55 protein-coding genes, 1 tRNA gene and 1 pseudogene (2 of these 57 cut by a window edge) are annotated in these 57,315 nt (G+C 62.3%); 6 read left to right on the top strand and 51 right to left on the bottom strand.

Annotated features, from left to right (window positions below):
- The 36 genes and pseudogenes from TX78_RS03960 to TX78_RS03785 all read right to left on the bottom strand — a co-directional run.
- Nucleotides 1-513 carry the 5' end (the start) of a type I restriction-modification system subunit M gene (locus tag TX78_RS03960; protein ID WP_044493909.1) on the bottom strand. The gene continues 1,461 nt to the left of window position 1, outside the view, so the window shows 513 of its 1,974 coding nt (coding positions 1-513); it begins with the start codon at nucleotides 511-513; its stop codon lies beyond the left edge, outside the window.
- A 61-nt stretch (nucleotides 514-574) separates the two neighbouring features.
- The gene (gene map, locus TX78_RS03955) at nucleotides 575-1,417 is read right to left on the bottom strand and encodes a type I methionyl aminopeptidase (RefSeq protein WP_081652549.1); all 843 of its coding nucleotides are present in this window, start codon (nucleotides 1,415-1,417) and stop codon (nucleotides 575-577) included.
- The gene (locus tag TX78_RS03950) at nucleotides 1,418-1,987 is read right to left on the bottom strand and encodes an adenylate kinase (RefSeq protein ID WP_044493907.1); all 570 of its coding nucleotides are present in this window, start codon (nucleotides 1,985-1,987) and stop codon (nucleotides 1,418-1,420) included.
- On the bottom strand, nucleotides 1,984-3,291 hold the full coding sequence (secY, locus tag TX78_RS03945) for a preprotein translocase subunit SecY (RefSeq protein WP_044493904.1): 1,308 nt from the start codon (nucleotides 3,289-3,291) through the stop codon (nucleotides 1,984-1,986). The genes TX78_RS03950 and secY overlap by 4 nt, the downstream gene beginning before the upstream one ends.
- A gap of 176 nt (nucleotides 3,292-3,467) precedes the next feature.
- Nucleotides 3,468-3,962 (bottom strand): 50S ribosomal protein L15, encoded by a 495-nt coding sequence (gene rplO / locus TX78_RS03940; RefSeq protein ID WP_044493902.1) that lies wholly within the window; start codon nucleotides 3,960-3,962, stop codon nucleotides 3,468-3,470.
- Complete coding sequence (gene rpmD, locus TX78_RS03935; protein WP_044493900.1) at nucleotides 3,962-4,198, bottom strand: 50S ribosomal protein L30; 237 nt, start codon at nucleotides 4,196-4,198, stop codon at nucleotides 3,962-3,964. Before rpmD ends, rplO begins: the two co-directional genes overlap by 1 nt.
- Nucleotides 4,195-4,944, bottom strand: coding sequence for a 30S ribosomal protein S5 (rpsE, locus tag TX78_RS03930; protein ID WP_081652548.1), 750 nt, complete (start codon nucleotides 4,942-4,944; stop codon nucleotides 4,195-4,197). Before rpsE ends, rpmD begins: the two co-directional genes overlap by 4 nt.
- On the bottom strand, nucleotides 4,941-5,312 hold the full coding sequence (gene rplR / locus TX78_RS03925; protein ID WP_044493897.1) for a 50S ribosomal protein L18: 372 nt from the start codon (nucleotides 5,310-5,312) through the stop codon (nucleotides 4,941-4,943). The genes rpsE and rplR overlap by 4 nt, the downstream gene beginning before the upstream one ends.
- Before the next feature lie 3 nt (nucleotides 5,313-5,315).
- Nucleotides 5,316-5,852 carry a 50S ribosomal protein L6 gene (gene rplF, locus TX78_RS03920; RefSeq protein WP_044493895.1) on the bottom strand — a complete coding sequence of 179 codons (537 nt, stop codon included), beginning with the start codon at nucleotides 5,850-5,852 and terminating at the stop codon, nucleotides 5,316-5,318.
- Nucleotides 5,853-5,872: 20 nt separating this feature from the next.
- A complete protein-coding gene (rpsH, locus tag TX78_RS03915) occupies nucleotides 5,873-6,271 on the bottom strand; it encodes a 30S ribosomal protein S8 (RefSeq protein WP_044493893.1) in 399 nt (132 codons plus the stop codon).
- Between the two features lie 98 nt (nucleotides 6,272-6,369).
- Complete coding sequence (gene rplE, locus TX78_RS03910) at nucleotides 6,370-6,939, bottom strand: 50S ribosomal protein L5 (protein ID WP_044493892.1); 570 nt, start codon at nucleotides 6,937-6,939, stop codon at nucleotides 6,370-6,372.
- Nucleotides 6,936-7,274 carry a 50S ribosomal protein L24 gene (gene rplX / locus TX78_RS03905; protein WP_044493890.1) on the bottom strand — a complete coding sequence of 113 codons (339 nt, stop codon included), beginning with the start codon at nucleotides 7,272-7,274 and terminating at the stop codon, nucleotides 6,936-6,938. The genes rplE and rplX overlap by 4 nt, the downstream gene beginning before the upstream one ends.
- 3 nt (nucleotides 7,275-7,277) lie before the next feature.
- Complete coding sequence (gene rplN / locus TX78_RS03900; RefSeq protein WP_044493888.1) at nucleotides 7,278-7,649, bottom strand: 50S ribosomal protein L14; 372 nt, start codon at nucleotides 7,647-7,649, stop codon at nucleotides 7,278-7,280.
- 291 nt (nucleotides 7,650-7,940) lie between these two features.
- Nucleotides 7,941-8,225 (bottom strand): 30S ribosomal protein S17, encoded by a 285-nt coding sequence (rpsQ, locus tag TX78_RS03895; protein WP_044493886.1) that lies wholly within the window; start codon nucleotides 8,223-8,225, stop codon nucleotides 7,941-7,943.
- Between the two features lie 2 nt (nucleotides 8,226-8,227).
- Nucleotides 8,228-8,485 carry a 50S ribosomal protein L29 gene (gene rpmC, locus TX78_RS03890; protein ID WP_044494369.1) on the bottom strand — a complete coding sequence of 86 codons (258 nt, stop codon included), beginning with the start codon at nucleotides 8,483-8,485 and terminating at the stop codon, nucleotides 8,228-8,230.
- Nucleotides 8,486-8,487: 2 nt separating this feature from the next.
- Nucleotides 8,488-8,904, bottom strand: a complete 417-nt coding sequence (gene rplP / locus TX78_RS03885; RefSeq protein WP_044493883.1) for a 50S ribosomal protein L16 — start codon at nucleotides 8,902-8,904, stop codon at nucleotides 8,488-8,490.
- Nucleotides 8,904-9,707: a 30S ribosomal protein S3 gene (gene rpsC, locus TX78_RS03880; protein WP_044493881.1), complete on the bottom strand. Its 804-nt coding sequence runs from the start codon at nucleotides 9,705-9,707 to the stop codon at nucleotides 8,904-8,906. Before rpsC ends, rplP begins: the two co-directional genes overlap by 1 nt.
- A complete protein-coding gene (rplV, locus tag TX78_RS03875) occupies nucleotides 9,707-10,072 on the bottom strand; it encodes a 50S ribosomal protein L22 (protein WP_044493879.1) in 366 nt (121 codons plus the stop codon). Before rplV ends, rpsC begins: the two co-directional genes overlap by 1 nt.
- Nucleotides 10,073-10,128: 56 nt before the next feature.
- On the bottom strand, nucleotides 10,129-10,410 hold the full coding sequence (rpsS, locus tag TX78_RS03870; protein ID WP_044493876.1) for a 30S ribosomal protein S19: 282 nt from the start codon (nucleotides 10,408-10,410) through the stop codon (nucleotides 10,129-10,131).
- Between the two features lie 12 nt (nucleotides 10,411-10,422).
- On the bottom strand, nucleotides 10,423-11,259 hold the full coding sequence (rplB, locus tag TX78_RS03865) for a 50S ribosomal protein L2 (protein ID WP_044493873.1): 837 nt from the start codon (nucleotides 11,257-11,259) through the stop codon (nucleotides 10,423-10,425).
- A 34-nt stretch (nucleotides 11,260-11,293) separates the two neighbouring features.
- Nucleotides 11,294-11,602 carry a 50S ribosomal protein L23 gene (rplW, locus tag TX78_RS03860; RefSeq protein WP_044493871.1) on the bottom strand — a complete coding sequence of 103 codons (309 nt, stop codon included), beginning with the start codon at nucleotides 11,600-11,602 and terminating at the stop codon, nucleotides 11,294-11,296.
- On the bottom strand, nucleotides 11,599-12,219 hold the full coding sequence (gene rplD / locus TX78_RS03855; protein ID WP_044494367.1) for a 50S ribosomal protein L4: 621 nt from the start codon (nucleotides 12,217-12,219) through the stop codon (nucleotides 11,599-11,601). Before rplD ends, rplW begins: the two co-directional genes overlap by 4 nt.
- Nucleotides 12,220-12,224: 5 nt before the next feature.
- A complete protein-coding gene (gene rplC, locus TX78_RS03850) occupies nucleotides 12,225-12,887 on the bottom strand; it encodes a 50S ribosomal protein L3 (protein WP_044493868.1) in 663 nt (220 codons plus the stop codon).
- A 22-nt stretch (nucleotides 12,888-12,909) separates the two neighbouring features.
- Nucleotides 12,910-13,218 carry a 30S ribosomal protein S10 gene (rpsJ, locus tag TX78_RS03845; RefSeq protein ID WP_022871716.1) on the bottom strand — a complete coding sequence of 103 codons (309 nt, stop codon included), beginning with the start codon at nucleotides 13,216-13,218 and terminating at the stop codon, nucleotides 12,910-12,912.
- 495 nt (nucleotides 13,219-13,713) lie between these two features.
- Complete coding sequence (locus TX78_RS03840; protein WP_044493864.1) at nucleotides 13,714-16,053, bottom strand: hypothetical protein; 2,340 nt, start codon at nucleotides 16,051-16,053, stop codon at nucleotides 13,714-13,716.
- Nucleotides 16,054-16,674: 621 nt separating this feature from the next.
- Nucleotides 16,675-17,865, bottom strand: a complete 1,191-nt coding sequence (tuf, locus tag TX78_RS03835) for an elongation factor Tu (protein ID WP_044493862.1) — start codon at nucleotides 17,863-17,865, stop codon at nucleotides 16,675-16,677.
- Nucleotides 17,866-17,995: 130 nt separating this feature from the next.
- Nucleotides 17,996-20,110 (bottom strand): elongation factor G, encoded by a 2,115-nt coding sequence (gene fusA, locus TX78_RS03830; RefSeq protein WP_044493860.1) that lies wholly within the window; start codon nucleotides 20,108-20,110, stop codon nucleotides 17,996-17,998.
- Between the two features lie 33 nt (nucleotides 20,111-20,143).
- A complete protein-coding gene (gene rpsG / locus TX78_RS03825; RefSeq protein WP_044493859.1) occupies nucleotides 20,144-20,614 on the bottom strand; it encodes a 30S ribosomal protein S7 in 471 nt (156 codons plus the stop codon).
- Entirely contained in the window at nucleotides 20,614-20,988 is a 375-nt protein-coding gene (gene rpsL / locus TX78_RS03820; protein ID WP_044493858.1) for a 30S ribosomal protein S12, read from the bottom strand. Before rpsL ends, rpsG begins: the two co-directional genes overlap by 1 nt.
- A gap of 282 nt (nucleotides 20,989-21,270) precedes the next feature.
- A complete protein-coding gene (rpoC, locus tag TX78_RS03815) occupies nucleotides 21,271-25,254 on the bottom strand; it encodes a DNA-directed RNA polymerase subunit beta' (RefSeq protein WP_044493856.1) in 3,984 nt (1,327 codons plus the stop codon).
- Between the two features lie 127 nt (nucleotides 25,255-25,381).
- Nucleotides 25,382-28,905: pseudogene (gene rpoB, locus TX78_RS03810) on the bottom strand (DNA-directed RNA polymerase subunit beta).
- Nucleotides 28,906-29,105: 200 nt separating this feature from the next.
- Nucleotides 29,106-31,124, bottom strand: coding sequence for an ABC transporter ATP-binding protein (locus tag TX78_RS03805; protein ID WP_069956237.1), 2,019 nt, complete (start codon nucleotides 31,122-31,124; stop codon nucleotides 29,106-29,108).
- Nucleotides 31,121-32,287 (bottom strand): ABC transporter permease, encoded by a 1,167-nt coding sequence (locus TX78_RS03800; RefSeq protein WP_044493854.1) that lies wholly within the window; start codon nucleotides 32,285-32,287, stop codon nucleotides 31,121-31,123. Before TX78_RS03800 ends, TX78_RS03805 begins: the two co-directional genes overlap by 4 nt.
- The gene (locus tag TX78_RS03795; protein WP_044493853.1) at nucleotides 32,284-33,288 is read right to left on the bottom strand and encodes an ABC transporter permease; all 1,005 of its coding nucleotides are present in this window, start codon (nucleotides 33,286-33,288) and stop codon (nucleotides 32,284-32,286) included. Before TX78_RS03795 ends, TX78_RS03800 begins: the two co-directional genes overlap by 4 nt.
- Nucleotides 33,289-33,354: 66 nt before the next feature.
- On the bottom strand, nucleotides 33,355-35,463 hold the full coding sequence (locus TX78_RS03790; RefSeq protein ID WP_049897427.1) for an ABC transporter substrate-binding protein: 2,109 nt from the start codon (nucleotides 35,461-35,463) through the stop codon (nucleotides 33,355-33,357).
- Between the two features lie 172 nt (nucleotides 35,464-35,635).
- Complete coding sequence (locus TX78_RS03785) at nucleotides 35,636-37,258, bottom strand: HAD family hydrolase (protein ID WP_044493848.1); 1,623 nt, start codon at nucleotides 37,256-37,258, stop codon at nucleotides 35,636-35,638.
- A 244-nt stretch (nucleotides 37,259-37,502) separates the two neighbouring features.
- On the opposite strand from TX78_RS03785, the gene TX78_RS03780 reads away from it, so the two are divergent.
- Nucleotides 37,503-38,558 carry a LacI family DNA-binding transcriptional regulator gene (locus tag TX78_RS03780; RefSeq protein ID WP_044493845.1) on the top strand — a complete coding sequence of 352 codons (1,056 nt, stop codon included), beginning with the start codon at nucleotides 37,503-37,505 and terminating at the stop codon, nucleotides 38,556-38,558.
- Between the two features lie 88 nt (nucleotides 38,559-38,646).
- Here TX78_RS03780 and TX78_RS03775 read toward each other — a convergent pair whose 3' ends face one another.
- The 8 genes from TX78_RS03775 to TX78_RS03740 form a co-directional block, all read right to left on the bottom strand.
- Nucleotides 38,647-39,621 carry a phosphodiesterase gene (locus TX78_RS03775; protein ID WP_324603307.1) on the bottom strand — a complete coding sequence of 325 codons (975 nt, stop codon included), beginning with the start codon at nucleotides 39,619-39,621 and terminating at the stop codon, nucleotides 38,647-38,649.
- 1 nt (nucleotide 39,622) lies between these two features.
- Complete coding sequence (locus TX78_RS03770; RefSeq protein WP_081652546.1) at nucleotides 39,623-40,744, bottom strand: LacI family DNA-binding transcriptional regulator; 1,122 nt, start codon at nucleotides 40,742-40,744, stop codon at nucleotides 39,623-39,625.
- The gene (locus TX78_RS03765) at nucleotides 40,741-41,574 is read right to left on the bottom strand and encodes a glycerophosphodiester phosphodiesterase family protein (protein WP_044493843.1); all 834 of its coding nucleotides are present in this window, start codon (nucleotides 41,572-41,574) and stop codon (nucleotides 40,741-40,743) included. The genes TX78_RS03770 and TX78_RS03765 overlap by 4 nt, the downstream gene beginning before the upstream one ends.
- Nucleotides 41,574-43,409, bottom strand: coding sequence for an ABC transporter permease (locus TX78_RS03760; RefSeq protein WP_233722180.1), 1,836 nt, complete (start codon nucleotides 43,407-43,409; stop codon nucleotides 41,574-41,576). The genes TX78_RS03765 and TX78_RS03760 overlap by 1 nt, the downstream gene beginning before the upstream one ends.
- Before the next feature lie 23 nt (nucleotides 43,410-43,432).
- On the bottom strand, nucleotides 43,433-44,500 hold the full coding sequence (locus TX78_RS03755; protein WP_069956236.1) for an ABC transporter ATP-binding protein: 1,068 nt from the start codon (nucleotides 44,498-44,500) through the stop codon (nucleotides 43,433-43,435).
- Entirely contained in the window at nucleotides 44,497-45,621 is a 1,125-nt protein-coding gene (locus TX78_RS03750; protein ID WP_233722153.1) for an extracellular solute-binding protein, read from the bottom strand. The genes TX78_RS03755 and TX78_RS03750 overlap by 4 nt, the downstream gene beginning before the upstream one ends.
- Before the next feature lie 197 nt (nucleotides 45,622-45,818).
- The gene (locus tag TX78_RS03745; RefSeq protein WP_044493839.1) at nucleotides 45,819-46,484 is read right to left on the bottom strand and encodes a LuxR C-terminal-related transcriptional regulator; all 666 of its coding nucleotides are present in this window, start codon (nucleotides 46,482-46,484) and stop codon (nucleotides 45,819-45,821) included.
- Nucleotides 46,481-47,821: an ATP-binding protein gene (locus TX78_RS03740; protein ID WP_044493836.1), complete on the bottom strand. Its 1,341-nt coding sequence runs from the start codon at nucleotides 47,819-47,821 to the stop codon at nucleotides 46,481-46,483. Before TX78_RS03740 ends, TX78_RS03745 begins: the two co-directional genes overlap by 4 nt.
- A 136-nt stretch (nucleotides 47,822-47,957) precedes the next feature.
- On the opposite strand from TX78_RS03740, the gene TX78_RS03735 reads away from it, so the two are divergent.
- Both TX78_RS03735 and TX78_RS03730 read left to right on the top strand, forming a co-directional pair.
- Nucleotides 47,958-49,640 (top strand): PspC domain-containing protein, encoded by a 1,683-nt coding sequence (locus TX78_RS03735; RefSeq protein WP_044493834.1) that lies wholly within the window; start codon nucleotides 47,958-47,960, stop codon nucleotides 49,638-49,640.
- On the top strand, nucleotides 49,633-50,100 hold the full coding sequence (locus TX78_RS03730; RefSeq protein ID WP_158644293.1) for a hypothetical protein: 468 nt from the start codon (nucleotides 49,633-49,635) through the stop codon (nucleotides 50,098-50,100). The genes TX78_RS03735 and TX78_RS03730 overlap by 8 nt, the downstream gene beginning before the upstream one ends.
- A gap of 67 nt (nucleotides 50,101-50,167) precedes the next feature.
- On the opposite strand, the gene rplL is transcribed toward TX78_RS03730, so the two are convergent.
- The 7 genes from rplL to TX78_RS03695 form a co-directional block, all read right to left on the bottom strand.
- A complete protein-coding gene (gene rplL / locus TX78_RS03725; protein ID WP_044493829.1) occupies nucleotides 50,168-50,554 on the bottom strand; it encodes a 50S ribosomal protein L7/L12 in 387 nt (128 codons plus the stop codon).
- A 152-nt stretch (nucleotides 50,555-50,706) separates the two neighbouring features.
- Nucleotides 50,707-51,228, bottom strand: coding sequence for a 50S ribosomal protein L10 (rplJ, locus tag TX78_RS03720; RefSeq protein ID WP_044493828.1), 522 nt, complete (start codon nucleotides 51,226-51,228; stop codon nucleotides 50,707-50,709).
- Nucleotides 51,229-51,650: 422 nt separating this feature from the next.
- Nucleotides 51,651-52,358, bottom strand: coding sequence for a 50S ribosomal protein L1 (gene rplA, locus TX78_RS03715; protein WP_044493826.1), 708 nt, complete (start codon nucleotides 52,356-52,358; stop codon nucleotides 51,651-51,653).
- Nucleotides 52,359-52,539: 181 nt separating this feature from the next.
- A complete protein-coding gene (rplK, locus tag TX78_RS03710) occupies nucleotides 52,540-52,971 on the bottom strand; it encodes a 50S ribosomal protein L11 (protein ID WP_044493825.1) in 432 nt (143 codons plus the stop codon).
- Between the two features lie 147 nt (nucleotides 52,972-53,118).
- Nucleotides 53,119-53,823, bottom strand: a complete 705-nt coding sequence (gene nusG / locus TX78_RS03705) for a transcription termination/antitermination protein NusG (RefSeq protein ID WP_233722152.1) — start codon at nucleotides 53,821-53,823, stop codon at nucleotides 53,119-53,121.
- 51 nt (nucleotides 53,824-53,874) lie between these two features.
- Nucleotides 53,875-54,132: a preprotein translocase subunit SecE gene (gene secE / locus TX78_RS03700; protein ID WP_044493821.1), complete on the bottom strand. Its 258-nt coding sequence runs from the start codon at nucleotides 54,130-54,132 to the stop codon at nucleotides 53,875-53,877.
- A 69-nt stretch (nucleotides 54,133-54,201) separates the two neighbouring features.
- Nucleotides 54,202-54,274: transfer RNA gene (locus TX78_RS03695), tRNA-Trp, on the bottom strand.
- 178 nt (nucleotides 54,275-54,452) lie between these two features.
- Between TX78_RS03695 and TX78_RS03690 the strand changes: the two genes are divergently transcribed.
- The 3 genes from TX78_RS03690 to TX78_RS03680 form a co-directional block, all read left to right on the top strand.
- Entirely contained in the window at nucleotides 54,453-54,938 is a 486-nt protein-coding gene (locus TX78_RS03690; RefSeq protein WP_233722151.1) for an aquaporin, read from the top strand.
- A 152-nt stretch (nucleotides 54,939-55,090) separates the two neighbouring features.
- Nucleotides 55,091-56,296 (top strand): pyridoxal phosphate-dependent aminotransferase, encoded by a 1,206-nt coding sequence (locus tag TX78_RS03685; RefSeq protein WP_044493817.1) that lies wholly within the window; start codon nucleotides 55,091-55,093, stop codon nucleotides 56,294-56,296.
- Nucleotides 56,297-56,433: 137 nt separating this feature from the next.
- Nucleotides 56,434-57,315 carry the 5' portion of a 6-phosphofructokinase gene (locus tag TX78_RS03680; RefSeq protein WP_044493816.1) on the top strand. It continues 150 nt past the right edge of the window, so 882 of the gene's 1,032 nt are visible here — the first part of the coding sequence; it begins with the start codon at nucleotides 56,434-56,436; its stop codon lies off the right edge, out of view.

Below are 57,315 nucleotides of genomic sequence, written 5' to 3'. Positions count from 1 at the left end.
ATTGGAGGCTTCCGCGAACCGACGAATCAGCTCCTCAAAGATATGCCCCATCTGCTCGTTGCTGACACGGTCCGGGTGCAGATCCAGATCAGCCTGGGTGAAGTGCTTGAGCACATCAAAGAGCAGATCATGACGGGCCAAATCAATCACCGTGTCTTCAAACTTGTACTGCTCGAAGATGTCCCGCACATTGCCGGAAAAACCGTTCACATACGACCGGAGATTCTCCTCCAAGTTGTAGGTGTCCCCACGCAGGGTAAGCAAAGTATGGCCAGCCCGGTTATAGAAGGAGTAGTGGTGACCTGCGCGGTGACGGAGCATGCCCAGCGGAAGCTCAGCGTCGACGTCGAACCCCTTGGCCGCCTCCAGCACCGCAGCTTTAGTAGGGGCCAGCACGGCATCAAGCCGAGCCAGAACAGTAAAGGGCAGAATGATGTCCCCGTACTGGTGCTGCTTATAGGTGCCCCGCAGAATATCGGCGGCGTTCCAGATGAACTGGGCATGGTTAAGCACAGGAAGTCCCCTCAAAAGTGAACGCGGGCGTGAAGCTAAGGCACTAAAGCCTAACGAATACTCAGGAAGGAATCGGCACTGGAGTCACACCGAGCGGCTCCAGCTCAGAAGCCCCGCCATCGGGGGCAGTCAGCACCCAGATGCCAGCTTCGTGGCGGCACACCGAGTGCTCCCACTGGCTGGCGCGGGTGCCGTCAGTGGTGATGATGGTCCAGTCATCCTCAAGGACCTTGGTCTCAATACCGCCGCGGGTGAGCATCGGCTCAATCGCCACCGCCATGCCGGGCTTGATCTTCGCGCCCTTCATCCCGGTGGAGTAGTTGAAGACATCGGGAGCCATATGCATCGCCGAACCGATGCCGTGACCCACATAATCCTCCAGGATCCCCAGCGGCTTACCGGGCTGGGACCTTACGAAGTCCTCGACGGCGTCGCCGATCTCCCCGATGTGCTTGGCGGTGGCGAAGGCAGCAATGCCCTGCCACAGCGCAGCGCGGGTGATCTCGCTGAGCCGCTCATCCTCGGGATCAGCAGTACCTTCAGCAGAAGATCCCAGGATGACAGTCCGTGCAGAGTCGGAGTGCCAGCCCTCAATGATGCAGCCGCCGTCGATCTTGAGCACATCACCGGTCTGCAGCACCCGCTCCCCCGGGATGCCGTGAACGACTTCCTCATTGACCGAGGCGCAGATATAGCCGGGGAAGCCGTGGTAGTTCAAGAAGTTCGGCTTGGCCCCCCGGGAGGTGATGTACTCGGCGAACACATCATTAAGCTCGCCAGTAGTCACTCCCGGGCGGGCAGCAGCCACTGCACGGTCCAGTCCCTCACTGAGGATAGAGCCGGCTGCGTCCATATGACGCAGCTGCTCATTGGACTTCAGTTCGATCCGCGCACGTGTTAGCACTTAGGACTTCAGCGTTTCCATGATGCGGGCGTTGACCTCATCGATCGGGCCCAGTCCGTCGACGCGGCGCAGCAGACCGCGCTCTTCGTACTCAGCGATCATCGGTGCGGTCTCGGTATCAAAAAGCTCCAGGCGACGACGGATCGCTGACTCGTCAGCGTCATCCTTGCGTCCCTCGATCTCAGCACGCTTCTTCAGGCGCTGGATGAGCTCTTCGCGGTCAGCGGTGAGCTCCAGGACGACGTCGAGCTCCACGCCCAGACGCGAGAGCATCTCATCGAGGGCGGCAACCTGGGTGCGGTTGCGCGGGTAGCCATCCAGCAGGAAGCCGTCTTTGGCATCCTCCCAGCCCAGCCGGTCCTCCACCATGCGGTTGGTCACCGAATCCGGGACGAGGTTGCCGGCGTCGACATAGGTCTTGGCCTCTTTGCCAAGCTCAGTCTCACCCTTGATATTGGCACGGAAGATATCTCCGGTGGAGATGGCCACAATGCCAAGCTCCTCGGAAATCCGCTTGGACTGGGTTCCCTTGCCGGATCCAGCCGGTCCCACGATCAGCATTCGAGTCATCGCAGCAGCCCTTCGTAGTTGTGTTGTTCCATCTGAGCGTTGATCTGTTTGACTGTGGTCAAGCCCACACCAACCATGATCAGAATAGACGTTCCACCGAATGGGAAGTTCTGATCAGCCCCGATGAGGACGAAGGCGATGAGTGGGATGAGCGCGATCAGACCCAGGTACAGCGAGCCCGGGAAGGTGATGCGGGAGATCACGTAGGAGAGGTAGCTCTCGGTGGGTTTGCCGGCCCGAATACCGGGGATGAAGCCGCCGAACTTCCGCATATTCTCGGCCACTTCGTTCGGGTTGAACGTGATGGTGACGTAGAAGTAGGTGAAGCCGATGGTCATCAGGAAGAACACAGCCATATAGACCGGGTGGGCGCCGTCGAAATACGTGTTGATCCAGATCAACCACTGCGGCGCCTCTTCACCGGGTGCCGGCTGATTGAACTGGCCCAGAACCGAGGGCAACATCAGGATCGAGGAAGCGAAGATCACGGGGATCACGCCAGCCATGTTGACCTTGATGGGGATATAGGTGGAGGTTCCGCCAACGGTGCGGCGACCTACCTGCTTCTTTGCGTACTGGACGGGAACACGGCGCTGGGACTGCTCCACGAAGACCACCGCAGCCACAACGATCAGGCCCACGATGCACACGATGGTGAAGACGCGCCAGCCCTGAACGGTCCAGATATCGCGCATGGAGCCAGGGAAGCCGGCGGCGATAGCAACAAAGATCAGGATGGACATGCCATTGCCGACGCCGCGCTCGGTGATCTGTTCGCCGAGCCACATGATCATGGCCACGCCGGTGACCAGCGTGAGGATCATGAGCATGACCAGGAAGATGCTGTCATCAGGGATGATGTCGCCGGGGTTGCAGCCCAGCAGGGCACCCGAACGCGCCATCGTGACCAGCACAGTGGCGTTCAGCGTCGCCAGCGCCAGCGTGAGATACCGGGTGTACTGGGTCAGTTTGGCCTGACCCTGTGCACCTTCACGCTGAAGAGTCTCAAAACGTGGAATGACCACACGCAGCAGTTGCACGATGATCGCTGCGGTGATGTACGGCATGACACCCAGGGCGAAGACCGAGACCTGAAGCATGGCGCCGCCGGAGAACATATTGACGAAGTTGTACAGACCACCCTCTGCCTGCCCGAGGGCAAGACACTGCTGCACACCGTTGTAGTCCACCCCGGGTGCAGGGATAAATGCGCCGATCCGGTAGATCGTGATGATCCCGAGCGTAAACAGGATCTTCATGCGCAGGTCGGGTGATGCGAAAACCCTAGCTATTGCGCTGAACAAGCGTCCTCCTCTATGGGTCTGCCGACCACACAGTCAGTCATCCTAACGCGCTCAGCGCGCTGGCGAAGAATTCAACCAATCCCCCACATATGTGAAAGCCCCCGCAGGCCTGGCCAGAAACCCCTGATCGGGGAACTCTGAAGGCCTACGGGGGCTGATCACTTATTCCTGGTGGGTCACTCCGCGGTGGGAGCGGCCTTCACCGGGAGCTTTTCGACGGAACCGCCCGCAGCGGTGATCTTCTCTTCAGCGGAAGCGGAGAAAGCGTGAGCCTTCACCGTCAGAGCCACGGAGATGTCACCGGAGCCGAGGATCTTCACCGGGCGACCCTTGCGGGCAACACCCTTGGAGATCAGCGCCTCAGCGGTTACCTCGCCGCCCTCGGGGAAGAGCTCGCCCAGCTTGGTCAGGTTGACCGGCGAGTACTCCACACGGAAGGGGTTCTTGAAGCCGCGCAGCTTCGGAAGGCGCATGTACAGCGGAAGCTGTCCACCTTCGAAGCCAGGACGGACCTGGTAACGAGCCTTGGTGCCCTTGGTGCCACGGCCTGCGGTCTTGCCCTTAGATGCCTCACCACGACCAACGCGGGTGCGGGCCTTCTTGGAACCGGGGGCCGGACGCAGGTCGTGAAGCTTCAGGACTCCGGACTCGGCAGGAGTGTTCTCTGCCATCAGTTGGCCTCCTCAACTTTCACGAGATGCTTGACAGTGTTGAGCATGCCCACGGTCACTGCGTCAGCGTCGCGAACCACGGTGTGGCCGATACGCTTCAGGCCCAGCGAGCGAACGGTTTCGCGGTGCTTGGGCTTGGCGCCGATGGTGGACTTGATCTGGGTGATCTCAAGCTTCGCGTCGGAAGCCTTCAGATCCTTGGCGGTGCTGTACTGAACAGTGTTTGCCAATGTCATGCACCTGCTTTCTGTGCGTTCTTCTTGGCTTCGCGGTCAGCAGCCATAGTGCGCAGCATCGGTGCCGGAGCGACCTCGTCAAGAGCCTTGCCGCGGCGTGCTGCCACGGACTCGGGCTCTTCGAGGCGCTTGAGCGCATCGATGGTGCCGTGCACGATGTTGATGGCGTTGGCCGAGCCCATGGACTTGGTCAGCACATCGTGGATGCCTGCACACTCAAGCACGGCGCGGACCGGACCGCCGGCGATCACACCGGTACCTGGAGAAGCGGGACGCAGCAGCACGACGCCGGCAGCGGCCTCACCCTTGACCAGGTGCGGGATGGTGGAGCCGACGCGGGGAACGCGGAAGAAGGACTTCTTGGCCTCTTCCACGCCCTTGGCGATAGCTGCAGGAACTTCCTTGGCCTTGCCGTAGCCGACACCCACGGTGCCGTCGCCGTCGCCGACGACGACAAGTGCGGTGAAGCTGAAACGACGACCGCCCTTGACGACCTTGGAGACGCGGTTGATGGTGACGACGCGCTCAAGGAACTTGTCCTTGTCCTCATCGCGACCGCCACGTCCACGGCCCTCGCCGCGACCGCGACCCTCACCGCGGCCACGGCCGCGTCCGCGACCCTCGCCTCGGTTGTCACGGGCCTCAGTGTTCTCCGGCTGGGACTGCTTCTCAGCTGCCTCAGCAACGTTTTCGTTGGCCTCAGTCACAGATGAGTCCTTCTCAGTGTTGTTGGCGTTCTCACTCACAGCTTCAGCCCACCTTCCCGGGCGCCGTCGGCGACGGCGGCCACGCGACCGTGGTACTTGTTGCCGCCGCGGTCGAAGACCACGGCCTCGATGCCGGCTGCCTTGGCGCGCTCGGCGATCAGCTCGCCGATCTTCTTCGCCTTGGCGGTCTTATCGCCATCGAAGTTCCGCAGGTCTGCCTCCATAGTGGTGGCGGAGACCACGGTCTTGCCCTCGAGGTCGTTGACGACCTGAGCGACCATGTGGCGAGCGGAACGGTTAACCACCAGGCGGGGACGCTCGGCGCTACCGCTGATCCGCTTGCGCAGGCGCAGGTGGCGCCGGCCGCGGGCAGCGGACTTGGACTTGCCCTTGATACCGATAGCCATGGTTTACTTACCTGCCTTTCCGGCCTTGCGGCGGATCTGCTCACCCTCGTAGCGCACGCCCTTACCCTTGTACGGGTCAGGCTTGCGCAGTTTGCGGATGTTTGCAGCAACCTCGCCGACCTGCTGCTTGTCAATGCCGGACACTGCCAGCTTGGTGTTGCCCTCAACCTGGAAGCTGATGCCCTCGGGGGCCTTCACTGCGACAGGGTGGGAGTAGCCGAGTGCGAACTCGAGGTCCGAGCCCTTGGCCTGCACGCGGTAACCGGTGCCGACGATTTCGAGCTTCTTGGTGTAGCCCTCGGTGACGCCGATGATCATGTTGTTGATCAGGCTGCGGGTCAGGCCGTGCAGTGAGCGGTATTCGCGCTCATCGCTGGGACGGGTCACCGTCAGGGTGCCATCCTCAAGCTCGACGCCGATGCCCTCGGCAATGGTGCGGGTAAGTTCGCCTTTGGCGCCCTTAACGCGGATCTCACGGCCGTTGATGGTGACATCAACGCCGGCAGGAACGGTGATCGGAAGACGACCGATGCGTGACATAGTGCTTCGACTCCTTCCGGTTACCAGACGTAGGCGAGGACTTCCCCACCCACACCCTTCTTAGCTGCCTGCCGGTCAGTCAAGAGACCGGAGGAGGTGGACAGGATGGCGATGCCCAGGCCGCCCAGAACGTGCGGGAGGTTGTTGGACTTCGCGTAGACCCGGAGCCCGGGCTTGGAGATGCGGCGCAGGCCGGCGATCGAACGCTCACGGTTCGGGCCGAACTTCAGGTCGATGATCAGAGTCTTGCCGACCTCTGCCTCTTCCTCGCGCCAGTCGGTGATGTAGCCCTCGGCCTTGAGGATGTCGGCCACGCGCACCTTCAGCTTGGAGCTGGGCATGGAGACCTGGTCGTGGTAGGCCGAGTTGGCGTTGCGCAGACGCGTCAGCATGTCTGCGACGGGATCAGTCATTGTCATGGTGGGGCTTATGCCCTTCCTCGTCGCGGTTTCCGATCTCCGAAGGAACTCAAGCTAGCTGCTTGGAACCTCTGGTGAAAGGACCTTCGACGTAGTGCTTACTGTTCGGTCTTGAAGGGGAAGCCCAGTGCACGCAGCAGCGCGCGGCCTTCCTCGTCGGTGGTAGCGGTGGTCACCACAGTGATGTCCATACCGCGGGGGCGATCAATGTTGTCCTGATCGATCTCGTGGAACACCGACTGCTCGGTGAGCCCGAAGGTGTAGTTGCCGTTGCCGTCGAACTGCTTGGGGCTCAGGCCGCGGAAGTCCCGGATACGGGGCAGGGCCAGGGTCACCAGGCGATCGATGAACTCCCACATGCGGTCGCCACGCAGGGTTGCGTGAGTACCAATGGGCTGGCCTTCGCGCAGCTTGAACTGTGCAATGGACTTCTTTGCGCGGGTCACCTTGGGCTTCTGGCCGGTGATTGCGGTCAGGTCCTCGATAGCGCCCTGGATGAGCTTGGAGTCGCGAGCAGCCTCGCCGACGCCCATGTTGACGACAACCTTCACCAGACCGGGAACCTGCATCACGTTGGAGTATCCGAACTCCTCCTGCAGGGAGGTACGGATCTCCTCACGGTACTTGGTTTTCAGGCGGGGGGTGATCTTCACGGCGGTCTCTGTCATGACAGCTCCTTCCCGGAGGCCTTGGCGAAGCGGACCTTCTTGGTCACGGTCTCGCCGTCGCGCTCTACAGTCTCAAAGCGGTAGCCCACACGGGTCGGCTTGCCGGTCTCCGGGTCGACGACTGCGACGTTGGAGACTTGAATGGGGGCCTCGGACTCGACGATGCCACCCTCGGTGTTGCCGAACTGGCCGGCACGCAGGTGACGCTTCACTCGGTTGACACCCTCGACGACCACGCGGTCCTTCTTGGGGAGCACCTGCAGAACTTTGCCCTGCTTGCCTTTGTCCTTGCCGGTGAGGATCTGGACGAGGTCGTCCTTCTTGATCTTGGCCATGAGTTACAGCACCTCCGGAGCAAGCGAGACGATCTTCATGAACTTCTTGTCGCGAAGTTCGCGGCCCACGGGGCCGAAGATACGGGTGCCGCGGGGCTCCGGGGTGTCACCCTTGAGGATGACGGCAGCGTTCTCATCGAAGCTGATGTAGGAGCCGTCTGTGCGACGGGTCTTCTTCTTAGTACGGACGATGACGGCCTTGACCACATCGCCCTTCTTGACGTTACCGCCGGGGATTGCATCCTTGACGGTGGCGACAATGGTGTCGCCGATACCTGCATAGCGGCGTCCGGATCCACCGAGAACACGGATGGTAAGGATTTCCTTAGCACCGGTGTTGTCGGCGATCTTCAGCCGCGATTCCTGCTGAATCACTTGGTTTCTCCTGTCGTCTCACTGGTTCTCGTCATGCAACCGCTTCACGAGCCTTGTGGAACTTCAATATGGACCTCCCCCATCGCTTTCCCACATACCCCAGCTCCCGTGGCGGGAGACGTTGGAATGGGCAGATGGCCGAGGCGATCTTGGGGGATGTGCGCTGTCCATGCAGACGGATATCTCCACGCATGGGCGCACAGCCTCAATATCATACCGAATAAACAGCAAGACCCCAACTCGTCGGGCGAGTCGGGGTCTTGCTGGTGATAGTCGCGGCAGCGAAAAGGCTTACTTAGCCTTCTCGACCACGCGGACCAGGCGCCACCGCTTGCTAGCGGAGAGCGGACGGGTCTCGGAGATCAGAACGATGTCTCCGACGCCGGCCTCGCCGTTCTCGTCGTGGGCCTTGAACTTGCTGTGCCGCTTCATGACCTTCCCGTACAGGGAGTGCTTCTTGCGGTCCTCGACCTCGACGACGATGGTCTTGTCCATCTTGTCGGAGACGACGACGCCGCGCAGGTTCTTGCGGTAGTTACGCTCAGTGCCCTGGGTTTCAGTGCTTGCTTCGCTCATGCTCAGTCCTCAGTCTTCTCTTCAGCGGAAGCGCCCACGTTTTCACGAATGCCGAGCTTGCGCTCGTTCAGGATCGTGTAGATGCGAGCGATATCGCGCTTAACGGCCTTCAGCCGGGCGGAGTTCTCCAGCTGACCGGTGGCGGACTGGAAACGGAGGTTGAAGAGCTCTTCCTTGGCGGTGCGCAGGGCCTCAGCCAGCTGCGCCTCGTCCAGCTCTGCGAGCTTCTCAACGGTCAGGTCCTTGGATCCGACTGCCATGGTCACTCACCACTCTCTCGGCTGATCACGCGTGCCTTCATCGGCAGCTTGTGGATTGCCAGACGGAGCGCCTCCTTGGCGACCTCCTCGCTGACACCGGACAGCTCGAACATCACACGTCCGGGCTTCACATTCGCGACCCACCACTCGGGGGAACCCTTACCGGAGCCCATACGGACCTCGGCAGGCTTCTTGGTGATCGGCTGGTCAGGATAAATATTGATCCAAACCTTGCCGCCACGCTTGATGTGACGGGTCATGGCGATACGTGCCGACTCGATCTGACGGTTGGTCACATATGCCGGGGCGAGGGCCTGGATGCCGTACTCGCCGAATGCGAGCTCGGTGCCGCCCTTAGCCATGCCGCTGCGCTTAGGCTTATGCGGCTTGCGGTACTTGACGCGACGTGGCATCAACATCAGTTCTGCCCTCCTTCAGCGGCAGGTGCGGCCTCGGCTGCTGCCGGTGCGCCATCGCGCCCACGGCCTGCACCGCGGCGACGACGATCGCCAGCTCCGCCGCCGGGTCCACGGCGTCCGCCGCGGCCGGAGGGAGCAGCAGCCTGCTGTGCAGCAAGCTCCTTGGCGGTCAGATCGCCCTTGTAGACCCAGACCTTCACGCCAATGCGGCCGAAGGTGGTCTTAGCCTCGTGCTTGCCGAAGTCGATGTTCGCACGCAGGGTGTGCAGCGGCACACGGCCTTCGCGGTAGAACTCGGAACGGGACATCTCGGCACCGCCAAGACGGCCGGAGCACTGGATACGAATACCCTTGGCGCCTGCACGCATTGCCGAGGAGATGGCCTTCTTCATTGCGCGGCGGAATGCCACACGAGCAGCGAGCTGCTCGGCCACACCCTGAGCAACCAGCTGAGCGTCGATCTCGGGGTTCTTGACCTCGAGGATGTTCAGCTGGATCTGCTTGCCGGTGAGCTTCTCGAGCTCGCCGCGGATGCGGTCTGCCTCGGCGCCACGGCGGCCGATCACAATACCCGGGCGGGCAGTGTGAATATCGACGCGAACGCGGTCACGGGTGCGCTCGATCTCGACCTTGGAGATGCCGGCGCGCTCAACGCTCTTCTCCAGCAGCTCGCGGATCTGGACATCCTCTTTCACGAAGTCCTTGTAGCGCTGACCCGGCTTGGTGGAGTCGGCGTACCAGTGGGAGACGTGGTCAGTGGTGATGCCCAGACGGAAACCATTGGGGTTGATCTTCTGTCCCACTACTGATCTCCACCTTTCTCTTCTGTGCCGACCACGATGGTCACGTGGCTGGTGCGCTTGTTGATGCGGTAGGCGCGTCCCTGTGCACGGGGGCGGAACCGCTTCATGGTGGGTCCTTCGTCGACGCGTGCCTCAGTGATGACGTAATCGTCCTCATTGAAGGCGACGCCGGCCTTGTCAGCATGCTGCCGGGCGTTGGCCATTGCAGAGGCCACCACCTTGTACACCGGCTCCGAAGCGCCCTGGGGGGCGAACTGCAGAATGGCCAGTGCCTCGTTGGCCTGCTTGCCGCGGACAAGGTCGACGACGCGCCGGGCCTTCATAGGCGTCACACGCACGTAGCGCGCAATTGCCTTGGCTTCCATTGCTTTCCTTCTCTCGTCTTCTCAGAAGTAGTGCAAACGTACTGATCCCGTGAGGGTCAGCGGCGCTTGCCCTTCTTGTCGTCCTTCACATGGCCGCGGAATGTGCGCGTCGGAGCGAACTCGCCGAGCTTGTGCCCGACCATCGACTCAGTGATGAACACGGGGATGTGCTTGCGTCCGTCGTGCACGGCGATGGTGTGGCCGAGCATGTCCGGGATGATCATGGAACGGCGGGACCATGTCTTGATGACGTTCTTGGTGCCCTTTTCGTTCTCAGCAGCGACCTTCAGGTACAGGTGCTGATCAACGAAGGGGCCCTTCTTCAAGCTGCGTGGCATGTTTCCAGGCTCCTATCGCTTGTTCTTGGTACGACGGCGACGCACGATGAGCTTGTCGCTTTCCTTGTTGGGACGGCGGGTGCGGCCCTCGGGCTTGCCGTTGGGGTTGACCGGGTGGCGACCACCGGAGGTCTTGCCCTCGCCACCACCGTGCGGGTGGTCGACAGGGTTCATGACAACACCGCGGACGGTCGGGCGGACGCCCTTCCAGCGCATACGGCCAGCCTTGCCCCAGTTGATGTTGGACTGCTCGGCGTTGCCGACCTGCCCAACAGTTGCACGACAGCGCACGTCCACGTTGCGGACCTCACCGGAAGGCAGACGCAGCTGGGCGTACTTGCCTTCACGAGCAACCAGCTGGATGGAGGCACCAGCGGAGCGGCCGAGCTTGGCACCGCCGCCGGGACGCAGCTCCACAGCGTGGATCACGGTACCGACGGGGATGTTACGCAGCGGCAGGTTGTTGCCGGGCTTGATATCCGCGTTGGGGCCGGACTCCACTGCAGCACCCTGCTCAAGCTTGGCCGGAGCCAGGATGTAGCGCTTGGTGCCGTCTGCGAAGTGCAGCAGGGCGATACGTGCGGTGCGGTTGGGGTCGTACTCAATATGAGCGACCTTCGCGGGCACGCCGTCCTTATCCGCGCGGCGGAAGTCGATCAGGCGGTACTGGCGCTTGTGGCCGCCGCCCTTGTGACGGGTGGTGATCTTGCCCGAGCTGTTACGGCCGCCGGTCTTGCTCAGCGGGCGCAGCAGGGACTTTTCCGGCGTAGACCGGGTGATCTCTGCGAAGTCGGCCACCGATGAGCCGCGCTGGCCCGGGGTGGTCGGCTTCAGGTTACGAATAGCCATGGTTCTCTTCCTCGATCAAGTGGTTCCGGCAGCCTTATGCTGCGGATCCTCCGAAGATGTCAATTGCAAAGCCCTCTTTGAGGGTGATGACCGCCCGCTTGGTGTCATTGCGGGAGCCCCAGCCGAAACGGGTCCGCTTGCGCTTGCCCGGACGGTTGATGGTGTTGACCTTGTCGACCTTGACGCCGAAGATCTTCTCCACTGCGTACTTGATCTCGCTCTTGGTGGAGCGAGTATCGACCAGGAAGGTGTACTTGCCTTCGTCGATCAGTGCGTAGGACTTCTCGGAGACCACCGGCGCGATGATGACGTCGCGGGGGTCTTTCTGGGTCAGGACGCTCACTTGGCCTCCTCCTTGTTGCCGCCCTGTGCGTGAGCCAGGAAGGCGTCGTATCCGGCCTGGGTGAACACGATGTCGTCGGAGACGAGCACATCGTAGGTGTTCAGCTGGTCGGCGTAGAGAGTGTGGACATGGGGCAGGTTGCGGGTGGACAGCGCGGCGACGTCGTCGCTGCGGTCGATGACCACCAGCCAGTTGCGATCCTGGCCGCCGAGGGAAGCCAGAGCTTCCTTGGCTGCCTTGGTGGAGGCCTTCTCGGTCACCAGTGCGTCAATCACGTGGATACGGCCGTTGCGTGCCCGGTCAGACAGAGCGCCGCGCAGTGCAGCAGCCTTCATCTTCTTGGGGGTGCGCTGGGCGTAGTCACGCGGGGTCGGACCGTGAACGATGCCGCCGCCGATCATGTGGGGACCGCGCATTGAGCCCTGACGAGCCCGGCCGGTTCCCTTCTGGCGGAACGGCTTAGCGCCGGTGCCGGAGACCTCAGCGCGGGTCTTCACCTTGTGGGTGCCCTGACGAGCAGCAGCCTGCTGCGCCACGACGACCTGGTGGATCAGCGCGTTGTTGGTGGCGACGTCGAAAACCTCTGCGGGGAAGTCGACGGAAACCTTGGTTGCCATTTTGATCATGCTCCCTTCACTGCCGTGCGGACCAGGATGACCGCACCCTTGGGGCCAGGAACGGCGCCCTTGATGAGCAGCAGGTTCTTCTCGGCGTCCACTGCGTGGACGGTGAGGTTGTGCGTGGTGTGGCGGACGTTGCCCATCCGGCCAGCCATGCGCAGGCCCTTGAAGACGCGTCCGGGGGTGGCTGCGCCACCGATGGAGCCGGGCTTGCGGTGGTTCTTGTGCTGACCGTGGGAAGCACCGACACCGGAGAAGCCGTGGCGCTTCATAACGCCAGCGAAGCCCTTGCCCTTGGTCTTGCCGATGACGTCGACCTTCTGGCCGGCTTCAAAGGTCTCAGCCTTGAGCTCCTGGCCCAGCTCGTAGGAGCCGGCCTCTGCGGTGCGGATTTCCACGATATGGCGGCGTGGGGTCACGCCTGCCTTCTCGAAGTGGCCAGCCATCGGCTTGGTCACTTTGCGAGGATCGATCTGGCCGAAGCCGATCTGGACGGCGTTGTAGCCGTCGACTTCCTCGGAGCGGATCTGGGTGACGACGTTGGAGTCGGCCTGGACGACAGTGACGGGGACGAGGTTGTTGTTCTCGTCCCAGACCTGGGTCATGCCGAGCTTCGTGCCCAGCAGTCCCTTGACGTTGGTTTCGACGCGGGAAATGTTGGTCATAGTTCTCTCAGCACCTCCCTGACTAGAGCTTGATCTCGATGTTGACGTCTGCAGGCAGGTCGAGACGCATCAGGGAATCGACAGCCTTAGGCGTCGGGTCCACGATGTCGATCAGGCGCTTATGAGTGCGCATCTCGAAGTGCTCGCGAGAGTCCTTGTACTTATGGGGAGAACGAATAACGGCGTACACGTTCTTCTCGGTGGGCAGCGGCACGGGGCCGACAACCGTTGCACCTGCACGTGTGACCGTGTCGACGATCTTCCGAGCCGAGGTGTCGATGACCTCATGGTCATACGACTTCAGCCGGATGCGGATTTTCTGTCCCGCCATGGCGTTGAGCCTCTTTCTGGTCAGTCCTGCTTCGTTCGTTGTTCGTGGCAGCCATGTGGCGGCGACGTCGTCGAAGCGACGCGACCTCATCGAAAAGCTCTGCGCGGCGTGGGGGATCAGCTCTTCAAAAGAGCCATATCCGGTGCCGGAAAACCGTCTGATGTTGTGGCTGCCTATCACGTGTGACACGTGATCTGCGGTCCCTCTGCCTGCCGAATCCATCACCACCGTTGACGGTGCGCCGCTGGTATCAGCGGCTGCAATGGGTTCCTCGACTGACCGGAACCCCGGCCCCCGCGGTCGGGCGTGTCGCTTAGATGAGCAGCGATTGCTGCGCACAGCAGAACACCCGCAGTGAGCCGGATTGAAAGTTATGCTTGCCCGTTCATCGAATCCGGACCGCAGGCACGCCAGGGCACACGGATCGTGAACAACTTGTCTATAGTGTCATGTTCTCTCCGGACTCGCAAGCTCGGAAGCCTGGTGAAGCCGGTCTCAACGGCTGTCGGTGCGCTCTGAGGCATACTGGCCGGGGTCAGCTGCAGCTGGTCTGTGCTCTGGCGGCTGCTTCTTCTGTACAGCCAGCAGCCTCCACACAGCCGCAGCAATGATGAGCACACCCAGGGCAATCAGCAGTCCAAAGACCGCCTGACGCAGTGACCACAGGACAGCGAGGACGATGAGACCGGCACCCCAGTAGAGGCCCAGGCGTCGCGCTCTCAGCAGACCAGCGGTCAGCAGCGCTGCCGCTGCCACAAGGGGTGTGATCTGTACCAACGGGCTATCTGCGCCGAGGCCTACCAGCGCCAGAAGGGTGGCCAGCACGCCGGCAGTGACGTAGTGGATCATCGCCCAGTCACGATCCACGCCCGGACCGCGTGGTGCAGGCTGGCCAGGCGCTTCGGTGCGACCGAAGATCAACGCTTCGTTGAGCAGAATGGCCAGCAGCATCAGCAGTCCAGTTCCCGCCACGAGCGCTTCAGTATCAAGCTCGGCCTGGTACAGCGCGAAAAGTCCAGACAGCGGAAGCAGGAGACTGCCGGCTAGGCCCACGTGGACACGCAGTCGCTGGGGTACCCAGCGAACGGCCAAGACCAGTAGTGTGCCCTGCATCAGCGGTACCACCCAGGCCAGCACCGGGACCCGGCCCGGCTCTGCTGTCACCATAGGTGCGGTAGAAGCGACCAGCGCCACCACTGCGGCGCTTCGGGCCAGCTGCATACGCAGTGCGCTAGCTTCTCTGGGGTACCGGTCGCGCATCCAAAGCGCCAGCGGCACCACAACTGTGAAGGCCACGCTGGACCCCAGGTACCCGGTGACCGAACTCGTGGCCCCGATACGACCGTCAAAGAGGTTCTGCAGTGTCTCAACTACGGTCAGATACGCACCTAGGGCTGCATATACCGGTACCGTCACCGCGGTGACGGGTTCCTTCAGCCTGCGCAAAACCAACAAGAGTGCCAGACCCAGCAGAACAAACGCGGTGGCAAGATCAGCCCACCACCAGCTCGAGGCTTGAGCACGGTGAAGCAGTGTCACGGCGGGAATCAGGATGAGCCATGCCAGGGGTTCGCCGACGAGGTACCTGGCATCGGGTCGGCGCACCCAGTGCAGGACCGCCCCGGCTGCTGCCAGGCAGAGCGCCAGCAGCCCGAGCCGGATACCGAGCCAGATATCAGCTCCGAACTCCCCCACAGTCCAGCCCAGGCCGGCGCACCATAGTGCCAGAAGACCACGCTGAACTGCTGAGCGCAGCCCTTCGCCACTGAGTCGGCGTTCGGCCAGGATCCAGATGCTCAACCACACCATTCCCAGAACTGGTAGCCCGGGCAGTGAGGTGATGACAGCCAGGATGAGGAAGGCACGCAGCACGTTCCGGCGGATTCTGCCAGGCCGGCGCAGCAGAATCTCGTGGGCACCGATGGCTGATGCTGTTGCGACGATGACGCTCAGCCACAGCCATGGTGTCTCCTCAGCTGCTGCAGACACCATAAGCATCTGGGACAGCAGGGCTGTCGCCAGAGCGGCTACTAGCGCTGCCGAGGCTGCTTCTCGGTGGGCGGGTATGCGTTGATCGGATCTGCCGTGATCCGGGGCAGAACCGGGCAGATAGATCATAGAGAAGTAGACCGCAGCCATCCACAGGGTGATCAGCGCCAGCGTGATCACATACCCCAGGTCCAGAGTCAGCAGCCAGCTGATGAAGGCAGCGGTGAACAGCATCCGGGCCGCCACAGCGTAGCCGAGGCTGAACCTCTCCACAGGCGGCCACACCGCACAGACCAGATAGTAGATCCCCGCTGCGGCGAAGAGGACCGTGTAGTCAGTGCTGCGCATAGCCGTCGGTGTCAGCAGCCCGGCCAGCACCGCACCTGGGACAACCAGCCAATGCAGTCGGCCGAAGGGACGCGTCAGGATGACGGGGAGCCTCTCCCCCAGCAGATTCATCCCGAACTGGCTCATAGCGGCCAGCAGCATGATTAGCACCAGCGACCACAGCAGCCCCTGCTGCAGCACCGCGGTGGAGGAGAACATCGCGGAGTAGAAGAACGATACGGCCAGATATCCCAGTACCCGCGAATCCAGGCGCAGCGCTGCAGCACTGTAGACACTCAGGCCCAGCAGGGAGGTCAGCAGCCAGGTGAGCCGTCCGTCACCGATGAATGCTGCATTCACCGGCACTGCAGCCACCGAGAGAATCGCCAATGACGTGCCGAATAAGGCCATTCCCGCCGGTTTGAGCACACTGACACGTTCAGCCAGGACAAAGCCCACGACGGCGAAGACCACATAGGCCACCAACAGGGACACCGCGGTGAATACAGGTGACTGCATCACTGAGACATACGCCAAAGCAGCCGCGGACAGCAGCAGTCCCCCGATGTAGAGCGCGATATTGATAGCTCGAAACTCACTGCGAGTGCTCGGCGCTGTCGCTGGCGCCGGATATGCCGGTGTGCGCGGGACTGCCGTGGACTGCGGCGGATACGCAAGGTCACCAGGCTGCCTATGCGCTGTAGTTGGCTGCGCAATAGGAGGGATATAACCGGCCGGAGGCAGAGCGACAGTCGCCGGCTGCTGCCCACTCGGGGGTGGCGGGCCAGTCGGAGCGAAATAGCCAGAAGGTGCCACCCACTCATTGCCAGGAGGCGCTGGGGGAACGTATTCCGCGGGCCTGCCGGGGGTGGACATATCGTAGGGCGAGGGGCGCTGGGGTGTCGTTGAACGCCCCCAGTGATAGCCCAAAGCCAGGCCGATGCCAAAGGGCACGGCCAGCATCAGCAGAAATATCGTCAGCCACTCCATGACTGGTTACCGCCTTATCCACTTCGTTGACCACCCCGGGGAACCACGGCTACCGCGGCAACCCTGACAGCGTATAACGCACAGGACCCCCAGCATCCGAAGATGCTGGGGGTCCTGTGAATCAGATCAGCTGATCAGTGAGTAAGAGTATTACTCGATGATCTTGGTGACCTTGCCGGAGCCAACGGTGCGGCCACCCTCGCGGATAGCGAAGCCGAGGCCCTCTTCCATAGCGATCGGCTGGATGAGCTCGACGGTCATCTCGGTGTTGTCACCGGGCATCACCATCTCGGTGCCCTCAGGCAGATCGATCACACCGGTCACGTCAGTAGTACGGAAGTAGAACTGCGGACGGTAGTTGGTGTAGAAGGGGTTGTGGCGACCGCCCTCATCCTTGGACAGGATGTAGACGTTTGCCTCGAACTTGGTGTGCGGGGTGATGGAGCCGGGAGCAGCCACAACCTGGCCGCGCTCGACATCCTCGCGCTTCAGACCGCGAAGCAGCAGACCACAGTTCTCGCCTGCCCAAGCCTCGTCGAGCTGCTTGTGGAACATCTCGATACCGGTCACAACGGTCTTCTGCTTCTCGCGGATACCCAGGATCTCAACCTCAGAGTTGATAGCCAGGGTGCCACGCTCGGCGCGACCGGTCACCACAGTGCCGCGACCGGTGATGGTGAAGACGTCCTCGATCGGCATCAGGAACGGCTTGTCACGGTCACGCTCCGGCTCCGGGATGAACTCATCCACAGCCTCCATCAGGTCCTCAACGGACTTGACCCACTCTGCGTCGCCCTCGAGAGCCTTCAGGCCGGAGGTGCGGATCACAGGAGCGTCGTCGCCCTCGAAGCCCTGGTCGGACAGAAGTTCGCGAACCTCCATCTCGACGAGGTCCAGCAGCTCCTCGTCATCAACCATGTCGGACTTGTTCAGAGCCACCAGCAGCTTCGGCACGCCAACCTGGCGGGCCAGCAGCACGTGCTCGCGGGTCTGAGCCATCGGACCGTCGGTGGCTGCGACCACGAGGATCGCGCCGTCCATCTGAGCAGCACCGGTGATCATGTTCTTCACGTAGTCGGCGTGGCCGGGAGCATCGACGTGAGCGTAGTGACGCTTCTCCGTCTGGTACTCCACGTGAGAGACGTTGATAGTGATACCGCGCTCGCGCTCCTCAGGAGCGTTATCGATGGATGCGAAGTCACGGCCCTCGTTGAGGTCCGGGTACTTGTCAGCCAGCACCTTGGAGATAGCGGCAGTCAACGTGGTCTTGCCGTGGTCGACGTGACCGATGGTGCCGATGTTGAGGTGCGGCTTAGTCCGCTCGAACTTTGCCTTGGCCACAGGTTCCTCCTATAGAAACGTGTTCAGGTCAGTAAGACTTACTTCAGCCGCACAGGGTAGTTGGCTGAAACTCTCGCAAGTCTACTAATTACAGGGTTATTGGGGAAATTTTGCTCGATGCCAGGACGAGTTACTCGCCGCGGCTCTTCTCGATGATCTCGTCGGCCACAGCCTTCGGCACCTCAGCGTAGGAGTCGAAGGTCATGGTGAACACTGCGCGACCCTGAGTACGGGAGCGCAGCTCACCGATGTAGCCGAACATCTCGCTCAGCGGCACCAGTGCCTTGACGACCTTCACACCAGCAGCGTCGTCCATGGACTGGATCTGACCGCGACGGGAGTTCAGGTCACCGATGACGTCGCCCATGTACTCCTCAGGAGTACGGACCTCAACGGACATCATGGGCTCCAGCAGCACAGGGTTGGCGCGGCGTGCGCCCTCCTTGAACACCTGGGAGCCAGCGAGCTTGAACGCCATCTCCGAGGAGTCGACGTCGTGGTAAGCGCCGTCGGTCAGCTCGGCCTTCACGCCCACCATCGGGTAGCCGGCCAGCACGCCGACCTGCATGGCGTCCTGAATACCAGCATCCACCGAAGGGATGTACTCACGCGGGATACGACCACCGGTCACCAAGTTGGCAAACTCGTAGAGCTCGCCGTCGGTGGTGTCCAGGGGCTCGAAGTTCATCTGCACCTTCGCGAACTGGCCGGATCCACCAGTCTGCTTCTTGTGGGTGTATTCGACCTTCTCCACGCGCTTCTTGATGGTCTCGCGGTAGGCAACCTGCGGCTTGCCTACGTTTGCTTCGACCTTGAATTCGCGCTTCATGCGGTCCACCAGGATGTCCAGGTGGAGCTCGCCCATGCCGCCGATCTCGGTCTGGCCGGTTTCTTCGTTGAGGTTGACCGTGAAGGTCGGATCCTCAGCGGCCAGCTTCTGAATAGCGGTGGAGAGCTTCTCCTGGTCGCCCTTGGTCTTGGGCTCGATGGCCACGGAAATCACCGGCTCCGGGAAAGTCATCGACTCAAGAACGATCTGGTTGTCCGGATCGCACAGGGTGTCACCGGTAGTGGTGTCCTTCAGACCGATGACCGCATAGATGTGGCCGGCCTGGATCTCCTCCACCGGGTTCTCCTTGTTGGCGTGCATCTGGAAGAGCTTGCCGATGCGCTCCTTCTTGCCCTTAGTGGAGTTGATCACCTGGGCACCGGAGCTGAGCTTGCCGGAGTACACGCGGATGAAGGTCAGCTGTCCGAAGAACGGGTGAGCAGCAATCTTGAACGCCAGAGCGGAGAAAGGCTCGTCCTTGGACGGCTTACGGGTCAGCTCGACCTCTTCATCATTGGGCTTGTGACCCACCATGGACTCAACGTCTGCCGGGGAGGGCAGGTAATCGATCACGGCGTCAAGCATGGGCTGCACACCGCGGTTCTTGAAGGCAGAACCACAGAAGACCGGGTAGGCCTCGCCAGCTACGGTGAGCTTGCGGATGCCTTCCTTCAGCTCGTCCATGGTCAGCTCTTCGCCCTCGAGGTACTTCTCCATGAGAGCCTCGTCGGCCTCGGCAACCTGCTCGATGAGCTCGTTGCGGTACTCCTCAGCACGCTCCACCAGATCCTCAGGGATCTCGCGGGTCTCGTACTCAGCGCCCATGGTCACGTCACCCTTGGCATCGCCGGGCCACACCAGGGCCTTCATCTTCAGGAGGTCAACAACGCCCACGAAGTCATTCTCAGCACCGATAGGCAGCTGCATCACCAGCGGCTTGGCGCCCAGACGGGACTTGATGGTGTCAACGGTGAAGTAGAAGTCTGCGCCCAGCTTGTCCATCTTGTTGACGAAGCAGATGCGAGGCACGTTGTACTTATCAGCCTGACGCCACACGGTCTCGGACTGGGGCTCCACGCCTTCCTTGCCGTCGAAGACAGCCACCGCGCCGTCGAGCACGCGAAGCGCGCGCTCGACCTCAACGGTGAAGTCCACGTGACCGGGGGTGTCAATGATGTTGATCTGGTTGTTGTCCCAGAAGCAGGTCACCGCGGCGGAGGTGATGGTGATGCCGCGCTCCTTCTCCTGCTCCATCCAGTCCGTCGTCGACGCACCGTCGTGGGTCTCACCGATCTTGTGGTTGATGCCCGTGTAGAACAGGATGCGTTCGGTGGTGGTGGTCTTACCGGCATCGATGTGAGCCATGATGCCGATGTTGCGGACCTTCTTCAGGTCAGTGAGCACGTCTTGTGCCACGGTGAATCCCCTTTAACTCGGTTCTGCTTGGGCTTACCAGCGGTAGTGGGCGAAGGCCTTGTTGGCCTCGGCCATCTTGTGGGTGTCCTCGCGGCGCTTCACAGCGGCGCCGAGACCGTTGGATGCATCCAGGATCTCGTTCATCAGACGGTCGATCATGGTCTTCTCACGACGGTCCTTGGCGTAGCCCACCAGCCAGCGCAGAGCCAGGGCAGTAGCACGACCGGGCTTCACTTCCACGGGCACCTGGTAGGTGGCACCGCCGACACGGCGGGAGCGGACCTCGAGAGCGGGGCGGATGTTGTCCATGGCCTTCTTCAGCACAGCCACGGAGTCCTCGCCGGACTTCTTGGCCACACCTTCGAGGGCGCCGTAGACGATGCGCTCAGCAGTGGACTTCTTGCCGTCGACCAGCACCTTGTTGATCAGCTGGGTGACCAGCGGGGAGCCATGGACGGGGTCCTGGACGAGAGGGCGCTTAGGAGCGGGTCCTTTACGAGGCATTACTTCTTCTCCTTCTTCGCGCCGTAGCGGGAGCGAGCCTGGCCGCGACCCTTGACACCCTGGGTGTCAAGAGCGCCGCGGACGATCTTGTAGCGAACGCCGGGGAGGTCCTTCACACGACCGCCACGCACGAGCACGATGGAGTGCTCCTGCAGGTTGTGGCCCTCGCCCGGGATGTAGGCAGTGACCTCAACGCCGCCGCCGAGGCGGACACGGGCCACCTTGCGCAGTGCGGAGTTCGGCTTCTTGGGCGTGGTGGTGTACACACGGGTGCATACGCCACGACGCATTGGGGATCCCTGCAGGGCAGGGGTCTTGTTCTTGGCAACTTTGGGGGTGCGACCCTTGCGCACCAGCTGCTGAATAGTAGGCACTATGTGTTCTCCATCAATAGTTGTCCGGGGCCGCCTGCGGCCGGTGTGTCTCTGCTGATGCGAAACTCTTCAGGTCCGAGGCCGCAGCCGCCGATGCGGCCGAGATGACTCAGTCCCCAGGCGTGCAAAAATGTGGCATTCGTTGCGCAACTTCCCCGCAACCCGGACAGCGTCCTTTGCCACACAGAAACAATCAAGTCAACGATACCAGGTCGTGTCGTCACATGCGAAAACGCCGGGCTCCCTGAAGGGAACCCGGCGTTTTCGATCAGCTCGTCAGCGTCAGCGGAAATCTACATCAGTAGTGTAGTCCTCGAGCGGAATCGCATGGAACTCGCTCTCGCCTTCAGCGCCTGCGTAGTCGAAGCTGGAACCGTAGAGGCTCGGGCCGGTGAACAGATTGGCCTTAGCTTCTTCGGTGGGCTCCACCTCGGTCTGGGTATAGCGATCCAGGCCGGTACCGGCCGGGATGAGCTTACCGATGATCACGTTCTCCTTCAGGCCCAGCAGCGGATCGGACTTACCTTCCATTGCCGCCTGGGTGAGCACGCGGGTGGTCTCCTGGAAGGAGGCCGCCGAGAGCCAGGAGTCGGTGGCCAGCGAGGCCTTGGTGATGCCCATGAGCTCATCACGACCGGAAGCCGGACGATGACCCTGCTCGAAGGCCTTCTTGTTGGCCTGCTGGAACCGGAAGCGATCAGCCAGCTCACCGGGCAGCAGGTCGGTCTCACCGGACTCGATGACGGTGATGCGACGCAGCATCTGACGGACAATGACCTCCACGTGCTTGTCGTGGATGTCCACGCCCTGCGACTGGTACACCTCCTGAACCTCTGCCACCAGGAACTTCTGAGCAGCCCGGGGACCGAGCACACGCAGCACCTGCTTGGGGTCAACCGAACCGTGGATCAGCTGGGTGCCGACCTCCACGTGAGCGGTCTGGTCCTGGTTCTGGCCCAGGTCCACCAGCAGCTTGGCGCGGCGCAGGATCGGGTAGACCTGCTCCTCCGAACCGTCATCGGGAGTCAGCACCAGGCGAGCCTGCTTCTCATCCTCCTCATAGCGCAGCCGTCCGGAGGACTCAGCGATCGGAGCCACACCCTTAGGAGTGCGAGCCTCGAAGAGCTCCTGGATACGCGGCAGACCCTGGGTGATGTCATCAGCCGAAGCCACACCACCGGAGTGGAAGGTACGCATGGTCAGCTGAGTACCGGGCTCACCGATGGACTGTGCAGCGATGATGCCCACGGCCTCGCCCACGTCCACCCGGTGGCCGGCGGCCATCGAGCGGCCGTAGCAGGCAGCACAGGTGCCGACGGCGGACTCACAGGTCAGCACGGAACGGACCTTGATGGTCTTCACACCGGCGGAGTACAGCTTCTGGATGAGCACATCGCCCACCTCGGAGCCGGCCTCAGCCAGCACGTTGCCCTCGGCGTCGGTCACGTCTTCAGCCAGAGTGCGCGAGTAGGCGGAAGTCTCCACCATCTTGTGCAGCTCAGTCTCGGTGTTGCCGTCCAGCAGGTCGGTGACGTACTTGCGGCCGGACTTGACCAGCACGTCCTGCTCTCCCTCAGTGTCGTGGCTGTAGCCCGCAGGCTGAGCGATCGGCACAGTGAGACCGCGGGTGGTGCCGCAGTCCTCGTCTCGCACGATCACGTCCTGGGAGACATCCACCAGACGACGGGTCAGGTAACCGGAGTTCGCAGTCTTCAGCGCGGTATCCGCCAGACCCTTACGGGCACCGTGGGTCGCGATGAAGTACTCCAGAACCGACAGGCCCTCACGGTAGGAGGACTTGATCGGGCGAGGGATGATCTCACCCTTCGGGTTCGTCACCAGTCCACGGATACCAGCGATCTGACGCACCTGGTGCCAGTTACCACGAGCTCCGGAGGAGACCATGCGGTTAATGGTGTTCAGGGAGTCCAGACCGTTGATCATGGCTTCCTGGATCTCGGCAGTTGCCTTGTTCCAGATCTCCTGCAGCTCAGTGGTGCGCTCATCGCGATCCATCAGGCCCATGCCGTAGTCGGCTTCGACCTTGGCCACCTGGGCCTCATAGCCCTCCATCATCTCTGCCTTGTCGAAGTCAGAGGTGATATCGGAGATGGCCACGGTCACGCCCGAACGGGTGGACCAGTAGAAGCCGGCGTCCTTGAGGTTATCCAGGGTCTGGGCAACCACCACGGTCGAGTAACGCTCGGAGAGATCGTTGATCATCTGGCCCAGCTGCTTCTTATCCGCCTGCTTGTCCTGCCACGGGTAGTCGGCAGGAAGCAGCTCGTTGAAGAGCACCTTGCCCAGGGTGGTCTCGATCAGTGCAGGCTGACCGGGCTCCCAGCCCTCCGGTGCAGCAACCTCATCACCTGGCACGAAGCCTTCGACGGCGATCTTCACCGGGGCGTTGATGTGCAGCGCCTTCAGATCGAAGGCCATCTGCGCCTCACCGACAGTGGAGAACACGCGGCCGGCGCCCTCAGCGTCCTCGCGGACGGTGGTGAGGTGGTGCAGACCGATGATCATGTCCTGAGTCGGCAGTGCCACAGGGCGGCCGTCAGAGGGCTTGAGGATGTTGTTGGAGGAGAGCATCAGCACGCGTGCCTCAGCCTGAGCCTCGGGGCCCAGCGGCAGGTGGACTGCCATCTGGTCGCCGTCGAAGTCAGCGTTGAACGCGGCACAGACCAGCGGGTGCAGCTGCAGGGCCTTGCCCTCAACCAGCTGCGGCTCGAAGGCCTGAATGCCCAGACGGTGCAGGGTAGGTGCACGGTTGAGCAGCACCGGGTGCTCGGTGATGACCTCTTCGAGCACGTCCCACACCTGGGAGCGCTGGCGCTCCACCATCCGCTTGGCGGACTTGATGTTCTGGGCGTGGTTGAGGTCCACCAGGCGCTTCATCACGAAGGGCTTGAAGAGCTCCAGCGCCATCTGCTTGGGCAGACCGCACTCGTGCAGCTTCAGCTGCGGGCCCACCACGATGACCGAACGGCCCGAGTAGTCCACGCGCTTACCCAGCAGGTTCTGACGGAAGCGGCCCTGCTTGCCCTTGAGCATGTCAGACAGCGACTTCAGCGGACGGTTGCCCGGTCCGGTGACCGGACGGCCGCGGCGGCCGTTGTCGAACAGGGAGTCAACCGACTCCTGCAGCATGCGCTTCTCGTTGTTGATGATGATCTCGGGTGCACCAAGATCCAGCAGGCGCTTGAGACGATTGTTGCGGTTGATCACACGACGGTAGAGGTCGTTGAGATCCGAAGTCGCAAAGCGGCCGCCGTCGAGCTGCACCATGGGGCGGATCTCCGGCGGGATCACCGGGACAGCCTCGAGCACCATGCCGGTGGGCGACTGGCCGTTGACCAGGAACGCGTTGAGCACCTTCAGGCGCTTCAGGGCACGAGTCTTGCGCTGGCCCTTGCCGGTGGCAATGGTCTCGCGCAGGCGCTCAGCCTCAGCCTCCATATCGAAGGTCTCCAGGCGGCGGCGGATAGCCTCAGCACCCATGTAACCCTCGAAGTACTCGCCGTACTTGGCGCGCATCTCACGGAACAGGGTCTCGTCGCCTTCGAGGTCTGCGACCTTCAGGTTCTTGAACCGGTCCCAGACCTTCTGGATCTGTTCGATCTCGGCATCGGAGCGCTTGCGCAGCTGCGCCATCTGCTTCTCTTTGCCGTCGCGGAACTTCTTCTTCTCCGCAGCCTTGGCGCCCTCGGACTCGAGCTCGGCCAGGCCGTCCTCGAGTTCCTTGGCCACAGCCGCGATATCAGAGTCGCGCTGATCCTGCAGGTGACGGATCTCCTGATCAACCTCGGCCTGCAGGTTCGGCAGGTCCTGGTGGCGGCGATCATCATCCACATTGGTGATCATGTAGGCAGCGAAGTAGATGACCTTCTCCAGGTCCTTCGGCGCCAGGTCCAGCAGGTAGCCCAGACGGGAGGGCACACCCTTGAAGTACCAGATATGAGTCACAGGAGCGGCCAGCTCGATGTGGCCCATACGCTCGCGACGCACCTTGGAGCGGGTCACCTCAACGCCGCAGCGCTCACAGGTGATGCCCTTGAAGCGCACGCGCTTGTACTTACCGCAGTAGCATTCCCAGTCCCGGGAGGGGCCGAAGATCTTCTCGCAGAAGAGGCCGTCCTTCTCAGGCTTCAGTGTGCGGTAGTTGATGGTCTCGGGCTTCTTCACCTCGCCGTGGGACCACCGCAAGATGTCGTCGGTGGAGGCCAGCCCGATGCGCATCGTGTCGAATGAGGATTCAGTGGACATAGTCCGTATCTCTCTTTTCTCTTGCAAAGATTCGTAAGCGTTTTAGAGCGTCAGTGTCCGGGTCCGGGTCCGCGCTTTGAGCTGCTGCTCCGAGCGCGGACCCGTAAACGACCGGACGGTGAGAGGATCAGACCTCTTCGACTGAGCTGGGCTCCGCGCGGGAAAGGTCGATGCCGAGCTCCTCTGCCGCACTGAAGCCGGAGTCATCACTGTCAGCGTCGCGCATCTCGAATGCGTGACCCTGATCGTTGAGGACCTCGACGTTCAGGCAGAGGGACTGCATCTCCTTGATCAGAACCTTGAACGACTCGGGCACACCCGGCTCGGGGATGTCCTCGCCCTTGACGATCGCCTCGTAGACCTTCACACGACCGTGAATGTCATCGGACTTGATGGTCAACAGCTCCTGCAGGGTGTAGGCGGACCCGTAGGCCTCCAGGGCCCACACTTCCATCTCACCGAAGCGCTGGCCGCCGAACTGCGCCTTACCGCCCAGCGGCTGCTGGGTGATCATGGAGTACGGGCCGGTGGAGCGGGCGTGGATCTTGTCATCCACCAGGTGGTGCAGCTTCAGGATGTACATGTAGCCCACGGACACCGGCTCTGGGAACGGCTCGCCGGAGCGTCCGTCGAAGAGCTGCGCCTTACCGGAGGGCTGAACCATCTTGTCGCCGTCGCGGTTGGGGTTGATGGACTCCAGAATGCCGGTGAGCTCACGAGGCTCGGCACCGTCGAACACCGGGGTGGCGACCTTGGTGGGGCCGGTCTCACGCGGGAGGTTCGGCAGGTCCTTGACCCACTCCGGCTCACCCTCGATCTTCCAGCCCTGCTTCGCGGCCCAGCCCAGGTGGATCTCCATGACCTGACCGATGTTCATACGGCCCGGAACGCCCATCGGGTTGAGCACGACGTCGACCGGGGTGCCGTCGGGCAGGAAGGGCATGTCCTCGACCGGAAGGATCTTGGAGATGACGCCCTTGTTGCCGTGACGGCCGGCGAGCTTATCGCCGTCGGTGATCTTGCGCTTCTGTGCCACGTAGACACGCACCACCTGGTTGACGCCCGGGGGAAGGTCGTGGCCTTCCTCAGCGTCGAGCACGCGCACGCCGATGACAGTGCCGGACTCGCCGTGGGGCACCTTCAGAGAGGTGTCGCGGACTTCGCGGGACTTCTCGCCGAAGATGGCGCGCAGCAGGCGCTCCTCGGGGGTCAGCTCGGTCTCGCCCTTGGGAGTGACGCGGCCGACCAGGATATCTCCTGCCTCGACCTCAGCACCGACGTGGATGATGCCGCGCTCATCGAGCTGAGCAAGCATCTCCTCGGAGACGTTCGGGATGTCCCGGGTGATCTCCTCGGCGCCCAGCTTGGTGTCGCGGGCATCGACCTCGTGCTCCTCGATGTGGATCGAGGTCAGGACATCGTCCTGCACCAGGCGCTGGGACAGGATGATGGCGTCCTCGAAGTTGTGACCCTCCCAGGACATGAAGGCCACCAGCAGGTTCTTGCCCAGTGCCAGCTCGCCGGCCTCGGTGGAGGGACCGTCGGCGATGATGGACTGGTACTCGACCCGGTCGCCTTCGGTCACGCGCACACGCTGGTTGTAGGCGTTGCCTTGGTTGGAACGCTGGAACTTCATGATCGGGTAGTGCGTCTGGGTGCCGTCGTCGTTGAGGACGGTGACCAGATCAGCAGCGACGCTGGTGACCACACCGGCCTTCTGAGCGGTGACGGAGTCGCCGGCGTCAACCGCCACGAACTTCTCCATACCGGTACCGACCAGCGGGGACTCGGACTCCAGCAGCGGCACAGCCTGGCGCTGCATGTTGGCGCCCATGAGCGCGCGGTTGGCGTCGTCGTGCTCCAGGAACGGAATCAGAGCGGTTGCCACAGACACCATCTGACGCGGGGAGACGTCCATGTAGTCGATGTCAGCAGGAGCCACCAGAACCGGCTCACCCTGCTCACCGCCGGAGGCGTCAGCGCGGCCACGGCAGAGCACAGCTTCTTCAACGAAGGAGCCGTCCTCATTCAGCGGCGCGTTGGCCTGGGCGATCTGGGCCACCAGCTCATCATCAGCGGTCAGGTACTCGATCTGGTCGGTGACCTTGCCGTCGACGACCTTGCGGTAGGGGGTCTCGATGAAGCCGAAGTTGTTGATGCGTCCGTAAGTCGCCAGCGAGCCGATCAGACCGATGTTCGGGCCTTCAGGGGTTTCGATGGGGCACATACGGCCGTAGTGCGACGGGTGAACGTCACGGACCTCCATGCCGGCGCGGTCACGGGAGAGACCGCCGGGGCCCAGTGCGGACAGACGACGCTTGTGGGTCAGGCCCGCCAGCGGGTTGTTCTGGTCCATGAACTGGGACAGCTGGGAGGTGCCGAAGAACTCCTTGATGGAGGCCACCACGGGGCGGATGTTGATCAGCGTCTGCGGGGTGATCGCTTCAACGTCCTGGGTGGTCATCCGCTCGCGGACAACGCGCTCCATGCGGGACAGGCCGGTGCGGACCTGGTTCTCGATGAGCTCGCCGACGGCGCGGATGCGACGGTTGCCGAAGTGGTCGATGTCATCAACGGTGACCGGCAGCTCCACCTCTTCGCCGTCGCGGATGCCCTTGATAGTGGGGACACCAGCGTGCAGAGCGCACAGGTAGTGGATCATCGCCACGATGTCATCTTCAGTGAGCACCGAGGCGTCAGCGTCGCTGAAGTCCTTGTCCACGCCCAGCTTGCGGTTGAGCTTGTAGCGGCCCACCTTTGCCAGGTCGTAGCGCTTGAGGGTGAAGTAGAGGGACTCCAGCAGGGAGCGGCCAGCCTCGACAGTCGGCGGCTCGCCCGGACGCAGCTTGCGGTAGATGTCCAGCAGGGCGTCTTCCTGGCCTTCGAAGGTGTCCTTCTCCAGGGTGGCGCGGATGGAGTCGTAATCACCGAACTCCTCCACAATGCGGGACTCGGTCCAGCCCAGCGCCTTCAGCAGTACGGTGACCGGCTGCTTGCGCTTACGGTCCAGACGCACACCGACCTGATCGCGCTTGTCGATCTCCAGCTCAAACCACGCGCCGCGGGAGGGGATGACTTTGGCGGTGTAGATGTCCTTGTCGCTGGTCTTGTCCTGGGAGCGCTCAAAGTAAGCGCCCGGGGAGCGGACCAGCTGGGAGACGACCACACGCTCGGTGCCGTTGATGATGAACGTGCCGCGATCGGTCATGAGCGGGAAGTCGCCCATGAACACGGTCTGCTGCTTGATCTCACCGGTGTTGTGGTTCATGAACTCGGCCTTGACGTACAGCGGGCCGAGTAGGTGGTGTCGTGGTCTTTGCACTCCTCCACCGTCATCTTGGGGTCAGCGAACTCCGGATCGGAGAAGCTCAGGGACATGGTGCCCTGGAAGTCTTCGATCGGGGACATCTCCTCGAAGATGTCAGCCAGACCCGAGGTGTCGGAGACTCCCTTGATGCCCTTCTGACGGGCGTCTTCGACACGAGCGGCCCAGCGCTCATTGCCGACCAGCCGGTCAAAGGACTCGATCTGCAGAGCCAGGAGCTCCGGGACATCGAGGGGTTCGTGGATCTTTGCGAATGAGAGTCGGCCAGCGTATTCAGCGGTACGGGCCGAGGCAGCGGTTTGATTTGAGGTGCTCGAGGCGACCAAGAGGGATCCTTCCACAGACCTGTCGTATTCCGTGTCTTAGCGTCACAGAGAGATGCCCACCGCTATATGAAGGCATGACAAATGGAGACGACGCGAAGTTACAGGATATAGGAAAGAAGAGGGCACGCGCAAGTGCACGGCAAATGGGCCCTAAAGAACGGGCGCGCACCACACATTAGCACTAAGCACGACGACGTTGCTCACCGCGCCACGCCGGCAAGTTCAAGCTCCTCGGCAAAGTGACACGCCGCTTGTCGGCCCCCATCCAGGGAGCGAAGCTCAGGTGTCTTTTCGGCACAGATGTCCTGGGCGAATCGGCAGCGGTTCCGGAAGGGACAGCCGCTGGGCCGCTGGGCCGGATCGGGCAGCTCCCCGGAGATCTCCACCTTGGCGCGAGCCCGCTGCCGCACCGGATCAGGGATCGGAACCGCGGAGAGGAGAGTTTCGGTGTAGGGGTGCCGCGGGCGGGAGAACAGTGCCGCTGTCGGTGCGGTTTCCACCAGACGTCCCAAGTACATCACCGCCACCCGGTCTGCCAGATGTTCAACGGTGGAGAGATCATGGGAGATGAACAGGTAGCTCAGTCCCCGCTGTTCCTGCAGCCTGGCAAGCAGGTCGAGGATCTGGGCCCGGACCGAGACATCCAGCGCCGAGACTGCTTCATCAGCAACAAGGACCTGCGGATCTGTAGCGATGGCGCGGGCAATGCCGATGCGCTGGCGCTGACCTCCGGAGAAGGCATGCGGGTAGCGCTCCAGATGCTCAGGCTCCAGGCCCACCAACTCCAACAGTTCCACCAACTGACGGCGATCAACCTTCTGTGACACCGCTCCGCGCTGATACCGCAGCGGTTCGCTGAGGATGTCATGCACGGTCATCCGGGGATTCAGCGAGGCGAAGGGATCCTGGAACACCATGCGCATCTGCTGCCGGTAGTCCCCCAGCATCCGCTCCGGCGCCGTGGCCACATCAGCCTTCTCCCCCGCATCGGTGAGATTCTCCAGGATCTGACCTGAATTCGGCTTCTCCACGCGCAACAGGCTCTTCGCCAGCGTGGACTTCCCGCATCCAGACTCCCCCACCAGGCCCAAGGTCTCGCCCGGGAAGATATCGAAGCTCACGCCGTCGACGGCGTGGAGCTGATTGCGCTTCATGCCCAACAGTCCGGACTTCAGGGTAAAGCTGCGCGTCAGATCCCGGACCTGGATCAGCGGCTCCGGCGCAGCGGGGCCTTCCTGGTCTGCGGAGGAGTGGGCAAGGGTCGACGACGGCGTGGATCCGACCTCAGGGGTGGAGGCCCGGGCAGTTGTGGAGCGCAGAGCTGGAGTGGCCTCGAGCAGCATCCGGGTATAGGCGTGCTGCGGCCTGGCGAAGAGGTCGAAGACCGGCTGAGATTCCACCACTTCCCCGCGGCGCATCACCGAGACCTGATCCGCCATCTCCGCAACGACTCCGAGGTCATGGGTGATGAACAGAATGGCCATTTCACGCTCAGCTTGGATATCTCTGAGCAGCCCGAGGATCTGCGCCTGCGTGGTGACATCCAGGGCCGTGGTCGGCTCATCAGCAATCAGCAGTCGGGGCTCGCCGGCGAGGGCGATAGCGATCATCGCCCGCTGCCGCATGCCGCCGGAGAGTTCAAAGGGGTAGGCCTTGGCGCGTAGTTCAGGCCGCGGAATGCGCACATCGCGCAGCGCCTCCACCGCGGCATCCCAGGCCGCTTTCTTGTCCAACCCGCGGTGAAGCCGCATGGCTTCGGCAATCTGGGCACCAACTGTGTGCATGGGTGAAAGGCTGCGGGCGGGCTCCTGGAAGATCATCCCGATCTCACCACCGCGGATATGCCGCATGCGCCGCCCGCGTGCCTTGAGGTCGGCAAGATCCAGGATCTGCCCGTCGGACTGGCTGAAGAGCACCTGTCCGGAGGCGATGCGCCCCGGCGGGTCCAGCAGTCCCAACGCGGCCCGTGCCGTCTGCGATTTGCCAGAACCCGACTCGCCCACAAGGGCGTGTATCTCCCCGGCGGCAATGTCCAAGTTGGCGCCGCGGACCGCGGTGACCAGTCCTTCATCCGTAGGGAACTCCACGGTAAGTCCGTTGACCTGAAGCAGTGCCGGTTCGGCTAAGGCGGTGGTCGCCGTCGTTGCGGGGTGTCCCTGCAGCGGTTCGGTCATCGGATTGACTCCTGGGCTGGTGCTCTCATGGTGCGGGGTGCTCACTTGGCTCCCTCATACGGGTCTGCAGCGTCGCGAAGGCCATCGCCGAGGAAGTTCAGGGCGAGGGTGGAGATCACCACAGCTGCTGAGGGAACGATCAGCAGCCAGGGTGCCGTGATGACGCTGCGGATATTCTGTGCTTCCTGGAGCAGCACGCCCCAGGAGACGATTGGCGGTTGGAGCCCAAGCCCGAGGAAGCTCAGCGAGGTCTCGGCAAGGATCATGGCAGGAACAGCCAAGGTGACCGAGGCGATGATGTGGCTGGTCAGGCTGGGCAGGATATGCCGCCGGATGACCCTGGCTCTGCTGGCTCCATCCAGTCGGGCGGCCACCACATAGTCCTCGCTGCGCAGGGTGAGGACTCTGCCTCGGACCTCCCTGGACAGTGAGGTCCAACCGATCAGCGACAGCAGCACGGTAATGGCGAAGTAGATGGTCAGCGGCCCCCAATCACGAGGCAGGGCTGCCGCCAATGCCATCCACAGCGGAAGAGTGGGCAGAGACATGAAGACTTCGGTGATCCGCTGGATCACCGCATCAATGGGCCCCCTGAAGAATCCGGCCAGGGCACCCAGAGTGATGCCGATGATCAGGGAGAGGACTACACCGATGAGTCCGATGGACATGGAGATCTGGGTGCCGTAGATGGCCCGGGAGAAGATATCCCGGCCATTGGCATCGGCCCCGAAGAGGTAGAACGGAGCATCGGGCTCAAGGGGTGCAAAGACTTTGCGGTCAGTCTCGAAAAGGCCCAAGAACCGGTATTCGTGACCGGAGGGGACGAAGAACCCGAGTTTATGCAGTTCATCAGGATTCTCGGTGTAGTACCGATTCCAGGAGACCTCGTCGAACTCTTGGGTGTATCCGTGGACGTAGAGGCCGAGGCCGCGTCCGTCTCCGGGATCAGTGACAGTGATGGACTGCGGCGGAGCATAGGGATAGTCAGGGTTGTAATGGGCCGCCGGACGCGGTGCTAGGACATCGGCGAAAATCGCAATGAGATAGACGGCGATAATGATCCACAGCGAGACCACGGCCAGCTTGTGGCGCTTAAAGCGCCGCCAGATCAGGGACCGCGAGGAGCGCTTGCCGTCGTCGGCTGGTTCGGCTGAGCTGGGGCCCTGGTCCTTGGGCTGCTCGGGGATAGTTCCTTCCAAGGTGGTCACTGCGCGGCTCCTGAATGCTGTCGGCGGACTCGCGGATCGGCCCATGCCAGGACCAGGTCAGAAATGACGGTGCCGATAACGGTCAAGACCCCCAAGATCAGTAGGAAGCTGCCGGCCAGGTACATGTCCTGATTGCGCAGCGCCCCCAGCAGCACCGGGCCGGTGGTAGGCAGAGAGAGCACCGAAGAGACGATGACCTCACCGGAGATCACCGAGGGGATCGCGTACCCCACCGTGGAGATGAAGGGGTTCATAGCGGCTCGCACCGGGTAGCGCATCAGCAGCACATTCTCGCGCTGGCCCCGAGCCCGGGCCGCCACCACATAGGGCTGGGTGAGCTCATCGGCGAGATTGGCGCGGGTAATACGTATCAGCCCGGCGGTACCTGCTGTGGCGATGATCAGTGCGGGCACTATCAAGTTCCTGATCAGATCCAGGGCCTTGGCAGGGGACCATTCGGCCTCCACATAGTCCGGACTGAACAACCCACCGACGCTCATGCCGAAGTACTTGAATGCGATGTACATGAACACCAGCGCCAGCACGAAGTTCGGCACTGAGAGTCCGATGAACCCTAAAAAGGTGAAGAAATAGTCACCGATGGAGTAGCGCTTGACGGCGGTGTAGATGCCGATGGCGAAGGCGATGATCCAGGTCAGCAGCAGGGCGCCCCCGGCAAGGAGCAGCGTAAATGGCAGGTGCTCCAGGATCACGTCAGTTGCCGGGCGGTTCCAGCGGAAGGAGTACCCGAAGTCACCGCGCAGCAGAATGCCGCTGATCCAGGCCCAGTACTGGGCGTACCAGGGTTGGTCCAGCGCATATCTCTCACGCAGCACCGATACCTGCTCCGCGTTGAGACGCCGTCCTTCCATCTCCATATTGGCCATCAGGACGGAGACGAAGTCCCCCGGAGGCGCCTGGATGATGAAGAAGCAGACCAGCGAGATCAGCCATATGGTCAGCAGCGACCAGCCGATGCGGCGGATCATGTAGGTCAGCATCGTCGTCTCAGGTCCTCCGGGGGATGGTGTCAGTGATGAATCGGCAGCTGTCAGTTCGCGCCGGGACTACTCGGGCAGGTCTTCGCCCTCGTACTCGTCTACGTACTCCTGGGCGTCTTCCTCGTCATCGGCCACGGCCTCATCCGGGTTCTCCCACCACCACAGTGCGGGGTATGAAGGGCCGGGGTTCTGGTAAGCGCTGGCTTCGAAGAGTTCATGCGGTGCGTTGCGCAGATCATTGGCGACGACGCCGGCCCGGTTGGGGCTTGTGGAGACACCGATAGTCCAGAACGCCTCAGCAGAGACATCCAGCAGCTCGTGCATGAGCTCCGCCTGGCGTTCCTGGTCAGCGGTCACCAGGATCTCGTCGTAGATTTCCCACTGGCGCCATGCCGGGGAGTCCTGCGGCGGTGCTTCACCGGCGTCCTCGCCGTCGAGGTAGTACGAACCCCAGGACCAGGCGTATGCACCGGAGTCGCCGTAGGGCATATACCAGTGCGGACGCAGGATGGCGTCCTGCAGGCCGGCTGAGCCGTCACGGACATAGACATCGAATTCGCCGGCGTCGCGACGCTCATTACGCAGGTCACGGTCCATCGACTGGATCTCCATGGTGATGCCCACCTCTGCCCAGTGGCCCTGAGCAAGCTCCAGGACGCGGGCATGTTCTACGGAACGGTCGGTGGCCACATCAACAGCGAAGGTGAATGGTGTGCCGTCTGGGCCGAGGCGGCGGCCGTCGTCGTCCTTATCGGGGAGCACCTCGTCGAGGTACTCAGCAGCCAGGTCCAGATCGAAGTCTAGGTACTGGGTGGCGAGTTCCTCGTGGTAGTACGGGGAGCCCTCACGCGGGGCAGCCTGTGCTGGTTCCCCCTGGCCGAAGTAGACCAACTCGATGATCTCGTCGCGATTCAGCGCGTGGCTCAGACCAGCCTTGAAGTTCAGGTCGGTGAAGACTTCGCGCATCTGCTCATCCGGGTGGATGTGGTTGAAGTTGAACAGCAGGGTGTTCATATCCGTGGAGGTGACATCAATCAGGCTGAAGTCATATTCGTCCATGGACTCCGCCAGCAGCGGGCGGAAGTCGTGATCGAAGTGACGGTCCTGGTAGGAGATGTTTCCGGCTGCTGCGCGGAAGGCGATGACTTCGGCGGAATCGAAGACGTCGAAGACCAGGCGGTCGATATAGGGCAGCTGGTTGCCGTCCTCATCAACCTTCCAGTAGTAGGGGTTGCGCACTGCGGTGACGCGGGTGCCCTCATAGGCGGGATTCTCGATGATCCACGGGTTGAGCTGGGGCAGCTCGGGGTTCATCCACCGGGAGTCGAAACCGGTGCCCAGGGTGACCCAGCCCTTGGCGGTGAACATATCCGCCCAGTCCTCGTAACCCTCCTCTTCGGCCATCTGCTCGGCATCAGAGTTGTAGTCAGCGTGGAACTGCTCCAGGTAGTGGCGTGGGAAGCGGTGGAACTTTCCATCCTCTTCTGCGCGGGCCAGCTGCATGAGGAACAAGCCATGCGGGGCCTGGAACTTCAGCTCCACAGTGTGCTCATCAATGGCGGTGACCTCAGGCCAGTTGCCTTCCGGGTCCATGAGGTACTCAGTGGGCCCCGGGGTGAGGGCCTCATTCATGAGCACATCCTGGTAACCGAAGACAATGTCATCAGAGGTGAAGGGCTCACCGTCAGACCAGCGGATGCCCTCCTGCAGGTGGAAGGTATAGGTGGTGGCGTCTTCAGAGACCTCCCACTGCCGTGCCACACCGGGGGTCAGCTCCGAAGACCAGTCACCATCCCAGCGCACCATGGGCTCATAGGCAGCGTAACGGCGGATGAGAGAGTCATCGTCGTTGCCGTTCATGGCCATCTGCAGCTCGCCGCCGTACTGGCCCACACCATCCTTGCCGATCAGGGTCACCGCCTCGGCCGGCATACGGTCCTGCAGCTCGGGGAGCTCCCCGGCCTCGACACGCTCGGCGAGCTGCGGGGACTCTGCAGTGGGGGCGGTGAGCTGGTCTGCCAGGGCTGGTGATCCGTTGGCCATGCCGGTGTCGATATGGCCGGTGCTGCTGTTGTCCTCGGTGGGCTCTGACGCTGCCGGGGCGGTTGCCCCGCAGGATGTCAGCGCCAGTGCCGCGACCGTCAGCGCTGTGGCTGCCGATGCTGCATATCGCATAGTGATGCCTCTCAAGTGTGGTGTGCCAGTGGTGAACGAACAGCCCCAAGGGCTTCTGGATCGCTCCAGTTGTCACGCTAGGGACGCTAAGTAATCTCTCGGTGAACTCTCTGGTGACTTACGGGGAAGAATTCTGCGGAATTCACTGGATCGTTCCAGTGATCGACGGCGCTCAGTTCAGCAGTGCCAGGATCTGCCCGGGATGATCCACAACTGAGGTAGCCCATCCGGTCTCCAGCGCCTGCTGCAGCTCTGCGTCAGTGCCGGAACCGCCGCGGGTAAGGATGCGGCGACCGATCCCCACCTGCTGAGCCCCCATGGCGTCGTTAAAGGGCTTATCGCCCACCATCACGGCCTCTTCGGGGGCCACTGAGGCCATGCGCAGGGCGTAGCGGAAGATGTCCGGGTGGGGTTTCTTAAGCCCGAGTTCATCGGAGCAGACCCAGCCGGCCACCAGGTGATCCAGCCCGTAGCCGGCGATGATGCTGCGAACCCCGCGGCCGCAGATGGTGTTGGAGACGATGATCACCGGGATGCCAGCCTCTTTGCAGTGCAGCAGGAGATCCCGGATGCCTTCGCGCTCGCGCTTATGAGATTTGGAGCGGTAGAGCGACATCTGCAGCGACTCGGCCTCGGCGAGCAGCACCTCGGTCTGCTGCGGGGTCACTGACTCCTTGGTGAACTCGCCCCAGTAAAGCCGCGGGGTCACTTCCTTGTAGGTGCCCTGTGCTTCCTGCGCGTCTTTATATTCCTTGTACCGCTGATGTGCAGCCTCAATGATCTCCAGCCCGCGGCCTTCCGCCACGGGGCATCCGGCGCGCAGCAGCGCCTGCTCAACTGCCTCGGCGGCTTCTGCGAAGGGCTGCTGCGGCTTGACGGTATCGGAAATGACCCCGCCGTGGTCCAGCAGCAGGGCTCGCACCGGCACGGCACCGGAGCTGGCAGCAGTCCCGGCGGCGTCATCCTGATCCACTGCGGGGTCAGATTCAGCCGCGAGGACTTCCGCCGGCTCAGTGGCCTGCAGCAGCTGGAGGAGCTCGGCGGGGTTGTCGACGACGGCCTCGGCCGTATCGTCAATGGGGAACGGCGGGTTATCGGTGTGCTGAGAACGCGTGAGGATCACCGCTCCCACACCGGCGCGTCGGCCGGCCACCAGATCGCGGTCCATAGTGTCGCCCACATACCAGGCGTCTTTGAGGTCGACCCCGAGCCCACGGGCAGCCCGACCCAGCATGTCTGGGTGCGGCTTGCGAATTCCGGCCTCATCCGAATAGATCTGAGTCCCGAACACGCCGTCGAGCCCCAGCGCGGTCAACAGTCGGCGGTGGCTGCGTCCGGAGTGCGCATTGGAGACGATGCCTAAGGCAATGCCGTTCTGCTGCGCGTAGCTGATGAGCTCCGGCACGCCGTCGCGCAGGTTGTGGTCAGTCAGCGCAGTGGACATCTCATCCAGCAGCTCGGCACCCCAGCCGGTCAGCAGCGCCCGGGCCGGATCCTCCAGGTCGCTGAAGTAGAAGTCGCCGATGATCTCTGCCACGGTGAGCTCACGGGGTTCCCGGCGCCGCGAGGAGGAGTGCTTCCAGTGCTTCAGCCCCGCCGCACCGGCGGCCAGGCACTGCTCCAGCCGTTCGGCAGCCACTGGTGCCCCGGCCTCTTCGAGCCGACGGGACAGGGCCTGCGCGAACTCGCGGCGACCCTCGGGACGCTTTGCCGTCAGGATGATCACTCCCCCGAAGTCCAGCAGCAGGGCACGGGGAGTCCTGCGCAGAGCAGCAGGCAGGGAGGTGAGCGTCATGAGGATCCTCTCGGTGGAATGTGATTCGCGGGGCTGAACGCCTTAAGGAGCTGGAACGTTTCAGCAAGGCCCGGTGTCCGAAAGTACGAACACCCGGTGACGCGTTGGAGTACCGAAGGTAAACAGCTCTGGAACGTTCCACGACAATTCGCTGGAACGCGCCAGTTTCGGGCCCGCGCGCACTTCAGCCGCCATACGCTGAACCTGAATCGCTCGCTTTTCTTACTAAGAGGTTCACCCCACGATGACTGGACTCCGCTCTGCCCCTGAAAAGGTGCCTGCCCGCCGTCGCTCTGGCCGAGCGCCCACGATCCATGATGTGGCCCTGGCTGCGGGGGTATCGAAGTCAGCGGTCTCCCTGGCCATTCGCAATCAGCGCGGGGTCTCAGAAGCTACCCGCGAGCACATCCTCTCGGTGGCTCAGGAGCTGGGCTACCGGTCCAATGTGTGGGCCCGTTCCCTGGTGCAGGGACGCACCGGGCTGGTGGGGGTGCTGCTGCAAGATCTGGGCAATAGCTACCACCGCGACCTCACCTTCGGCGTCGAAGACACCGCCGTGGAGAATGACCTGCGCCTAGTGATCGCCCACGGACGCCGCGATCCTCACCGCATGCAGGCGGAGCTGGCTTCGCTCCTGGCCTTGGGTGTGGAAGGCGTGGTGATTGTGTCCTCCTGGGTGCCTCCCCAGTCCCTAGAGCGAATCGGCAGACGGGTGCCGCTGGTCGTGGTAGGCCGCTTGCCTGAGCGGGTCAGCGGAATCGACACCGTAGCCAACCACGATGAGCTCGGTGCGAAGCTCGCCGTGGAGCATCTGGTGAGCCTGGGGCATACCCGCATTGCCCATCTGACGGGTTCCTCTCGTCCGGCTGCGATGCACCGCAGGCAGGCTTTCTCCGAGATCGTGCGGAACCTGCTGCCCGGTATAGAGCCGCAGATCGAAGGACCTGAGCATCTCGACGCCGCTATCAAGTACCTCATCTTCCAGCTCCAGGAAGAGGCTTCAGCCCCCACGGCGGTGTTTACCCAGAACGACAGGATCGCCGCTGACCTCGTAGGGGCCTGTCTGGATGCTGGATTGCGTATCCCCGAGCAGCTCAGCGTGGTCGGCTATGACAATTCCAGCGTGTGCAGAATGCTCCGCCCGCAGCTGACCAGCGTGGATCAACCTCGCACTGAGATGGGGCGGATGGCTTTGGAGATGCTGCTGGAGAGGATCGGCGGCCGGATAGAGGATCGGCACATCACCATTGCGCCGTCCCTGGAGGTCCGGGCCTCCACCGCTGCCCCACGCAATGGATGACGCCGAACGCCTCCGGTTCCCGTCGAGCCTGGCTGGCCCGCTGAATAGGGTCGAGCCTGGCTGGCCCGCTGAATAGGGAGGGCCTTCCTCAGACGCAGTCTGGAATGTACAGCCCTTCCGCTGCCAGAATTCGGGCAGTCTCTACAGCGTCAACGTGCCTCCCGACCGTCACCCCTCCGGCGACGGGTGCCACAGAGTGCATGATCGTGTGGTCGTAAACGTGGACTAGATGAACTGCCTGTGCGGCATCGCGCCCACGTGTTCCACGTCCCGGCGTGAACAAGTCCTGCGTGTAGCAGGTGGCGGCTGCCACCGAGACCGGTATTCCCGCAAAGGTCGCAGAGGTGGAGTAGTGCAAGTGTCCGCCGAGAATGGCGCGAACATCCGAACCCCGGAGCACTGTCGCCAACCGTTGCTGATCGCGCAGTTCGACGGTGATGGCCAAGTCCTGCACGCAGGGAACCGGCGGATGGTGCAGCGCCAGGATGGTGCCTTCAGGTGACGGTTCCGCTAGTACCTGTGTGAGCCACTGCAGCTGTTCGTCGGTGATCTCACCGTGAGCGTAGCCCGGCACCGTGCTGTCCAGGACCACAATGCGCAGCCCGCCGATCATGACCACCCGGTCATAGGGCGCACCCGAGGGTGCTTCGTCGAGGAGATGCTCATACATGGCTTCGCGATGATCGTGGTTGCCCATCACCCAGATCAACTCGGCCCCCAACCTCCTCGCCGCAGGCTCCAGCACCGATCGTAAGTCCCGGTAGGCTTCAGGCTCCCCAAGGTCAGCGAGGTCGCCGGTGATGATGATTGCCTCCGGTTGGACGCCACTGTCCACCAGAGAAGTCACCAGCTGCCTCAACCGGGCCCGCGGGTCGCCAGTTCCGGAGAGCAGCTCACCCGGTCGCACGAAGTGAGTATCGGAGATATGCACTATGAAATGCCGCGGACGCGGGTATTCGGCGGCGCGCAGTCGGGGAAGTTCGACAGGGACCATCGTGGTCGACTGTTCAGACTGACCAGGGTCGGGCAGTGCGGAACTCTGCTGTTCGGGAAAACGGTTCATCCTAGCCTTTCGATGATGCTCGGCGGGGTGCGCCGACGGTACGCCCGGGAACCAGCGTGCCCGGAATCAACTCACGCACAACTGACTGGCCTGCCTCTGCCACCCCTGGGGCGGCATGGCCTTGCATGTCACTGCCAACGGGCGCGGCTGAAGGATCCTGGGCAGCAGGGCGCTTCTGCAGCAGGCTCTGAAGCTGAGCCACCGTGCGTTCGGCCAGCTTCTCCACCCCGATGCGGTAGGTGGAGAGTCCCATGAGGTCAATGCCGGGCAGGACCCCGTCGCACCCGGTGACGGAGTAATCCTCTGGAGCGTGAAGACCCGCGGCGCTGAAGGTCCTCATGACCTCTAGCTGCCTCAGGTCGTTGGGACACAGCACGGCGGTGACTTCACCACTGCGGACCAGATCCAGGGCGTGGGCGACGGCGTCGTCATTCTGCTGCCCGAGCGGGATCTCATGGACATGAACTCCGCGGGCACGTAGGGCACGAGCCATTGCATCTGCGCGCACGAATTCGGGATAGGACAACTGCGCAGGCGACTGAAGCACAGCAGCTGCACGGTGGCCGGCAGTTGCCACGAGTTCGGCGATCTCAGTCCCTGCGCGGACCTCGTCATAGGAGACCGCATGCAAATAGGAGCTGGACTCCGGGCGGCCGGCGCGAAGGATGGGAAGGCGAGCGTGAAAAGGTTCGAGTTCTTCGCTACTGACCCCGCCGGTGGAGACGATCAGTCCGGAAACACGCAAGCCCACAAGCCAATGCAGGCTGGTGATCTGTTCCGGACCGGGATCCGTGGGGTCGGAGCTGATAGTGGTGGAGACCAGGTGCAACCCCGCATTCCGGGCTTCCTGATGCAACCGGGTGAACAGCAGACCGTAGGCCGGGTTCGAAGCATCCCTGAGCATCAGCCCAATTGTGGTGGATGTCTGATGCGCCAGTCCTGCAGCCATCACATTAGGCACATAGCCCAGTCTCAGGGCAGCTTGGCGGACCTTGGCCTGAGTGCCCTCCGAGACTCGTCCCCTCCCCAGCAACGCTCGGGAGACGGTAGATTTTGAGACGCCTGCGGCATGGGCGACATCATCAATAGTGGGCGGCGTGCTGGGGTCTGTGTCAGGTCTCACGCAGCACGCTCCAGGCGTCGTCGCCGGTAGTCGGCTAATAGCCAGGGCCAGTCGGTCTGAATCATCGTAATGCCCAGATCAACCAGATGTCCCCAGCCTTCCTCGGGATCGACAAAGAGGGACGTTTCATCGTCGTACCCGGCAAACAGGGGAATCCCATCGGTGAGCATTTCGGCGTTGGCGGTGACGATCAATCCCCGGTCCCGAAGCTCAGCGATGAAAGTGGGGTCTGCGAGCTCGTGCTCGGGGCTATCAGCAATCAGCTCGACTGCGACAGTGTTGATTTGTGGAATCGCCAGCACACGGTGCAGGTCTGCGACGCTACGGCATATGGGCATCAGCTGATACGGCTCCGGGTGATCGGCAAGAACACTCAAGGCGCGGTTGTCATGTGCCGAGCATTTCAGTAGCACGTGATCTGTCACGTTCTGCCTGTCCAGATACGGCAGCATCTCGGTCCACCAATCCCAGGACCGATCGAGGTTCACCACGCCTGACGGCGGCAACGCCCTGAGGATCTCCTCCAAGGTGGCAACCCGAGCAGTGCTGGCCTCACGATCGGCGTGAATGTACCTCAGTGCCCGGATCTCCTCGGCTGGACAGCTGCGAAGATCGAGGTCAGTGCCGAGCAACCGCTGCTCGGCGCCGTCGTGGAATGCGAAGAACTCTCCGTCCGCTGACCGAATGACATCGATCTCCACGGCATCAGCGCCTGATCGTAGAGCTGCTATCACTGCCTGCGGTGTGTTCTCCACCACCAGGCCAGACACGGTGCCGCGATGAGCCAAAATCAGGAAACCCGCACTAGCTGCGAGGCACTTGTTCAGCATCACGATCGCGGCTCCGCTCCTGCCGGTGCAGCTGCGGCCGCAGGTGCATACCCGGTGGCTTGCGCGCCGGGGACCGGCTGATGGACCAAGCGCGCCACCGATGGAACGTGTTCACTTCCTGAAGGAGCTTCTCGCTGCCCCCGTGGACGACGACGCCGTTGCGTAGTCGTCCTTCCATAGACCAACCACATGACCGCCGTGGAGATCACCATGATCAGCACTGTGTAGACGAAGGTGTTGGCGCGAGCGTTGAGGTCTGTCGTGGATTGGGTGTTTTGGTGAATGACCGGACCCAGCGGCTGATAGAGCGGATGCGCCAGGAAAACGGTGGTGTCGTAGTCATCCACCAGAGAGATGAAGTTCAATCCGAAAACAGCAGCTGCCACTGGCAGCACCGCAGGCAGCAGGATTCTCCGGAAGATCGTCCAGTTCCCTGCGCCCATCAGCACTGCAGCCTCCTCCAAAGAGTGGTTGATGGAGGCGAAGGCAGCCTTCATCAGACGCAGAGTGAAGGGGATCTTGATGATCACATAGGCGACCAGCAGAATGACCGGGGTGCCGCTGAGGGCGTTATTGAACAGCAACGGACTCGATGTGTCGAAACTGAGGATAAGCCCCAGGGCGATCATCGCGCCGGGGAGCAACCACGGCACATGCAGCAGGTATTCAAATGTTGTCGAGACTCCGTTGCGGTACTTCACCAGAATCCGCACGACGACTAACAGCCCGACGCCGACGATGGCCGAGGCCAGGGCGCTGTAAGTGATGGAGACCAGGAAGGGACGCAGCGCATTGGGCTGGGTGAGGACCCGCTGATAGTTCTCCCAGGACATATTGGCCACTGCGAAAGCATTGGTCTCGATGCTGTAGGAGTCCACGAACGAGTAGAGAACTATGAGGACCGGGGGCGCGATGTAGATGAGGAAGAGAGCATAGGCCCCTGCATGAACGGCCAGGTTCGCCACTGGATTGGAGATTCTCTGTTTATCCAGTGGAGTAGCCACTTTGGACAGGGAGAAGTAGGTGCCGCCTGCTTCCATACGGGTGAGGAATACCAGCACCGCGATTGTCGCCATCCCTAGCACCAGAGCCATGAGGGCAGCCAGATCCCGTGAGTGTGGTGAACTCGCGAAGGAGAGGATCATCGGGGCGATCGTTTGGAAGTCTCGGCCGCCTAAGACAATCGGGGCGGACAGAGCCCCCAGCCCGGTGAGGAAGCTGAGGATGGTGATCGCGAAGATCATCGGCTTGACCGTGGGGAGTACCACCCTGCGAAGAATGGTCCAGTCTCCTGCGCCCATGTTCTTTGCTGCTTCAATAGTCTGCTGGTCTACTTTGGCGATCGCCGACGAGAGAAACAGCAGGTGATTGGTCGTCGTCGCAAAAGTCATGACGACCAGCACAGCGAAGAAGCCTTGGAACCAATCGGGGTCCATTCCAGGAAGAATCTGCAGCAGGGCTTCGGTGACAATACCGTCGCTGCCATAGATGAAGCGGTAGGCCGCGGCGACTACGATGCCGCCGTAGACGAGCGTGGTCGCGTACCCCAGCCACAGGATCCGGCTACCGCGGATGTGGAAGTACTTAGTCACCAGCACGATGAAAACTCCGACTACGTTGGTGGACACGGCCAGGGCCAATGCCAGCAGTAGTGAGTTCCATAGAGAACGCATCGCTCTTTCCGAGGACAGGATGCGCTCAACGGCCCGGCCCGAGAATTCGCCGGCGGGGAAGAACGTCTCGAACAGTAGGTTGATATTTGGCCACAGGAGCAGCGCGACGACGAACCAGCTCAGGATCAGCAAGCTGACGACTGCGAAGGGAGACTTAAGCATCTGCTTCACGGTGGACTTCATACTCACGCCCCTGCCGAAGTGGTTCTTACCGCGTGAGCTGCAGCGTCCTGACCGTGATCATCGGATATCGCATAGCTGAGCACGTGCCTGGGGTGGATGCCTACCTCCACCGTCTGCCCTGGTTCAGGACGTGCCGCCCCGTCCTCTCGTTGGAGGATCTTCAACTCGGTTCCGAGAACTTCCACGGTGTAGATGGTGTGCGTGCCGTGATACGCCTGTGCCAGCACAGTGCCGGTGAATCGTGCATATCCGACCGGCAGCGGAGACCCTTCGGTCTCTAGCAGCGCCTTCTCCAGCCGAAGATAGCTGGATAGCCCAGGACGCAGCCCCAGCACGGGGGTTAGTTCAGCGCTGAGTGACGTAGCAGCGCCGATGAAGGTGCAGACGAACTCTGTAGCGGAGCTATCGTAGATTTCGCGAGGCGCACCGACTTGCTCCACACGGCCACGGTTGAACACTGCGATGCGGTCCGACATCGTGAGTGCCTCGTCCTGATCATGGGTGACGTACACGGTAGTGATGCCGAACTCTGACTGCAGCTCTTTCAGCTGGGCCCGCAGTTGATGACGCAGTTTAGCGTCGAGGTTGGACAGCGGTTCATCCAGCAGCAGTATCTTCGGCTGCAGAACCAGCGCCCGAGCGATGGCCACGCGCTGTTGCTGGCCGCCGGAAAGCTCGGCGGGGTTCTTCTCCAGCTGCTCCTCGGTGAGGTCTACCCTGCGGGCGACATCGGCTACGAGTTTCTGGCGTTCGCTTCTGTTGTGCTTGCGAAGCTTCAGGCCGAAGGCGATGTTCTCCCACACGTTCATCGAGGGGAACAAGGCGTAGTTCTGAAACACCATCCCCACCTGGCGCTTGTCACTGGGCAGGTGGGTAACGCGCTTGTTGTCCACGTAGACATCCCCGCGGGTGGGGGTGACGAAACCTGCCAGGGTGCGCAGAGCAGTGGTCTTGCCGCACCCTGAGGGGCCGAGAAGGGTGAAGAACTCCCCCTTGGCCACCTCCAGACTCAGATCTGGGATTGCGGTGAAGTCCCCGAACTGGACTCCGACGTTCTCGTAGCGGATCACGGGATGTACTCGAGCTCGATCTTCTCGATCCACGCGGGCAGGTTCTCAGCGACAAATTCCCAATCGATGTCCTGGATCTGCAGATTCTCGTGAAGCTCTACGATCTGCTCATCGGCCTGATCGATAGCACCCTGGATGGCTGGCATCGAGCCGAAGTTCTCGCTCCACTCCGCCTGGATCTCAGCACTTCCGAACCAGTCGACGAATTCCTGTGCCTGATCTTCCTGATCGGTGCCGTTCACCACCGCAACCTGCTCCACGGCGAAGGGAATACCGATCTCAGGTTCCATCATGCCGACTTCGATACCGTACTGGTCTTCTCGATTGAAGATGGATGAGGTGCCGGGCTGCTGCGCCATGTCGACTTCCCTATCGGCCAGGCGAACCCAAGCATCAGTCTCTGGAACGGCACTGTTGCCGTGTTCGAAATACAACTCGACCTGCTCCCATCCCTCATCAGAGATGCCGAGCTCCCCTTCCGGATCCTGATAGCGGGTGAGAATGCCGGAGAACACCATTTGGGTAGTCGCGCCGCCGAGGTCGATGACGCTCTCGTAGCGTCCGTGCCACTGTTCGTCGCTCCACAGGTCAGTCCAGTCGGAAGGAGCTTCTTCAGGGCTGACCGCATCGAGGTTGTACACCAGGGGAATGCCCTGCTGGACGATTGGATGGAAGTAGCCTTCGCCCGAAGGATCGCCCAATGCAGGATCAGATACGTCCTGTGCCCATTCAGGGGTATACGGCGCGATGGCCTCAGCTGCTACCAGCTGCGAGAAGAAGACGTGGTTCAAACCGAATACCACGTCCGCCACGGGATTACCCGCCTCAGCGATGAGACGGTTGGTGAGATCGCCGCCCCCAATGCCGACAACTTCGATCTCGAAGCCTTCCTCGGCAGCACGCTCGGTGAGCCAGTCGGCTGACTGCTGTCCCTCGGCGTTGGTGTGGGAATCGGAGTTGGTGTAGACCACAAGAGTAGAGCCGTTTGCCTGGACATCATCTGCGGAAGCCTCCGCGGATTCGTTGGCGTCGCCGCCACAAGCGGTCAGAGCCAACAGGCCGAGCACGCCGGCTGCCGCAAGTCCGTTGCGTGCCCGACGGGACATCAAGGGGAGTGTCATTTGCGCATCTTTCTGTGTCATGGGATCTCAGGAGCGAAAGTGCGGGAACGCTCCCGCACAAGTCAGAGTGTGCGCAGTCTCCATGACATGGACCTAAGCAAAACGTGACAAACAGGTGAATTCTGGGCAACCAGTTACACAGTGCTTCGGTCAAACTCCTATGCGCGATGGCGACGAGCTGCCGTCACCGTGGGCGCTCAGACGATGCGACGCTGTTCGGCCCAGCGGGTCAGCTCATGTCGGCTGGACAGCTGCAGTTTGCGGAGCACCTTGGAGACGTGGGTTTCCACGGTCTTAATGGAGATGAACAGGTCTGAGGCAATCTCCCGGTAGGTGTAACCCCGGGCGATCAGCCGCATGACTTCCACCTCACGTGCTGAGAGTCTGTCCAGCTCTTCATCGCGGACGTCCTCCACCACACCGGAGGTGCCAAAGGCATCCAGCACAAAACCCGCCAGTCGAGGCGAGAACACCGCATCCCCGGAGGCCACGGATTCCACTGCCTCCACGAGCTCTGCGGCACTGATGGTCTTGGTGACGTAGCCTCTGGCGCCAGCTCGGATCACCGAGACGACGTCTTCGGCCTGGTCAGAAACGCTGATGGCCAGGAACTTCACTTCCTCCAGAAGGTCCCGGCACAGCTTGACCACTTCAGCCCCGCCCCCGCCGGTGCCACCGGGCAAATGCACATCAAGAAGCACCACTTCAGGAACCTGCTGGCGGATCACCGCGGCAGCAGATTCGACGTCGGGAGCCTCGGCCACCACATCAACACAACCGGCAAGCTCAGCGCGCAGCCCGGTGCGAAAAATTGCGTGATCATCAACAATCACGACACGACGAACAGGTGCTGGGGTGCTCATGCGGTGCTCTCCTGGGTGCTGGGGGAATCTACGGGGATGCACAGTTCCACTTCTGTGCCGCGAGCACTGGAGCGGATCCGTGCGTGCCCGCCTGCTCGCTTCATCCGGCCGATAATCGACTCCCGGACGCCAAGCCGATCCTCTCCAATGGACTCGACATCAAAACCTGCGCCCCTGTCACGAACAAAGACCGCATCCTCTCGCGCATTGGACTCGATATACACCGAGGCCGGGCCAGCGTGCTTGATGGCATTGAGGATGGCTTCCCGGGCTGCGGCCACAAGAGCGGAATGATCACTGCGCTGGGAATCGCCCACAGCGACCACCTCCACCGGCACCGAATGCACCTCTTCAAGCTCAGCGGCAACTGCCAACAGCTGATCTTTCAACGTCCCTGAGTCGGCCGCATTCTGCCGGTACAGCCATGCGCGCAGCTGCCTCTCCTGGCTGCGGGCAAGACGTTCGACGGCGGCCGGATCCGCTTTCTGCTTCTGAATCATGGCCAGTGTCTGCAGCACTGAGTCATGCAGATGTGCCGCGATATCTGCGCGTTCTGCCTCAGCCGCAGCACGGGCTCGCTCGAGATTGGAGGTGCGATAGAGCCGAATCAGCCAGGGCGCCACCACCAATGCCAGGCCGGCCAGCAGCATAGCGGCCAGCACCAGTCCCAGGATCAGATTTCCCCCGGACACCATGCCCGCCGCGATGACCACTACCGCTATCAGCACCAGAAATGCGCCTGCGACCACCTGCCACAGCGCACCGGCGCGCGTGCTCTCACCTCGTGCCGCCTGCCCGGATGTGCTGCGATCAAGCTGCGACCATGCCAGCAGCACGCCGATCAGCAGCACCGCAGGAGGCACAATCATCCGGAAGTCGATCTCAACCCCGACCATCTGCAGCATCAGCAGCACACCCGCACCCAGCAGCAGCCCCCCAAGCAGCACCTCAGGGGAACTGGTCAAGGAATCCAGCAGCTGTTTGTCACGAACCTGCCGATCCCGACTCTCCCAGGCGGCGTCGTCGCTATTCGCTGCAGTATGGGAGGAACTTGCAGCCTCTGCACCCTGCACTGCAGGACCGCTGAGACCCCGGGCAGCTGCCTCGGGGACCGGTTCCTGATCGCTTGGCACAAAGATCCAGAGCCAGCAGTAGAGCAGCAGCCCCACACCGCCGGCCAGGGTTAGCAGAATCATCACCACACGCACCACGGGGACCGAAAATCCAAGATGCCGGGAAAGCCCAAGACACACACCGGCCACCGGCGTGCCGACAGCACGGCGCAGCGGCGGGCGCACCAGGGCGGGACGCGGCGATGCTGCAGTCTCGGGGTTCATAGGGCCATCCTGCCACGGGCACCGCTATCAAACCCTCGTTGGAGGCAAGATTCCGGGCCACAAGCTCCGCAGATCAGGGGTGAATCAGGGGGAACCCGCATAGCGGACAATGCATCTCCAGCGGCAAGCTTGAAGCATGGACAACGCATACTCCTCCGCCCCGCACGGCGAACCCGGTCCGGGTCGACCCGAGGCCGGGCATCAGCTCTTCAACTGGATCCGCTCCACAGGCATCAGCCGACCCGAAGGCGGCTGGGCCGGGGGTGTGTTCGCTGCGGCAGCCCAGCGCTTGGGCTGGGACGCCGCCCTGGTGCGCGGCCTCGGCGTCGTCGCCTTCATCCTCTTCTTCTCCCCCACTGCACTGATCTACGGTCTCGCGTGGTTATTCCTGCCGGATACCCACGGTCGGATCCACGCACAGCAGGCGCTTCGCGGGGAGTACCCGAGCGGGCTGTGGGGCGCGGCCGCTCTCACCCTGATCGGTGCGGTCAATGTCTTCACTCCGGTGAGCATTGCTGGCCCCTTCGCAGTGCTGCTGAACCTGATGATCCTGGGCGTAGTGGCTTGGGTGGTGTATCTGGTCTTCCGCAACTGGCGACACAGCGACGCCCCCTCCCCCTATGACGCTCCAGACGCAGGCCGCGGGCACACCGGGACCGGCTCCCGCCCTTTTTCTCCCGCTGAGTCGTCAGCAGGCTCGTCCGCGGACGACGACGGCTCAGCACGCAACGCACAGCGGCCCGACGGCAAACCCGCCTGGTATCCCAAGGAGACGGCTGGCGCCGCTGCCAGCTCGGCGGCCGAGCACGGTGATCCAACCTCTTCAGCGACGGGGCCTGCAGCAGGTGGCTACGCCGGAGCCGCTGCAGGAACGCGCAGCAAACCCGCAGGGTACAGCGCACCGGTCACCCCCGCGGAAGCGCCGGAGCCTGCTGAGGACCCTCGCGAGCGCGAGGCGCGCCGGCGTCGTCGTCTGGTGACCTTAGGCATCCTGCTGCTGGCCCTTCCGCTGCTGGCAGCTGCTGCCTGGTTCGGAGCGGGCGTCGGTCTTTCCAGCCCCACTGCAGTGCTGGTGGCACTGGCCGGTCTGGTGGCTTTGCTGGGGCTGGCCAATATTGTCTCCGGGCTACGAGGCCGGAAGGGCCGCACCGGACTGTTGATGATTTTCACGGTGCTGATGATGGTGCTCTTCTCCGGATACAGCACCGGCATCGATGGCCGCGGCGCCAACTACGTCTTCGGCGACTACTACAGCGAAAGCCAGTCAGTGAACACGGCGTTCTCCAACACCACTGTGGATCTGCGGCAGCTGCGCGAGCAGATGGCTCAGGAGGCCGGTGAGGATCCTCAGGATGCGGACTGGGGATACAGCACCTCAGTGGAGATCAACTCGGCCTTCGCCAACACCACAGTCATCGTTCCGGATAATACGCATGTGGTGACCAAGAACGCTCATGCTCTCAGCAATATGGAGATCCGGGCCGGGGACTTTTGGCACAACGTGGCGGGCTTCGGAACCCCTGACGTGGACTTCGGCAATGAAGGACCCACCGTGCCGACGGACACCATCGAACTCAACTTGAACTCGGCATTCGGCAACCTCACCATCTACGACGCCAGCACCTATGACCAGGAGGTCCTGGGCAACTGGGACGAGAGCTACTGGGACGACGAGGACGAACAGGACCCGCAGCTCGAGGAGTACCACGACACCGGATTCATGGACCCTGAGTACCGGTCCTGGCTGCGCGAACTGGAGTTGGACGACAATTATGAGAACTACCTGCAGTGGCAGGAAGAGGTGACCGATGATGAATAACAGAACGAACGACGACGCCACATGCCCGCTGGGCACCAGGCATCAGCCCACCGCGTCTATGCCCAGCCCGAGCGAACCCAAGGACGTCGATGCGCTGCTTGCCGAGTCCCTGAAGGCTCAGTCAGAGATGGACTTCACCTGGAAGGAACCAGAGCGGAAGCCCCGCTGGTGGCAGCGTGCAGAAATGCAGCAGCACAGCAGCGTGTACTCCAGCGGGCCAACGACCCCGGTTGGACCGTCGTCGGTATATCCGCGTACTACCGACAGGGAGAAGCCCGGCATCCGCACCGGGACGATGGTATTCGGGGTCATCTGCCTGTTGCTGGCGATGTGGGTCATCGCCTCGGTGGTCTTTTCAGTCAGTGTTGACCCCATCACCGTGGCATTGGTGATCTGCACCTTGGCAGGCCTGACGCTTGTGATAGCAGGTCTGAAACCCAAGCCTGGGCAGCGCATCTAGAACGCACAGCACATAAAAGGACCCCCGGAGAAAATCTCCGGGGGTCCTTTTATCTATGCGATGAGTGTCACTTCAGGGTGACGGTGGCGCCGGCGCCCTCCAGGGCCTCCTTGGCCTTCTCAGCGGCATCCTTGTCCACGCCCTCGAGCACGGCCTTCGGTGCGCCGTCGACCAGCTCCTTGGCCTCCTTCAGACCGAGGGAGGTCAGGCCGCGCACCTCCTTGATGACGCCGATCTTCTTGTCACCAGCGGCCTCGAGGATGACGTCGAACTCGGTCTGCTCTTCAGCAGCAGCGGCCTCGCCGCCAGCAGCCGGGGCTGCACCTGCAACAGCAACCGGAGCGGCTGCGGTCACGTCGAAGGTCTCCTCGAACAGCTTCACGAACTCAGAGAGCTCGATCAGCGACATCTCCTTGAACTGCTCGATCAGTTCTTCGTTGCTCATCTTCGCCATGGGTGGCGCTCCTTCTTATATCTGTTGTGCCGGGCCAGTCTGGACCCTGTGTGGCACACGCGGATCTTGGTTTGTCTCGGACTGCGTACAGTCGAAGGTGACGGGACCCACCACTACGCCGGTGAGTTGATCCGTCGGGTCTCGGCAGAGACTCAGGCAGCTTCTTCCTGCTTGACGCGCAGGGCTTCCGCAGTGCGCACGATCTTGGAGATCGGAGCCTGGAAAGTAGCAGCAGCCTTGGACTGCGCGCCGATGAAGGCACCAGCCAGCTTGCCGAGCAGAACCTCACGGGATTCAAGATCCGCGAGCTTCTTCACACCAGCCTCGTCCAGAGCCTGGCCATCCATGTAGCCGCCCTTGACGATGAGCTGGGGGTTGTCCTTGGCAAAGTCACGCAGGGCCTTAGCCACATCCACAGCATCGCCGTGGACGAACGCAATCGCAGAGGGGCCAGACATCTTGCCATCGAAGGCATCGATGCCGAGCTCCTTGGCTGCGATCTCGGTCAGCGTGTTCTTCACCACGGCGTAGTTCGCGTTCTCTCGCACGGACCGGCGCAGGTTCTGCAGCTGGGCCACGGAGAGGCCGCGGTATTCCGTGAGCACGGCAGCAGTCGAGTTGCTGAACAGTTCCTTCAGCTCCTCGACGGCGGCAGCCTTCTCAGGATTCGCCATGGCACTCCTTCCGAATTCACAGGCCGGTCAGTCTCGGTGCGCGGAGTTTCTTCTGCCTTCAGGCAAGAAAAAAGCCCCGATGCGCAGACGCACGGGGCTCACAGACAGTTCCTTCTTCCAGAGATCATCTGTTCGAAGGATCTTCAGCGGCTTTCGTTGCACCTGCGCAGGTCGCCCCAGAGGGTCTTTACAGTTGTGTCGCACCCCAGGAACTCGTCCTGGTGACCGTGAAACTCAGAGCCAACTGATTTCCACACGACAACAACGACCGGCGGTCTTTGGTCAGTGAATAACTATACACACCTGAGGCACCCAAGACCAATCCTGAGCTCCGGCACCGTTGCGAACAGGAAGAGCCCCGCTCCCCCTGAGGGGAACGAGGCTCTTCCTGAAATCAGAGTCGTCGTGAGACTCTTGCGGCCTTATTCGCCGACGACCACCTTGGTCACATTCGGGTCAACCGGAATACCGGGGCCGAAGGTGGTGGATACGGTGGCCTTCTGGATGTAGCGACCCTTGGAAGCCGAGGGCTTCAGGCGCAGGATCTCTTCCAGAGCAGCGGCGTAGTTCTCGGCCAGCTGCTTCTCCTCGAAGCTGGTCTTGCCGATGATGAAGTGAAGGTTGGAGTGCTTGTCGACGCGGAAGTCGATCTTGCCGCCCTTGATGTCAGTGACGGCCTTAGCCACATCGGGGGTCACGGTGCCGGTCTTGGGGTTCGGCATCAGGTTACGGGGACCCAGGATCTTACCGAGGCGACCAACCTTGCCCATCATGTCCGGGGAAGCCACGGCCGCGTCGAAGTCAGTCCAGCCCTCTGCGACCTTGGCGATCAGCTCATCGCCGCCGACAAAGTCAGCGCCGGCGGCCTCAGCCTTGGCCACGTTGTCACCCTGGGTGAAGACCACCACGCGGGCAGTCTTACCGGTGCCGTGGGGCAGGTTGACGGTGCCGCGCACCATCTGGTCTGCCTTGCGAGGATCCACGGAGAGGCGCAATGCCACCTCTACAGTGGCGTCGGACTTCGACGGGTTGGTCTCCTTGGCCAGGGCAACTGCCTCGACCGGGGTGTACAGGCTGTCCTGACCGATCTTCTCGGCGGCTGCCCTATATGCTTTGCTGCGCTTTGCCATCTGCGTTTTCTCCTTAGCAGTTGTGGTACGCGGACCGCGCTCGGCCCTTCCCACTGACCCCTTGGCAGGGATCAAACGTTATTTGTCATATGCGGCTGATGTCACCCACCACGCCTTCGGCGCTTACTGGGCTTCATCGCCTGAAGATCACGAGCTAGCTCGCCTCTTCTGCAGGCTCAAATCAGCCTTCGACGGTGATGCCCATGGAACGGGCGGTACCGGCGATGATCTGGGAGGCCGCTGCGATGTCATTCGCGTTGAGGTCCTCCATCTTGGTCTGAGCGATCTCCTCGACCTGAGCCTGGGTGAGCTTGCCGACCTTGTCGGTGTGCGGCACACCGGAGCCCTTGGGCACACCAGCGGCCTTTTTGATCAGCTCAGCAGCCGGCGGGGTCTTGGTGACGAAGGTGAAGGAGCGGTCTTCGTAGACCGTGATCTCCACAGGCACCACATTGCCGCGCTGGGACTCAGTCGCGGCGTTGTAGGCCTTGCAGAACTCCATGATGTTCACGCCGTGCTGACCGAGGGCAGGGCCGATAGGCGGTGCCGGGTTAGCGGCACCAGCCTGGATCTGCAACTTGATCAGGCCGGCGACTTTCTTCTTCGGGGCCATGTTTCTTGCGTCCTTTTCTTCACGATTTCCTGAGGCCTCAGGAGCGAGGGCATCAGGGGTGACCATCTGTGGCGCAGATGATCGAATCGTCGCCAGACTCCAAAGCAAGAGTCCGACGGCGAAAGCTTAAGTTATGGCGTTAAGACCTCAGTAGATCTTTTCGACCTGGTTGAAGTTCAGCGTCACTGGGGTCTCGCGCTCGAAGATCGAGACGAGCACCACCAGCTGGCGGGAGTCGGCGTGGATCTCAGAGATCGACGCCGGCAGGGTGGCGAAGGGCCCGTCGGTGACGGTCACGGACTCACCAATCTCGAAGTCCACCTTGACCTCCTGGGCCGGAGCCGGGGCAGAAGCCTCGTCGCCGTCGGCCACGTCCACCTTCTTCTGAGCATCAGGCTTGCCCAGGCGGTGCTCGGCCAGCATCTCGAAGACCTCGTCGGTACTCAGCGGCTGCGGGTCGTGAGCGTTGCCCACGAAGCCGGTGACACCGGGGGTGTGGCGGACAACGCCCCAGGACTCATCGGTCAGCTCCATGCGCACCAGCACGTAGCCGGGGATGCGCACCCGAGTCACGACCTTGCGCTGGGCGTTCTTGATTTCGACGACCTCTTCCATGGGGACGTCGATCTCGTAGATGTAGTCCTCCATGTCCTGGGTCTGGATACGGGTCTCCAGGTTGGACTTCACGCGCTTTTCATAGCCCGCGTAGGTGTGCACCACATACCAGTCGCCGAGGTCGCGGCGCAGCTTGGACTTCAGCTCAGCTACGCGCTCCTCGTAGGTCTTCTCCTCCTCAGCAGGGGTCTCGACAGCCTCGACTGTCTCGTCCTGCGTCAGTTCCTGATCAGACACGTTTCTCCTTGGTATGTATGCGTTGGTACGTGGCCGGCGTCGTCGTCCGGCTCAGATTCCGCCACCGAAGACGATGTCTGCGGCACGGCTGAAGACCCAGTCCAGACCGGTGACGATCAGGATCACGATGATCACGAAGACCAGGACCACTAGGGTGTAGTTCACCAGCTCGGAGCGGGTCGGGACGATGACCTTGCGCAGCTCGTCTATGACCTGCTTGAGGAACAGCCACACCTTGCCAAACGGTCCCCGGCGGCCGTCGCCGCTGCCGGCAGGGCCCTGGACATCAGTCACGGGCGTCTGTGACACGAGGACTCCATCTTCTGGTAGGGACGATGAGTTGGTGTGTCTCGCCGGATCCTCTCGGCTGGAGAGACGCAGGGCAGACAGGACTCGAACCTGCAACCTACGGTTTTGGAGACCGTTGCGCTACCAATTGCGCCACTGCCCTACGAGCGCACCTTGTGGGGCACGCTCAGTAGAGGTGTCCGGAGACACCGGTGTTCCAGTCTACGCGCCAGTGTGGAGTCATGCCAAACCTGCCCTCATGGGGTAGGCCTTCTGATGGTCCATGGACACTGGGGCGATTGCTGGCCCGCAGGGGCAGAGATGCGGACTCAGGCGTGGTTATGACCCCCATGAAGTTGCACTCGGCGGCTCGCTGGCCGCCCTCGTCATTTACGCCCTGGTCACCCAGCAGGCCGGGGGGCTACAGCAACAGCGAATCCGGATTCGCGCTCAACGGCTATGGCGAGCTCTCGCCCTTCGGATACTCGATGGGCGCTGTCCTACTGGCCGAGTTTGTCCTGACATTGCTGTTCCTACTGGTCATTCTGGGATCTACTGACAGCAGGGCACCGGTGGGGTTCGCACCTATTGCCATCGGCCTGGCCCTGACACTTGTTCACCTAGTGTCCATCCCCATCTCCAATACCTCAGTCAACCCCGCCCGGTCTCTGGCAGTGGCGTGGTTCTCCCCCGAGGCGCTGGGGCAGGTGTGGGTGTTCCTGCTGGCACCATTAGCAGGTGCGGCCCTTGCCGGTGTGCTCTACCCGATGGTCTTCCCGATTACCGAGGAGGTCATCCTTGAGCGCGAGGACGACCTATCCCAGTAACCGGTGCCGCTTCACCCTTGAGCGCGTCCGGTGTGTAAGACGCCCGGAGGTACCCTGGGGCACTCTCCGCGTGACCGGTAGGGTTGGGGGCAGCAGATCACTGCGACAAGATCATTGCAAGGCATAGTGTTTTAGGGCCAGAAAGGACCTCCATGACCTCCCCCGCCTCCCGAGTTTCCGCCCGCATCGGCTCGATCGCCGAGTCCGCCACTATGAAGGTGGATGCCAAGGCCAAGGCGCTGAAAGCGGCAGGCGAGGACGTCATCGGTTTTGGCGCCGGGGAGCCGGACTTCCCCAGTCCGCAGCATGTGGTGGGGGCTGCCGTCGAGGCAGCCAAGGATCCGAAGAACCACAAGTACACCCCCGCCGCTGGGCTGCCGGCACTTCGGCAGGCTCTGGCAGAGAAAACCACTCGGGACTCCGGCTTCCAGGCCGAGGCCTCTCAAGTACTGGTCACCAACGGCGGGAAACAGGCTGTCTACGCGTCCTTGGCGACGTTGGTGGATCCCGGCGATGAGGTCATCCTTCCCGCGCCCTACTGGACCACCTACCCGGAGGCCATCAAACTCGCCGGAGGCACTCCGGTGGAGGTTTTCGCCGGTCCTGAACAGGGCTTCAAGGTCACCGTGGAGCAGCTGGAAGCGGCCCGGACTGAGCGCAGCAAAGTGCTGATGTTCGTCTCGCCGTCGAACCCCACCGGTGCGGTCTACTCCCCGGAGGAGACTTACGCGATCGGTCGTTGGGCGGCACAGAACGGCCTCTGGGTCATCACCGATGAGATCTACGAAAAGCTGACCTACGACGGCGTGCCCTTCACGTCGATCGCTTCCCTTCCGGAGCTGGCGGACCAGGTGGTGATCCTCTCCGGTGTTGCCAAGACTTACGCGATGACCGGCTGGCGCGTGGGATGGATGGTAGGGCCGGCGGACATCATCAAAGCGGCCACCACCTTGCAGACCCACCTCACCTCCAATGTGGCCAATGTGTCCCAGCTGGCCGCCCTGGCCGCCGTCACGGGACCCATCGAGCCGGTGGAGCAGATGCGTGAGGCCTTCGACCGCCGACGCAAGCTCATGGTCGAGGCACTCAACAGCGTGGCCGGCTTCGAATGCCCGGTTCCCGAAGGGGCCTTCTACGCGTATGTGGATGTGCGCCAGGCGCTGGATAAGGACTATGACGGGGTAACCCCCACAACCTCGGCGGAGCTGGCTGAGCTGATCCTGGAGAAGGCGAAGGTCGCCGTCGTACCTGGTGAGGCCTTCGGTCCCAGCGGATACCTGCGACTGTCCTACGCACTGGGGGATGAGGACCTGGTGGCTGGCATCGAGCGCATCCGGGCACTGCTGGGCAGCAAATAAGCAGTTATCCCTGCTGCGGTGTGAGTTCGCTCCTAGCGGTCGCCACATCAACGGCAGGTGCATAGACTAAGAGATTGAACATGCCCTGCCGATGACGTCAGGCTCGTGAATGCGAGATTGAAGGGAATGAGCTGTATATGCGCATCGGACTGCTGACTTCCGGCGGTGACTGCCCTGGCCTGAACGCGGTGATCCGCTCGGCCGTGCTGCACGGGGTGAAGAGCTTCGGCGATGAATTCGTAGGATTCAAAGCCGGTTGGCGCGGCATCATCGAAGCCGACTACACCGAGCTGACCCGCCACGATGTGCGAGGTATCGCACGCGAAGGCGGCACTATTCTGGGCACCTCCCGCACCCACCCGTATAACCACCCCAAGGGCGGGCCGGAGAACATTGCCAAGCAGCTGAAACGTCACGACGTCGACGCCGTGATCGCCATCGGCGGCGAAGGCACTCTGGCCGGAGCCAAACGGCTGGCCGATGACGGCATCCCGGTGGTGGGTGTTCCCAAGACCATCGACAACGACCTCAAAGCCACCGACTACACCTTCGGCTTCGATACCGCGATTTCTATCGCCACCGACGCCATGGACCGGCTGCGCACCACCGGTGAATCCCACCACCGAGCGATGGTCGCCGAAGTCATGGGGCGTCACGTGGGCTGGATCGCGCTGCACTCGGGCATGGCTGCCGGTGCGCATGCGATTCTCATTCCGGAGCAGCGCGTCGATATCGACCAGGTCTGCGAGTGGGTGGAGCAGGTGCATTCGCGTGGGCGGTCCCCACTGGTCGTCATCGCCGAGGGCTTCATCCCCGAAGGCGCTGAAGAGGCCCTGGCAGGTAAGGGGCAGGAAGCCGACGGCCGCCCCCGCCTGGGCGGGATCGGTGAGTGGATCACCGCGCAGATCGAAGAGCGCACCGGGATCGAGACACGGAACACCACGCTGGGGCATATCCAGCGCGGCGGCAACCCCACCGGTTATGACCGTGTGCTGGCCACCCGCTTTGGCATTAAGGCC

The sequence above is a fragment of the Nesterenkonia massiliensis genome (assembly GCF_000455245.1).
Lineage (GTDB): Bacteria > Actinomycetota > Actinomycetes > Actinomycetales > Micrococcaceae > Nesterenkonia > Nesterenkonia rhizosphaerae.
This window is presented reverse-complemented; position numbering and strand designations above follow the sequence as displayed.

Bases quoted from the DNA above. Each gene is read 5' to 3' on its own strand.
- rplC (WP_044493868.1), bottom strand. From the start codon at position 12,887: ATGACCAACATTTCCCGCGTCGAAACCAACGTCAAGGGACTGCTGGGC.
- TX78_RS03775 (WP_324603307.1), bottom strand. From the start codon at position 39,621: ATGAACCGTTTTCCCGAACAGCAGAGTTCCGCACTGCCCGACCCTGGT.
- rpmC (WP_044494369.1), bottom strand. From the start codon at position 8,485: ATGGCAGTCGGATCCAAGGACCTGACCGTTGAGAAGCTCGCAGAGCTG.
- TX78_RS03760 (WP_233722180.1), bottom strand. From the start codon at position 43,409: ATGCTTAAGTCTCCCTTCGCAGTCGTCAGCTTGCTGATCCTGAGCTGG.
- rpsS (WP_044493876.1), bottom strand. From the start codon at position 10,410: ATGCCACGCAGCTTGAAGAAGGGCCCCTTCGTTGATCAGCACCTGTAC.
- rpoC (WP_044493856.1), bottom strand. From the start codon at position 25,254: ATGTCCACTGAATCCTCATTCGACACGATGCGCATCGGGCTGGCCTCC.
- TX78_RS03765 (WP_044493843.1), bottom strand. From the start codon at position 41,574: ATGCTGAACAAGTGCCTCGCAGCTAGTGCGGGTTTCCTGATTTTGGCT.
- rpsQ (WP_044493886.1), bottom strand. From the start codon at position 8,225: ATGAGCGAAGCAAGCACTGAAACCCAGGGCACTGAGCGTAACTACCGC.
- TX78_RS03735 (WP_044493834.1), top strand. From the start codon at position 47,958: ATGGACAACGCATACTCCTCCGCCCCGCACGGCGAACCCGGTCCGGGT.
- rplK (WP_044493825.1), bottom strand. From the start codon at position 52,971: ATGGCCCCGAAGAAGAAAGTCGCCGGCCTGATCAAGTTGCAGATCCAG.
- rplB (WP_044493873.1), bottom strand. From the start codon at position 11,259: ATGGCTATTCGTAACCTGAAGCCGACCACCCCGGGCCAGCGCGGCTCA.
- rplP (WP_044493883.1), bottom strand. From the start codon at position 8,904: ATGTTGATGCCACGTCGCGTCAAGTACCGCAAGCCGCATAAGCCTAAG.
- TX78_RS03750 (WP_233722153.1), bottom strand. From the start codon at position 45,621: ATGACACTCCCCTTGATGTCCCGTCGGGCACGCAACGGACTTGCGGCA.
- rplJ (WP_044493828.1), bottom strand. From the start codon at position 51,228: ATGGCGAATCCTGAGAAGGCTGCCGCCGTCGAGGAGCTGAAGGAACTG.
- rplV (WP_044493879.1), bottom strand. From the start codon at position 10,072: ATGGAAGCCAAGGCAATTGCGCGCTACGTGCGTGTGACGCCTATGAAG.
- rplR (WP_044493897.1), bottom strand. From the start codon at position 5,312: ATGGCTATCGGTATCAAGGGCAAGTCCAAGTCCGCTGCCCGCGGCCGG.
- TX78_RS03745 (WP_044493839.1), bottom strand. From the start codon at position 46,484: ATGAGCACCCCAGCACCTGTTCGTCGTGTCGTGATTGTTGATGATCAC.
- rpsG (WP_044493859.1), bottom strand. From the start codon at position 20,614: ATGCCTCGTAAAGGACCCGCTCCTAAGCGCCCTCTCGTCCAGGACCCC.
- rplD (WP_044494367.1), bottom strand. From the start codon at position 12,219: ATGGCAACCAAGGTTTCCGTCGACTTCCCCGCAGAGGTTTTCGACGTC.
- TX78_RS03730 (WP_158644293.1), top strand. From the start codon at position 49,633: ATGAATAACAGAACGAACGACGACGCCACATGCCCGCTGGGCACCAGG.
- TX78_RS03685 (WP_044493817.1), top strand. From the start codon at position 55,091: ATGACCTCCCCCGCCTCCCGAGTTTCCGCCCGCATCGGCTCGATCGCC.
- rplE (WP_044493892.1), bottom strand. From the start codon at position 6,939: ATGACAGAGACCGCCGTGAAGATCACCCCCCGCCTGAAAACCAAGTAC.
- TX78_RS03785 (WP_044493848.1), bottom strand. From the start codon at position 37,258: ATGACGCTCACCTCCCTGCCTGCTGCTCTGCGCAGGACTCCCCGTGCC.
- TX78_RS03795 (WP_044493853.1), bottom strand. From the start codon at position 33,288: ATGCTGACCTACATGATCCGCCGCATCGGCTGGTCGCTGCTGACCATA.
- TX78_RS03840 (WP_044493864.1), bottom strand. From the start codon at position 16,053: ATGCAGTCACCTGTATTCACCGCGGTGTCCCTGTTGGTGGCCTATGTG.
- TX78_RS03780 (WP_044493845.1), top strand. From the start codon at position 37,503: ATGACTGGACTCCGCTCTGCCCCTGAAAAGGTGCCTGCCCGCCGTCGC.
- TX78_RS03690 (WP_233722151.1), top strand. From the start codon at position 54,453: ATGACCCCCATGAAGTTGCACTCGGCGGCTCGCTGGCCGCCCTCGTCA.
- rpmD (WP_044493900.1), bottom strand. From the start codon at position 4,198: ATGACATTGGCAAACACTGTTCAGTACAGCACCGCCAAGGATCTGAAG.
- TX78_RS03790 (WP_049897427.1), bottom strand. From the start codon at position 35,463: ATGCGATATGCAGCATCGGCAGCCACAGCGCTGACGGTCGCGGCACTG.
- rplO (WP_044493902.1), bottom strand. From the start codon at position 3,962: ATGGCAGAGAACACTCCTGCCGAGTCCGGAGTCCTGAAGCTTCACGAC.
- rplF (WP_044493895.1), bottom strand. From the start codon at position 5,852: ATGTCACGCATCGGTCGTCTTCCGATCACCGTTCCTGCCGGCGTTGAT.
- rplL (WP_044493829.1), bottom strand. From the start codon at position 50,554: ATGGCGAAGATGAGCAACGAAGAACTGATCGAGCAGTTCAAGGAGATG.
- rpsJ (WP_022871716.1), bottom strand. From the start codon at position 13,218: ATGGCGGGACAGAAAATCCGCATCCGGCTGAAGTCGTATGACCATGAG.
- rpsH (WP_044493893.1), bottom strand. From the start codon at position 6,271: ATGACAATGACTGATCCCGTCGCAGACATGCTGACGCGTCTGCGCAAC.
- rplA (WP_044493826.1), bottom strand. From the start codon at position 52,358: ATGGCAAAGCGCAGCAAAGCATATAGGGCAGCCGCCGAGAAGATCGGT.
- rplX (WP_044493890.1), bottom strand. From the start codon at position 7,274: ATGGCCAAGATCAAGAAGGACGACCTCGTCCAGATCCTCACCGGCAAG.
- TX78_RS03950 (WP_044493907.1), bottom strand. From the start codon at position 1,987: ATGACTCGAATGCTGATCGTGGGACCGGCTGGATCCGGCAAGGGAACC.
- TX78_RS03740 (WP_044493836.1), bottom strand. From the start codon at position 47,821: ATGAACCCCGAGACTGCAGCATCGCCGCGTCCCGCCCTGGTGCGCCCG.